The organism is Halomonas sp. NO4, assembly GCF_010994375.1.
GTDB lineage: Bacteria > Pseudomonadota > Gammaproteobacteria > Pseudomonadales > Halomonadaceae > Halomonas.
In genome coordinates this window covers 1-54722 of record NZ_WHMA01000013.1, presented here as the reverse complement: position 1 = coordinate 54722, position 54722 = coordinate 1, and the positions used below count along the sequence as shown (strand labels likewise).

Annotated in this window: 56 protein-coding genes (1 of these 56 running past the window's edge); 27 read left to right on the top strand and 29 right to left on the bottom strand. The window is 69.6% G+C overall.

All coding sequences use genetic code 11. The features are described from left to right. Window positions 1-602, bottom strand: the 5' portion of a protein-coding gene (locus tag FEF15_RS11140; RefSeq protein ID WP_163559237.1) for an alpha/beta hydrolase. It extends 367 nt beyond the left edge of the window; 602 of the gene's 969 nt are visible here — the first part of the coding sequence; it begins with the start codon at window positions 600-602; its stop codon lies off the left edge, out of view. A 287-nt stretch (window positions 603-889) separates the two neighbouring features. On the opposite strand from FEF15_RS11140, the gene FEF15_RS11135 reads away from it, so the two are divergent. Next, window positions 890-3085 carry a malate synthase G gene (locus tag FEF15_RS11135; RefSeq protein WP_163559236.1) on the top strand — a complete coding sequence of 732 codons (2196 nt, stop codon included), beginning with the start codon at window positions 890-892 and terminating at the stop codon, window positions 3083-3085. 285 nt (window positions 3086-3370) lie between these two features. Beyond that, window positions 3371-3784, top strand: a complete 414-nt coding sequence (locus FEF15_RS11130) for a PaaI family thioesterase (protein ID WP_163559235.1) — start codon at window positions 3371-3373, stop codon at window positions 3782-3784. Here the strand turns inward: FEF15_RS11130 and FEF15_RS11125 are convergent. Then, a complete protein-coding gene (locus tag FEF15_RS11125; RefSeq protein ID WP_163559234.1) occupies window positions 3760-4164 on the bottom strand; it encodes a DUF423 domain-containing protein in 405 nt (134 codons plus the stop codon). The two genes, FEF15_RS11130 and FEF15_RS11125, sit on opposite strands and share 25 nt — an antisense overlap. Window positions 4165-4261: 97 nt before the next feature. Here FEF15_RS11125 and thiS point away from each other — a divergent pair, with 97 nt between their 5' ends. From thiS to trmB, 3 genes are read left to right on the top strand one after another with little or no spacing between them, the layout of a single operon-like run. After that, complete coding sequence (thiS, locus tag FEF15_RS11120; protein WP_163559233.1) at window positions 4262-4462, top strand: sulfur carrier protein ThiS; 201 nt, start codon at window positions 4262-4264, stop codon at window positions 4460-4462. A gap of 36 nt (window positions 4463-4498) precedes the next feature. Next, window positions 4499-5296, top strand: coding sequence for a thiazole synthase (locus tag FEF15_RS11115; RefSeq protein ID WP_163559232.1), 798 nt, complete (start codon window positions 4499-4501; stop codon window positions 5294-5296). Window positions 5297-5324: 28 nt separating this feature from the next. Continuing rightward, a complete protein-coding gene (gene trmB / locus FEF15_RS11110) occupies window positions 5325-6071 on the top strand; it encodes a tRNA (guanosine(46)-N7)-methyltransferase TrmB (RefSeq protein ID WP_163559231.1) in 747 nt (248 codons plus the stop codon). A gap of 444 nt (window positions 6072-6515) precedes the next feature. On the opposite strand, the gene FEF15_RS11105 is transcribed toward trmB, so the two are convergent. Beyond that, window positions 6516-7433, bottom strand: coding sequence for an AEC family transporter (locus FEF15_RS11105; RefSeq protein WP_163559230.1), 918 nt, complete (start codon window positions 7431-7433; stop codon window positions 6516-6518). A gap of 138 nt (window positions 7434-7571) precedes the next feature. Between FEF15_RS11105 and FEF15_RS11100 the strand changes: the two genes are divergently transcribed. Both FEF15_RS11100 and FEF15_RS11095 read left to right on the top strand, forming a co-directional pair. Then, on the top strand, window positions 7572-8069 hold the full coding sequence (locus FEF15_RS11100) for a hypothetical protein (RefSeq protein WP_240454142.1): 498 nt from the start codon (window positions 7572-7574) through the stop codon (window positions 8067-8069). Further along, the gene (locus FEF15_RS11095) at window positions 8066-8662 is read left to right on the top strand and encodes an SCO family protein (protein WP_163559228.1); all 597 of its coding nucleotides are present in this window, start codon (window positions 8066-8068) and stop codon (window positions 8660-8662) included. The genes FEF15_RS11100 and FEF15_RS11095 overlap by 4 nt, the downstream gene beginning before the upstream one ends. A gap of 41 nt (window positions 8663-8703) precedes the next feature. Here the strand turns inward: FEF15_RS11095 and FEF15_RS11090 are convergent, their stop codons facing one another. From FEF15_RS11090 to FEF15_RS11060, 7 genes are all read right to left on the bottom strand, one after another. Then, complete coding sequence (locus tag FEF15_RS11090) at window positions 8704-9750, bottom strand: PHB depolymerase family esterase (RefSeq protein WP_163559227.1); 1047 nt, start codon at window positions 9748-9750, stop codon at window positions 8704-8706. Between the two features lie 7 nt (window positions 9751-9757). After that, complete coding sequence (locus FEF15_RS11085; protein WP_163559226.1) at window positions 9758-10441, bottom strand: FKBP-type peptidyl-prolyl cis-trans isomerase; 684 nt, start codon at window positions 10439-10441, stop codon at window positions 9758-9760. Between the two features lie 164 nt (window positions 10442-10605). Then, a complete protein-coding gene (locus tag FEF15_RS11080; RefSeq protein ID WP_163559225.1) occupies window positions 10606-11049 on the bottom strand; it encodes a universal stress protein in 444 nt (147 codons plus the stop codon). Between the two features lie 31 nt (window positions 11050-11080). Continuing rightward, on the bottom strand, window positions 11081-12364 hold the full coding sequence (locus tag FEF15_RS11075) for a TRAP transporter large permease (RefSeq protein WP_163559224.1): 1284 nt from the start codon (window positions 12362-12364) through the stop codon (window positions 11081-11083). 30 nt (window positions 12365-12394) lie between these two features. Further along, window positions 12395-12973, bottom strand: a complete 579-nt coding sequence (locus tag FEF15_RS11070) for a TRAP transporter small permease (RefSeq protein ID WP_163559223.1) — start codon at window positions 12971-12973, stop codon at window positions 12395-12397. A gap of 211 nt (window positions 12974-13184) precedes the next feature. Further along, a complete protein-coding gene (gene dctP, locus FEF15_RS11065; protein WP_163559222.1) occupies window positions 13185-14207 on the bottom strand; it encodes a TRAP transporter substrate-binding protein DctP in 1023 nt (340 codons plus the stop codon). A gap of 103 nt (window positions 14208-14310) precedes the next feature. Then, complete coding sequence (locus FEF15_RS11060) at window positions 14311-14874, bottom strand: TIGR02444 family protein (protein ID WP_163559221.1); 564 nt, start codon at window positions 14872-14874, stop codon at window positions 14311-14313. Between the two features lie 32 nt (window positions 14875-14906). Between FEF15_RS11060 and FEF15_RS11055 the strand changes: the two genes are divergently transcribed. Further along, on the top strand, window positions 14907-16859 hold the full coding sequence (locus tag FEF15_RS11055) for an ATP-binding cassette domain-containing protein (protein WP_163559220.1): 1953 nt from the start codon (window positions 14907-14909) through the stop codon (window positions 16857-16859). A gap of 44 nt (window positions 16860-16903) precedes the next feature. On the opposite strand, the gene dtd is transcribed toward FEF15_RS11055, so the two are convergent. The 3 genes from dtd to thiD form a co-directional block, all read right to left on the bottom strand. After that, window positions 16904-17341: a D-aminoacyl-tRNA deacylase gene (gene dtd / locus FEF15_RS11050; protein WP_163559219.1), complete on the bottom strand. Its 438-nt coding sequence runs from the start codon at window positions 17339-17341 to the stop codon at window positions 16904-16906. A gap of 66 nt (window positions 17342-17407) precedes the next feature. Beyond that, window positions 17408-18253 carry a universal stress protein gene (locus tag FEF15_RS11045; protein ID WP_163559218.1) on the bottom strand — a complete coding sequence of 282 codons (846 nt, stop codon included), beginning with the start codon at window positions 18251-18253 and terminating at the stop codon, window positions 17408-17410. Between the two features lie 83 nt (window positions 18254-18336). Further along, window positions 18337-19149 (bottom strand): bifunctional hydroxymethylpyrimidine kinase/phosphomethylpyrimidine kinase, encoded by an 813-nt coding sequence (gene thiD / locus FEF15_RS11040; RefSeq protein ID WP_163559217.1) that lies wholly within the window; start codon window positions 19147-19149, stop codon window positions 18337-18339. 45 nt (window positions 19150-19194) lie between these two features. On the opposite strand from thiD, the gene FEF15_RS11035 reads away from it, so the two are divergent. The 14 genes from FEF15_RS11035 (at window position 19195) to nuoN (ending at window position 34928) form a co-directional block, all read left to right on the top strand. After that, complete coding sequence (locus tag FEF15_RS11035; protein WP_163559216.1) at window positions 19195-19623, top strand: YqaA family protein; 429 nt, start codon at window positions 19195-19197, stop codon at window positions 19621-19623. Between the two features lie 175 nt (window positions 19624-19798). Next, window positions 19799-20206, top strand: coding sequence for an NADH-quinone oxidoreductase subunit A (ndhC, locus tag FEF15_RS11030; protein WP_163559215.1), 408 nt, complete (start codon window positions 19799-19801; stop codon window positions 20204-20206). A gap of 138 nt (window positions 20207-20344) precedes the next feature. After that, the gene (locus FEF15_RS11025) at window positions 20345-21022 is read left to right on the top strand and encodes an NADH-quinone oxidoreductase subunit B (RefSeq protein ID WP_163559214.1); all 678 of its coding nucleotides are present in this window, start codon (window positions 20345-20347) and stop codon (window positions 21020-21022) included. Window positions 21023-21071: 49 nt separating this feature from the next. Beyond that, window positions 21072-22856, top strand: a complete 1785-nt coding sequence (nuoC, locus tag FEF15_RS11020) for an NADH-quinone oxidoreductase subunit C/D (RefSeq protein WP_163559213.1) — start codon at window positions 21072-21074, stop codon at window positions 22854-22856. 15 nt (window positions 22857-22871) lie between these two features. Continuing rightward, window positions 22872-23381: an NADH-quinone oxidoreductase subunit NuoE gene (gene nuoE, locus FEF15_RS11015; RefSeq protein ID WP_346427859.1), complete on the top strand. Its 510-nt coding sequence runs from the start codon at window positions 22872-22874 to the stop codon at window positions 23379-23381. Next, window positions 23378-24709 carry an NADH-quinone oxidoreductase subunit NuoF gene (nuoF, locus tag FEF15_RS11010; protein ID WP_163559211.1) on the top strand — a complete coding sequence of 444 codons (1332 nt, stop codon included), beginning with the start codon at window positions 23378-23380 and terminating at the stop codon, window positions 24707-24709. The genes nuoE and nuoF overlap by 4 nt, the downstream gene beginning before the upstream one ends. Then, the gene (nuoG, locus tag FEF15_RS11005; RefSeq protein WP_163559210.1) at window positions 24709-27447 is read left to right on the top strand and encodes an NADH-quinone oxidoreductase subunit NuoG; all 2739 of its coding nucleotides are present in this window, start codon (window positions 24709-24711) and stop codon (window positions 27445-27447) included. Before nuoF ends, nuoG begins: the two co-directional genes overlap by 1 nt. Continuing rightward, on the top strand, window positions 27444-28430 hold the full coding sequence (nuoH, locus tag FEF15_RS11000; protein WP_163559209.1) for an NADH-quinone oxidoreductase subunit NuoH: 987 nt from the start codon (window positions 27444-27446) through the stop codon (window positions 28428-28430). The genes nuoG and nuoH overlap by 4 nt, the downstream gene beginning before the upstream one ends. A gap of 15 nt (window positions 28431-28445) precedes the next feature. Beyond that, the gene (nuoI, locus tag FEF15_RS10995; protein WP_163559208.1) at window positions 28446-28985 is read left to right on the top strand and encodes an NADH-quinone oxidoreductase subunit NuoI; all 540 of its coding nucleotides are present in this window, start codon (window positions 28446-28448) and stop codon (window positions 28983-28985) included. Between the two features lie 40 nt (window positions 28986-29025). Continuing rightward, window positions 29026-29550, top strand: a complete 525-nt coding sequence (gene nuoJ / locus FEF15_RS10990; RefSeq protein ID WP_163559207.1) for an NADH-quinone oxidoreductase subunit J — start codon at window positions 29026-29028, stop codon at window positions 29548-29550. Further along, on the top strand, window positions 29547-29855 hold the full coding sequence (gene nuoK, locus FEF15_RS10985; protein ID WP_163559206.1) for an NADH-quinone oxidoreductase subunit NuoK: 309 nt from the start codon (window positions 29547-29549) through the stop codon (window positions 29853-29855). The genes nuoJ and nuoK overlap by 4 nt, the downstream gene beginning before the upstream one ends. Before the next feature lie 157 nt (window positions 29856-30012). Next, window positions 30013-31866 (top strand): NADH-quinone oxidoreductase subunit L, encoded by a 1854-nt coding sequence (gene nuoL, locus FEF15_RS10980; RefSeq protein ID WP_240454141.1) that lies wholly within the window; start codon window positions 30013-30015, stop codon window positions 31864-31866. A 69-nt stretch (window positions 31867-31935) separates the two neighbouring features. Next, on the top strand, window positions 31936-33483 hold the full coding sequence (gene nuoM, locus FEF15_RS10975) for an NADH-quinone oxidoreductase subunit M (RefSeq protein WP_163559205.1): 1548 nt from the start codon (window positions 31936-31938) through the stop codon (window positions 33481-33483). Beyond that, window positions 33480-34928, top strand: coding sequence for an NADH-quinone oxidoreductase subunit NuoN (gene nuoN / locus FEF15_RS10970; protein WP_163559204.1), 1449 nt, complete (start codon window positions 33480-33482; stop codon window positions 34926-34928). The genes nuoM and nuoN overlap by 4 nt, the downstream gene beginning before the upstream one ends. 34 nt (window positions 34929-34962) lie before the next feature. Here nuoN and FEF15_RS10965 read toward each other — a convergent pair whose 3' ends face one another. The 5 genes from FEF15_RS10965 to FEF15_RS10945 form a co-directional block, all read right to left on the bottom strand. Continuing rightward, complete coding sequence (locus FEF15_RS10965) at window positions 34963-36366, bottom strand: TRAP transporter large permease subunit (RefSeq protein ID WP_163559269.1); 1404 nt, start codon at window positions 36364-36366, stop codon at window positions 34963-34965. Between the two features lie 10 nt (window positions 36367-36376). Further along, a complete protein-coding gene (locus FEF15_RS10960; protein ID WP_163559203.1) occupies window positions 36377-36931 on the bottom strand; it encodes a TRAP transporter small permease subunit in 555 nt (184 codons plus the stop codon). 72 nt (window positions 36932-37003) lie between these two features. After that, on the bottom strand, window positions 37004-37765 hold the full coding sequence (locus tag FEF15_RS10955) for an endonuclease/exonuclease/phosphatase family protein (RefSeq protein WP_163559268.1): 762 nt from the start codon (window positions 37763-37765) through the stop codon (window positions 37004-37006). A gap of 73 nt (window positions 37766-37838) precedes the next feature. After that, on the bottom strand, window positions 37839-38471 hold the full coding sequence (locus FEF15_RS10950; protein ID WP_163559202.1) for a thiol:disulfide interchange protein DsbA/DsbL: 633 nt from the start codon (window positions 38469-38471) through the stop codon (window positions 37839-37841). A gap of 151 nt (window positions 38472-38622) precedes the next feature. Continuing rightward, the gene (locus FEF15_RS10945) at window positions 38623-39243 is read right to left on the bottom strand and encodes a c-type cytochrome (protein ID WP_163559201.1); all 621 of its coding nucleotides are present in this window, start codon (window positions 39241-39243) and stop codon (window positions 38623-38625) included. Window positions 39244-39497: 254 nt separating this feature from the next. On the opposite strand from FEF15_RS10945, the gene yihA reads away from it, so the two are divergent. Then, a complete protein-coding gene (gene yihA / locus FEF15_RS10940; protein WP_163559200.1) occupies window positions 39498-40127 on the top strand; it encodes a ribosome biogenesis GTP-binding protein YihA/YsxC in 630 nt (209 codons plus the stop codon). Here the strand turns inward: yihA and FEF15_RS10935 are convergent. The 8 genes from FEF15_RS10935 to argH all read right to left on the bottom strand — a co-directional run bounded on the left by FEF15_RS10935 (window position 40119) and on the right by argH (window position 46551). Beyond that, entirely contained in the window at window positions 40119-40385 is a 267-nt protein-coding gene (locus FEF15_RS10935) for a hypothetical protein (RefSeq protein ID WP_163559199.1), read from the bottom strand. The genes yihA and FEF15_RS10935 overlap by 9 nt on opposite strands. 74 nt (window positions 40386-40459) lie before the next feature. Then, the gene (locus FEF15_RS10930; RefSeq protein WP_163559198.1) at window positions 40460-41206 is read right to left on the bottom strand and encodes an HAD-IA family hydrolase; all 747 of its coding nucleotides are present in this window, start codon (window positions 41204-41206) and stop codon (window positions 40460-40462) included. Window positions 41207-41211: 5 nt separating this feature from the next. Further along, window positions 41212-42117, bottom strand: coding sequence for a tyrosine recombinase XerC (locus FEF15_RS10925; protein ID WP_163559197.1), 906 nt, complete (start codon window positions 42115-42117; stop codon window positions 41212-41214). Further along, a complete protein-coding gene (locus tag FEF15_RS10920) occupies window positions 42110-42829 on the bottom strand; it encodes a DUF484 family protein (protein ID WP_163559196.1) in 720 nt (239 codons plus the stop codon). Before FEF15_RS10920 ends, FEF15_RS10925 begins: the two co-directional genes overlap by 8 nt. A 29-nt stretch (window positions 42830-42858) precedes the next feature. After that, window positions 42859-43692, bottom strand: a complete 834-nt coding sequence (gene dapF / locus FEF15_RS10915; protein ID WP_163559195.1) for a diaminopimelate epimerase — start codon at window positions 43690-43692, stop codon at window positions 42859-42861. Then, entirely contained in the window at window positions 43692-44969 is a 1278-nt protein-coding gene (gene lysA, locus FEF15_RS10910; RefSeq protein ID WP_163559194.1) for a diaminopimelate decarboxylase, read from the bottom strand. The genes dapF and lysA overlap by 1 nt, the downstream gene beginning before the upstream one ends. Before the next feature lie 2 nt (window positions 44970-44971). After that, the gene (locus FEF15_RS10905) at window positions 44972-45136 is read right to left on the bottom strand and encodes a lipoprotein (RefSeq protein ID WP_163559193.1); all 165 of its coding nucleotides are present in this window, start codon (window positions 45134-45136) and stop codon (window positions 44972-44974) included. Then, window positions 45133-46551 (bottom strand): argininosuccinate lyase, encoded by a 1419-nt coding sequence (gene argH / locus FEF15_RS10900; protein WP_163559192.1) that lies wholly within the window; start codon window positions 46549-46551, stop codon window positions 45133-45135. The genes FEF15_RS10905 and argH overlap by 4 nt, the downstream gene beginning before the upstream one ends. Window positions 46552-46805: 254 nt before the next feature. On the opposite strand from argH, the gene hemC reads away from it, so the two are divergent. The 4 genes from hemC to FEF15_RS10880 are packed head-to-tail and all read left to right on the top strand — an operon-like array spanning window position 46806 to window position 51391. Further along, complete coding sequence (hemC, locus tag FEF15_RS10895) at window positions 46806-47744, top strand: hydroxymethylbilane synthase (protein ID WP_163559191.1); 939 nt, start codon at window positions 46806-46808, stop codon at window positions 47742-47744. Beyond that, window positions 47744-48535 carry a uroporphyrinogen-III synthase gene (locus FEF15_RS10890; protein WP_163559190.1) on the top strand — a complete coding sequence of 264 codons (792 nt, stop codon included), beginning with the start codon at window positions 47744-47746 and terminating at the stop codon, window positions 48533-48535. The genes hemC and FEF15_RS10890 overlap by 1 nt, the downstream gene beginning before the upstream one ends. Before the next feature lie 13 nt (window positions 48536-48548). Further along, window positions 48549-50129 (top strand): uroporphyrinogen-III C-methyltransferase, encoded by a 1581-nt coding sequence (locus tag FEF15_RS10885; RefSeq protein WP_163559189.1) that lies wholly within the window; start codon window positions 48549-48551, stop codon window positions 50127-50129. Beyond that, window positions 50126-51391, top strand: coding sequence for a heme biosynthesis HemY N-terminal domain-containing protein (locus FEF15_RS10880; protein ID WP_163559188.1), 1266 nt, complete (start codon window positions 50126-50128; stop codon window positions 51389-51391). The genes FEF15_RS10885 and FEF15_RS10880 overlap by 4 nt, the downstream gene beginning before the upstream one ends. Window positions 51392-51537: 146 nt before the next feature. Here FEF15_RS10880 and ybiO read toward each other — a convergent pair whose 3' ends face one another. The 3 genes from ybiO to FEF15_RS10865 form a co-directional block, all read right to left on the bottom strand. Then, on the bottom strand, window positions 51538-53865 hold the full coding sequence (gene ybiO, locus FEF15_RS10875; protein ID WP_240454140.1) for a mechanosensitive channel protein: 2328 nt from the start codon (window positions 53863-53865) through the stop codon (window positions 51538-51540). Between the two features lie 177 nt (window positions 53866-54042). Then, complete coding sequence (locus FEF15_RS10870; RefSeq protein ID WP_163559186.1) at window positions 54043-54522, bottom strand: methylglyoxal synthase; 480 nt, start codon at window positions 54520-54522, stop codon at window positions 54043-54045. 4 nt (window positions 54523-54526) lie between these two features. Next, the coding region (locus tag FEF15_RS10865) for a pyruvate kinase alpha/beta domain-containing protein (protein ID WP_276208209.1) at window positions 54527-54722 on the bottom strand (196 nt) is incomplete at its 5' end.

Below are 54722 nucleotides of genomic sequence, written 5' to 3'. Positions count from 1 at the left end.
ATCGATCGCACGAAGGGCCCCACCAGCAGGTGCAGCCAGCTTGACTGGGCCCAGCCCCAGGGGCGCACCAGCGGGGCGAGCAGGGCCAGCCCCGACCAGTGGCCGCCGTCGGCGCGGGTCAGGGCATCGGTGGCGAGGATCGCCGCCCCGGTGCTCTGGCCGACGCCGAGCCAGGGCGGCGGGGCGAGGTCGCGCTCGCCGAGCTGGTGCTGCAGGGCGCGCAGGCAGTCGGCATAATCGCCGAAATCGTCGATGCAGGCGCGCCGCCCGCTGGAAAGGCCGTGTCCCGGCAGGTCCCACAGCACCACCCGCCAGCGGTGCTCGAGCAGGCGCTCGAGCAGGTGGCGGTAGAGCCCCAGGTGGTCGAAATAGCCGTGCACCACGAAGGCGGTGCCGACGGCCTGCGGCGGACTCCACACCTGGGTCCACAGGCGAAAGCGGGGCGTTTCCAGGTAGCCGACGTGCAGCCCCACGCGCTCGTTGAGCAGCGCCCCCAGCCCGTAGTGGTCGAAGTAGCGGGCGAGATGGTCGCCGAGGGGGTGCGCCGCGCCGTCGAAGAGGGCGATGGGCCCGTGGGCCCGCAGCGGGGAAAAATCGGTCATCGCGGCCTCCGGCGGGGTGGGCTGGGCGTCGCGGCGGGCGGGGCTACCCGGGCGGGCCGAGCGGGCAGTTTACACGGCACCGGTGTCTCCTTTCGAGCGCGCCAACGCGGCTGGGGTTCGTGATGGAAACTCCCTCCCTTTCTCTCCACCCTATGTCTAGTGTCCGGCGGTAGACTTCGGGTTTACATATGGAACGGTTTTCCACAAAATTGTCGCCATAGCCCGGTCCGACCCCATCATCCGGCGAGCGAGCCCCGCGCTCGCCGCCGTGCACGAGGAGACTTCCCATGTCCCAACGCGTGACCCGCCACCGCCTGCAAGTGGCTGCCGAGCTGGATCGTTTCATCAACGAGCGGGCGCTGCCCGGCACCGGCGTCGACCCCGATGCCTTCTGGGCCGGCGTGGATGCCCTCTTTCACGATCTGACCCCGCAGAACCGCGAATTGCTCGCCGAGCGCGACCGGCTCCAGGAGCAGCTGGACAGCTGGCACCGCGAGAACCCCGGCCCGGTGCGCGACCTGGCCGCCTACCGCGCCTTCCTCGCGAAGATCGGCTACCTGGTCGAGGCGCCGGCCCAGGTTGAGGTCACCACCGCGGGCGTCGACCGCGAAGTCGCCGTACAGGCCGGCCCGCAGCTGGTGGTCCCGGTCAACAATGCCCGGTACGCGCTCAATGCCGGCAACGCGCGCTGGGGCAGCCTCTACGACGCCCTCTACGGCACCGACGTCATCGCCGAGGATGACGGCGCCGAGAAGACCGCCGACTACAACCCCAAGCGCGGCGAGAAGGTGGTCGCCTACGCCCGCGGCGTGCTCGACCGCGCCGCGCCGCTGGCCACCGGCTCGCATCGCGATGCCGTCAAGTATGTCCTGCGCGACGGCCACCTGGTGGTGACCCTCGAGGGCGGCCGCGAGACCGGTCTCAAGGAGCCGGGCAAGCTGGTCGGCTACCGGGGCGACGCCGCCAGTTCCGAGGCGATCCTGCTGGCCAACCACGACCTGCACCTGGAGATCCAGATCGATCCCGGCCATCCCATCGGCAAGACCGACCCGGCCGGCGTCAAGGACGTGGTGGTCGAGGCGGCGCTGACCGCCATCATGGACTGCGAGGACTCCGTGGCGGCGGTGGACGCCGAGGACAAGGTCGGCGTCTACGCCAACTGGCTGGGCCTGATGAAGGGCGATCTCAGCGAGGAGGTGGAGAAGGGCGGCAAGACCTTCACCCGCCGCCTGCACGCCGACCGCACCTACACCACCCCGGACGGCGGCAGCCTGACCCTGCCGGGCCGCTCGCTGATGTTCGTGCGCAACGTCGGCCATCTGATGACCACCCCGGCGGTGCTCGACGCCGAGGGCAACGAGCTGCCGGAAGGCATCCTCGACGGCGTGGTGACCGGCCTGCTCGCTCTGCACGACCTCAAGAAGGGCGACGGCGAGGCGCGCAACTCCCGCGAGGGCTCGGTCTACATCGTCAAGCCCAAGATGCACGGCCCCAAGGAGGTCGCCTTCTCCAACACGCTGTTCGGGCGCATCGAGGACATCCTGGGCATGGCCCGCGACACCCTCAAGATGGGCATCATGGACGAGGAGCGGCGCACCTCGGTCAACCTCAAGGCGTGCATTGCCGAGGCGGCCTCGCGGGTGGTGTTCATCAACACCGGCTTCCTCGACCGCACCGGCGACGAGATGCACACCGCCATGGAAGCGGGCGCCATGATTCGCAAGGGCGACATGAAGAACGCCGCCTGGATCGGCGCCTACGAGAAGAGCAACGTCCAGGTCGGCCTGGCCTGCGGCCTGCGCGGTCACGCCCAGATCGGCAAGGGCATGTGGGCCATGCCCGACCTGATGGCCGCCATGCTCGAGCAGAAGATCGGCCACCCCAAGGCCGGCGCCAACACCGCCTGGGTGCCCTCGCCCACCGCGGCCACCCTGCACGCCCTGCACTACCACCAGGTGGACGTCACCGAGGTGCAGCGCGAGTTGGAGGCCCAGGGCGACCCTGCCCTTCTCGAAGAGCTCCTGGACGACCTGCTCACCGTGCCGGTCGCCGAGACGCCCGAGTGGTCCGACGAGGCGATCCAGCAGGAGCTAGACAACAACTGCCAGGGCATCCTCGGCTACGTGGTGCGCTGGGTCGAGCATGGCGTGGGCTGCTCCAAGGTGCCGGACATCCACAACGTGGGCCTGATGGAGGACCGCGCCACCCTGCGCATCTCCAGCCAGCACATCGCCAACTGGCTGCACCACGGCGTGGTGGATGCCGCCCGGGTGCGCGAGACGCTCGAGCGCATGGCCAAGGTGGTCGACGAGCAGAACGCCGGCGACCCGGACTACACGCCGATGAGCGCGGACTACGAAGGCTCCAGCGCCTTCCAGGCGGCCAGCGACCTGATCTTCAAGGGCCGCGTGCAGCCCGCCGGCTACACCGAGCCGCTGCTGCACCACTGGCGCGCCGTGCACAAGGCCAAGCAGAACGGCTGAGGTATGATGGCAGGAGTACGGCAAGAGTGAATCCTGCTGTGGGAGGCCGCTTTAGCGGCGGCTCGACGCTTCGACGAAGCAGCGCGCAGCGCTGCCAGACAATGGGCGCCTGACGGCGCCTTCGCGCGGCAGAGCCGCCTTCCCACAGGCACTCCTTGCCAGCCAGAAGCCGTTCGCTGCGAAAGCTTTGCCTCGTGACGTGCCCCGGGTACCCGCCCGGGGCGCGTTGCGCTATGGTCAGACGTCAGGCACCGATAACCACAACCCACCGCCAGGAGTGCGCCGATGACCGTGATGACCGCCGCCGCCATCGAGGACTTTCTCGACGAGATATTTCCCCAGCGTACCGGCACCATCGAGGGTGTCGACGAGATGCGCGCCACCATGAGCCTGGCCATCGAGGACGAGCATCTGCGTCCCGGCGCCAGTGTCTCGGGGCCGACGCTGATGGGGCTGGCCGACGTCTGCCTCTACGTGGCGATCCTGGCGCAGATCGGTCCCGAGCCCATGGCGGTGACCAGCGACCTGCACTGCCGCTTCCTGCGCCGCCCGCGTGGCGATCGCGATATCCTCGCCAACGCGCGCATCCTCAAGCTGGGTCGCCGCCTGGCCGTGGGCGAGGTGCAGCTCTTCTCCGCCGGCGAGGAGGCGCCGGTGGCGCTGGTCACCGCCACCTATGTGCTGCCCGACCCGGAGTGAGCGGGCCGCGCCCGCCAGACGCAAATCAGCAGGGCCAGCCAGCCGGCGATCAAGGCGAGCCCGCCCAGCGGTGTGACCAGCCCCAGCCCGCCGCGACCGCCGGCCAGCGCCAGGCCATAGAGTGAGCCGGAGAAGAGCCCGATTCCCGCTGTCCAAAGAAATAGCACCAGGCGCTGCCCCGCCACGGGTGTGGCCGCGCGCCAGGCCAGCACGCCGAGCATTGCCAGGGTGTGCCATGCCTGGTAGCGCACGCCGGTGTCGAAGGCGGCGGCGAGGCGCGGGGCCAGCTGGCCCTCCAGGGCATGGGCGCCGAAGGCACCGGCGATCACGGTCAACGCCCCGGAGAGTGCTGCGAGGCTCCACCACAGTCGGTCGTGCATGTTCGCTCCTCGGTCGGTGTTGTCGCTACCGTACCCCGAGGGGCTGCGAGCGGCTACAATATGGCCCCGCGACATTGGTCAACGCAGAGAGGACGCCATGCAGATCCAGCTCAACGGCGAAGCCCGCGACCTGTCGGGCGAGCTCACGGTGGCGCAGCTGATCGACGAGCTGGGCCTGGCCGGCCGGCGCATCGCCGTGGAACGCAACGAGGAGATCGTGCCCCGAAGCGAGCATGCCGCGACGGCGCTCGCCGAGGGCGACCAGATCGAGATCGTCCACGCCATCGGCGGCGGTTGAGTGCCGCCCTTCCCGACACCCACAGAGGCTTCATCGATGACAGATTTCTTCCAGGACCAGCCGCTGCAGATCGCCGGTCAGTCATTCCGCTCGCGTCTGCTGGTGGGTACCGGCAAGTACCGGGACTTCGACGAGACGGCCGAGGCAGTAGCGGCCTCCGGAGCGGAGATCGTCACCTTCGCCGTGCGTCGCACCAATCTGGGGCAGGAGGCCGGGGAGCCGAACCTGCTCGAGGCGGTCCCGCCGGATCGCTTCACCCTGCTGCCCAACACCGCTGGCTGTTTCACGGCCAAGGATGCCGTGCGCACCTGCAAGCTCGCCCGCGAACTGCTCGACGGCCACAAGCTGGTCAAGCTCGAGGTGCTGGGCGATCCGTCCACCCTCTACCCCAATGTCGTCGAGACGCTCAGCGCGGCCGAGACGCTGATCGCCGACGGCTTCGACGTCATGGTCTACACCAGCGACGATCCCATCGTCGCCCGCGAGCTGGAACAGCTGGGCTGCTGCGCCATCATGCCGCTGGGCTCGCTGATCGGCTCCGGCCACGGCATCCAGAACCCGCACAACATCGGGCTGATCATCGAGCAGGCCGAGGTGCCGGTGCTGGTGGACGCCGGTATCGGTACCGCCTCCGACGCGGCCATGGCCATGGAGCTCGGCTGCGACGGCGTGCTGATGAACTCGGCGATCGCCCATGCCCGCCAGCCGGTGCTGATGGCCAGCGCCATGCGGAAGGCTGTCGAGGCGGGCCGCGAGGCCTTCCTGGCCGGGCGCATGCCGCGCCGCCAGAGCGCCGACCCGTCATCGCCCTTCGCCGGTCGCATCAACGGCTGATCCGTTTTCCCGAGCTTCGAGCCCACGCATGAACCAGTCGTCACACGACAGCCCCGTCTCGACCACCGGGCCGGAAGGCCCCGACGCTCCGCTGCACCGTCGCGGCATCAAGAGCTATGTACTGCGCGCCGGGCGCATGACCCAGGCGCAGACCCGCGGCCTCGAGGAAGTCTGGCCGCGCCTGGGCCTGACGCTGGCCGACGGTCGTCAGGACCTCGACGCCCTGTTCGGCCGCACCGCCCCGCGGGTGGTGGAGATCGGCTTCGGCATGGGCGCCTCGCTCATCGAGCAGGCCGAGCGCCATCCGGAGACCGACTTCCTCGGCATCGAGGTGCATGCGCCGGGCGTGGGCAAGCTGCTCGACGAGGCCGACAAGCGCGGCCTGACCAACCTGCGCGTCTACCGCGAGGATGCCCTGGCGGTGCTCGAACGCTGCCTGCCCGAGGCGAGCCTCGACAGCGTGCAGCTCTACTTTCCCGATCCCTGGCCCAAGAAGAAGCACCACAAGCGACGCATCGTCCAGCCCGCCTTCGTGGCGCTGATCCGCACCCGCCTCAAGCCCGGCGGCACCCTGCACCTGGCCACCGACTGGGAGCAGTACGCAGAGTGGATGGCCGAGGTCATGGAAGCCGCACCGGGCTTTGCCAACACGGCAACGGCCGAGACGGCGCCCTATGTGCCGCGCCCCGAGTTTCGCCCGCTCACCAAGTTCGAGGCGCGCGGCGAGAAGCTCGGCCACGGGGTGTGGGACCTGATCTACCGCCGCGTCGACTGACCCTCGGTCATTATCGCCCTTGCTGCTGACGGCCCGCCGATGCGGGCCGTCGCTTTATTCGGCCAACGGTGATGAATCTGGAAGAAGTGGGCTCACATGGTGCGGTGCGTTCTCAGCAAACAGTTTCTCAATGGCAAGCATTGACGGGTAGGAGGGCGGCTCTGCCGCGCGAAGGCGCCGCTAGGCGCCCTATCCTGGCAGCGCTTCGCGCTGCTTCGCCCGGCAGAGCCGGCCTCCCACGGAATGGCGTCGCTAGGGTGCGAAAAAACCAAAAAAAGCGCCCTCGGGGAGAGGGCGCAGGCAAGACCGTGACTAGCAATGAGGGGGGAGAAACCATGCGAGAAACGTGTCGCTTCCCGCCTGGGTGTGGCGCCTCATCAACGCCACGCTCTAAATGTAGTGTTTCTCATTTGCGACGTCAACACAAATGCGAATACTTTTTGTCTATCCGCCGGCCAGGCGCAGCCAGAGCGGCAGGGTGAGCATGGCCAGCAGCGTCTGGCCGGTGATCAGGGCCGCCATCAGTTCGCTGTCACCGCCCAGCTGCCGCGCCAGGATGTAAGCGGAGGTGGCCGTGGGCAGGGCGGCGAAGAGCAGGGCCACGTCACGGCTGACCGGGTCCAGGCCCGCCACGAGCGCGAGGCCCAGTACCATCGCCGGCAGCAGCACCAGCTTGACGAGGTGGGCGGCCCACACGCCGCGGTCGCGGCGCATCAGCGCTTGGGGACGCAGCGCCACGCCCACGGCCACCAGGCCCAGCGGCAGGGCGGCGCGGCTCAGCAGTTCTACCGTCGCGGCGCTCCAGCCGGGCAGGCCGATCCCGGAGAGATTCAGGGCGATGCCGGCCAGGCAGGCCAGTATCAGCGGGTTGCGCACCAGGGCCGCCAGGCTCTTGCCCAGGCTCGAGCTGCCCAGGGTGCCGGCGGCGACGAAGCAGGCCACGCACAGCACGTTGATCACCGGCACCATCAGCGCCACCGCCACTGCCGCCACGGTGGCGCCGGGCGGGCCGTGCAGCGCGGCGGCGCCGGCCACGCCCACGTAGGTATTGAAGCGGATCGCCCCCTGAAAGAGCGAGGTGAAGGTGGCCGCCTGGGGCGCGAGCCGGTGGCGCAGGACCCAGAGAGCGGCGGAGATGACCAGCAGCGTGCTCAGCAGTACCGCGGCCAGGCGTCCCACGGGAACCCGGGATACCTCGGCCGTGGCCAGGGTGGCCACCAGCATGGCCGGGAAGAGCAGGAAGTAGATCAACCGCTCCAGCTGCGACCAGAAGTCGCCGCTGGGTTGCTTGAGCCGGCCCAGCAGCGCGCCGAGCAGGATCAGCAGAAACAGCGGCCCGAGTGCTCCTGCCACCTCTGTCATCGCGACCTCCTTGTTCGCTGGTCTCGTGGATCTCGCCTGCGACAACCGCCCGCGCTCGGCGGTCGGGCAATGCTGGTAAGATTACCGGCTGACACCGATCATGGAAGTGCCGTTTTCGCCATCATGAGTCTACCCTCGTTGCCCTCCTCCCGTGACGCGGGGTTTCCCGCCCTGCGTCTGATGATGCTGGCCACGCTGATTGCGCTGGCCATGGCCCTGTGGTACCTGGTCTCGCACCAGCTGCGCAGCGACGCCGACGTCACCTGGTTCGCCGCCGAAGCCCCCTGCGACTTGCAAGAGGCGCCCTGTACGGCGACGCTGGGAAGTCAGGGAGAGTTGCAGTTTGCCATGGCGGCGCCTGACGGCATCGTTGCCCTGGCGCCGTTGCCGCTGACGGTGACGCTGGAAGGGGTGGACGCCAGCGCCGTGCGCGTGGACTTCGTCGGCCGCGACATGGATATGGGCCTGCATCGCTTCCCCCTCGAGCGGCAGCCGGACGGTCGCTTCCACGGCCAGGGGCAGGTGTCCCTCTGTACCGAGGACATCATGTCCTGGCAGGCTCGGGTCGTGGTGGAAACCCCTGACGGCCGCCTGGGCGGTCGATTCGATTTCACGGTGGAGCGAAGCACGCCATGACACGCAAGGCACTCTCGGCAGCGTTCGTACTGCTGGTCGCGACCCTGGCACTCGGCGCCTACGCCTGGTACCAGCAGCAGACCGGCCGTTCGGGCGAGGGCCCCGTGGGCGGCCCGGTGGAACTGCCCTCCACTCAGGGGCACTTCTCCCTCGAGCAGCTCGAGGCGGACCAGTTGGCGGTGCTCTTTTTCGGCTACACCCACTGTCCCGACGTCTGTCCCATGAACATGGCAGTGATGCGCCAGGTGCTGCAGGCGCTCGATGACGAGCAGCGCCGCCGGCTCGTGCCGGTGATGGTCTCGGTGGACCCGGAGCGCGATACCCTCGAGCACCTGGAGGAGTACGTGGGCTACTTCGGCGAGGCCTTCATCGGCGCCACCGGCAGCCCGGCGCAGCTCGAGGAGATCGCCGAGCGCTACGGGGTCGTCTGGCGCCGGGTGGAGGCACCGGACTCGGCGATGGGCTACACCGTCGACCACACCGCTTCGCTCTTCCTGGTCGACCGCCAGGGCGAGATTCAAAGGCGTGTGCTCTATTCGCCGACCCCCGGCCCCCTGCAGGCCGCGGTGGAGGAGGCACTGGGCGACGCCTGAGCCGCCCTCGCTCTTCGTGCTCTCTCACGCTGAGGCCGCTCTCACTCCTCGTCGGGCGAGTCGGTGAGGTGTGCGAGCATCGCCATCAGCGCCTGCACTTGGGTGCCGTCCCGGGTATCGTGGAGCGGGTGAAGCTGCCAGCTGCTTTCGGCAAAGCCCCACCAGTCCCAGCAGCCCTGGGGGTTGGCCAGGCTGCTTTCTGCCTGGGGGTAGAGCACCACGCGGTCGTTGGCCGCTGCCCAGGCGTTGAGCCCGGTGTGGCGCACGAAGGCTTCGCCGATCTGCTCGACGCCCATGCCGCAGCCGTGCAGTGCCAGGGTGAGGTCGCACCCGCCGCTCTCACAGCCCTCCGGCACGTAGATGTACCCGGCATCGGCCAATCCTTTGGCCTCGAAGTCGCTCTGGTCGAACACCCGCAGTTCGCCCGCTTCATCGGCCCCTGTCGCGGGCGGCGTGAGCTCGCCGTGTAGCCAGGTCAGCGCCTCCCCGACAACGTCGCTGTCGCAGGCCAGCAGGTGGGTGCCGCCGCCCAGACGGCAGTCGGCCAGCTGGTGAGGGGGGATATCGCGGTCGCGAGTGCGTACCGGCCAGCCGTGGCCGACGTCGGGGGCAACCTGCACTCGCAGCTGCGCGTCGGGGTCGGCCAGCCAGTCGCCGAGCTGCGTGGCCAGGGCCTCGCCGAGGGTGGGGTCGACCACCTTGTCATCGCTGCCGTGCCAGACGAAGGCGCGCAGGTCGGCGAAGGCCGCGTCGCTGCCGACCTGGTCGCGTGACTGATAGTCGCGGCGGTGGTGCGCCAGGGCGTCGAGGTTCGGCGGGCCACGGCGGGTCGTCATGCACTGGCCCAGCGCCTGCCCCAGACTGCCCTGGGCGCAGCTCCAGGGGCCGGCGGCCAGCACGCCGACGCCGGTAAAGCGCTCGGGCCAGGCCACCGCCAGCTGCAGGGCCATGTGGCCGCCGGAGGAGACGCCGATCACGCTGACGGCCTCATCGTCCAGGGCCAGGTGGGGCAGCTCGGCGGGGCGCTCCTCGGCCCAGGCGCCGGCGCTCGCCAGCAGGGCGGTGGCGAGCAGAATCGGGTTTCGCATCGGCGGTTCAGTCCATGACGTCCAGCAGTTCCACCTCGAAGATCAGCGTCTCGTTGGGACCGATCGGCCCCTGGCCCTGGGCGCCATAGCCCAGCTCGGCGGGAATGAAGAGCTTCCAGGTGTCGCCGACCTGCATCATGGTCAGGGCTTCCTGCCATCCTTCGATGACCTGGTTGACGCGGAAGGTGATCGGCTCGCCGCGGTCCAGCGAGCTGTCGAAGACGGTGCCATCGACCAGCGACCCTTCATAGTGCACCTCGACGGTGGAGCTGGCTTCGGGTGAGGCGCCGTCGCCGGATTCCAGAACCTCGTACTGCAGGCCGGAGTCGGTGACCTGCACGCCCTCGCGCTCGGCGTTCTCCTCGAGGAAGGCTTCGCCCTCGGCCAGGTTGCGCTCGGCCAGCTGCTGGGTCTCGGCCTGACGTGCGGCCATGGCCTCTTCCTGGAAGCGGTTCAGCGCCTCGGCCATCGCCTCGTTGCTCATGGCCAGCTCGTTGCCCTCGATGACATCGCGGATGGCCTCGGCGAAGGCATCGACGTCCAGGTCGGTGAAGTCCTGTGCGATGCTCTGGCCGTAGGCGACGCCCAGGCTGTAGCTCAGGCGCTCTTCCTCGCTTTCCGGCGCGGCCAGGGTCAGCGGTGCCGCCATCGTCAGCGCCGCGGCGCAGGCGGTAGTCAGCAGTGTCTTCATGCAGCGTCCTTCTATGAGTCCTGGGGGAAGTATCCTGGCGGGGTACCGTGAACGGTCCCGATGACGAATATCGCGACGGCCTCGGCCAGCCGGTGGCAGGCCGAGGCGCGAAACATCGGACTCTATCAGGGGCGGCCGGGTTCCGCATCCGGTGACGGCGGCGCTCAGACCACCAGGGTCGGGCAGTGGGCCGAGCCGGCCACGCGCTGCGCCACGCTGCCGAGCAGCAGGCTCTTCTCGCCGTTGGTGCCCTGGGCGCCGATCACGATCAGGTCGCACTCGCGCTTGCGGGCGAAGCGCACGATGGTGCGGGAAGGGCGCCCGCCCTTGACGAAGGCGCGCAGCCGATTCGGGTCGGCGCCGAGCGCCACGGCCTCGTTCTTGGCATGCACGGCCACCTCGGTGGCGTACTCCTTGAGGGCGTCGTCGGGGATATCGAGCTTTTCCGAGCGTACCATGGAGAGCGAGGCCTCGAGCAGGCTGTGGTGCTTGAACACGCACAGAATGTAGAGCTCGGCGCCGGTCAGCATTTGCAGCCCGACGCCCTTCTGCAAGGCCTTGAGGGAGCCCTTCGAGCCATCCACTGGTACCAGAATCCGATTGAACATGGTCACCGTCTCCTCGGGTCAGTCGCGTTGCTCAGCGGAAGGCCAGGTCGCGCAGGAAGAGGGCGATCTGCGGGAACATGATCAGCAGTGCCGCCGCCAGGATCAACATGAAGACAAAGGGCGGCGTGCCCTTGATCACGTCCAGGTAGGGTCGCTTGAAGATGGCGATGGCGGTGAAGATATCGCAGCCGAAGGGCGGCGTTGCCGAGCCGATGGCCACCTGCAGGGTGATCAGGATGCCCACCAGCACCGGATCGAGCCCGGCGGCCTCCACGGCCGGGGCGAAGATCGGCGTGAGCACCAGGATCACCACGATGGGGTCGACGAACATGCAGGCGACGAAGAAGGCGATGCAGATGGCGATCAGCACCCCGGTGGGGCCGGCTTCCTGGACGCCCACGGCCGAGAGGATGGCCTGGGGGATCTGGGCGAAGGAGATGATCCACGAGAAGGCGGTCCCCACGGCCACCAGGATGAAGACCACGGCGGTGATCAGGCCGGTGGACTTGGAGATGGCGTAGATGTCGCTCATGCGCAGCGAACGGAACACCACGAACTCGAGGATGATGGCGTAGAGCACGCAGGCGGCGGCTGCCTCGGTGGGACTGAAGATACCGCCGTAGATGCCGCCGACGATGATCACCGGGAAGCCCAGCGGCCAGAGGGCGTCGCGCACCGCAAGGCCGCGAGTGCGCCAGCTCGACTTGGCCTCGGTGGGCACGTCCTTGACGATGGCGTAGGTCACGCAGTAGGTAGCGAACATCAGCAGGATCAGCAGCCCCGGCCCGATGCCGGCGATGAACAGCTCGCCGATGGAGGTGCCCGAGATGACCCCGTAGATGATCATGCCGATGCTCGGCGGGATCAAAAAGGCGATGTCGCTGGAGTTGATGATCAAGGCCAGGGTGAAGGAGTCGGAGTAGCCGGCCTTGAGCATCTTGGGGCGCAGCGGCGAGCCGATGGCCACCACCGTGGCCTGGGTCGAGCCGGAGACGGCACCGAACAGGGTGCAGGAGGCGGCGGTACTCACCGCCAACCCGCCTTTGATATGGCCGATGAAGGCCATCACCATATTGATCAAACGCTCCGCAGACTGCCCGCGCGTCATGATGTCGGCGGCGAGGATGAACATCGGCACCGCGATCAGCGAGGCGGGGCGGATGCCGGCCATCATCTGCTGGATGACGGTGTCCATCTGCCCCAGGCCGTTGAACATCATGTAGAACCCGATGACCGCCGCGGTGATCAGCGGGATCATCATCGGAAAGCCCAGCAGCAGCAGGGCGATCATCGTGGTGACCATTATTGTCGTCATGCGGTGTTCCCCCGGGCTCGCGGCCCTGCGTCAGACTTCCGTTTCCGTGTCCTTGTAGCCGTCGAGCACGCTCGTCGACAGGTAGACGTCACGCGATGTGAAGTTCTTGATGGCGGTCAGCAAGTATTGGATGCCGGTGATGAGAAAGCCCAGGGGCACCCAGACATAGATGATCCAGATTGGCACGCCCAGAGCCGGCAGCACACGCCCCCTGGCGTAGAGGTCGGCGATGAAAATGAACGAGTAGTAGAGCAGGAAGAACATCACCAGGGAGGTGAACAGGGAGATGACGATCATCAGCGCCTTGCGCCCGCCCGTCGGCAGGGCATCGTAGATGGCCGACATGCGGATGTGGCGGCCGTGGCGGGCAGCGTAACCGATGCCGGCGAAGGTGATCATGATGATCAGGATGCGGTTGAGCTCCCCGGAAAAGAAGATGCTCGTGCCGAACACGAAACGGCCGACGACATTGGCGATGGTGTTGGCGGCCATGAGCAGCACGCCCACAGCCAGGATCACCGCCTCGAGCTTGCTGATGAAGGTATCGATGGTGCCGAGAAAGCCCGGTAGCCCGGAGCGGTAGTGCTTTTCGGATTCTTCTTCGGTCATGGCTGCTCTTCCTTTCGCCGCGGGGTCGGCGTGAGCGATTGTCAGCGCCCTCGCCCTCAGCGTATCGGGCCTGGCGCTGGGGGTGGTCCAGGAGCCTCAACGGTTAGTCGACGCTGGGTCGACGTGGCCCGGTCAGCGCTGCCGTGTCAGCGCTCCCAACAAGTCGGGGGCAGCCTCTGCTGCCCCCGGATGCGGTGGCGAGAGCTCGCTCTCAGCCGTTGTCGCTGGTTACCTCTTCCAGGTCTTCCTTGAACTGATCGAGCAGCTCGGCGCCGGTCTCGTCGGTCATCTCGAGGAAGGCCTCCTCGACCTGCGGAGCGCGCTCCTTGAAGTCCTCAATCTGCTCATCGTTCAGGCGGGTCACCGTGCACTCGTCGCAGGCTTCCATGATCTTGTCGAGCGACTCCTCGGCCAGGCCCTGGATGTGCTCGATGGTGTGGTCATAGGCGGCGTCGGCGGCATTGCGCACCAACTGCTGGTCTTCCTCGGAGAGGCCGTCGAAGAAGTCCTTGTTGGCCATCATGGCGGTGGTGAACCAGCCGTGGCTGGTGAAGGTCAGGTGCGGGGAGACCTCGTAGAGGCCGCCGGACTCGATCCAGAAGATCGGGTTCTCCTGGCCGTCGATGATGCCGGTCTGCAGGCCGCCGTACACCTCGCCCCAGGGCAGCGGCGTGGGCGTGGCGCCGAACGAGCTGTAGGTCTCCGACAGCAGCGGGTTGGTCATCACCCGGATCTTCTTGTTGTCGAAGTCGGCCGGCTCGGTGATCGGCTCGTCGGCGGTGACCACCATCTCCCCTTCGGGGTACATCTTGAGCAGTTCCAGGCCGTGCTCGGCGTAGATCTCCGGGAACATCTCGTTGATGGCTTCGCTCTCGTCGAAGAACTCGAGCACGGTCTCCATGTCGGTCGGCATCAGGTAGGGAATGAAGAAGATCTGTGCCGACGGGATCAGCGCACCGGTGAAGCCGGGCGACTGGTTGACGAACTGCAGGATGCCGCTCAGGGTCTGGTCCATGATGTCTTCGGACTCGCCGAGCTCGCCGAAGCGATAGACCTGAACGCTGTGGTCGGAGTTGGCTTCGACATGCTCCTTGAAGGCGTAGGCGAACACGTCCTGCACATCACCTTCGAATTCCTCGTGCGCATAGCGCCAGTTGGCGGCATGTGCGGCACCGGTCAAGCCGAACAGCAGGGCGCCGACACTGGCAGCGGTCAACAGCTTGGTTGCCTTCATTCTTGTGTTCTCCTTTCAGGTGGGAGCCCGAAAAAACATCAATGTCTTCAGGCCGCTTTTTCAGCGTAAACGCTGGACAGGTAATTTCAGGCTAGCGTGGGCCTTAGGGGGGGTCAAGCTGGCTTTCCAGCCTTTTCAGCGCCATAAGTTGCGATTTTTTCTGCACTTGCCAACGCGCTGCCAACGTTGTTGCCAGGCCGGGAGGAGGCTCGGGGAGGGGGGACAGAGTCAGGGTGGATTCGGCCAGGCGCTGCAGGCGGGCGAGGGCCTCGCGCTCAGCGGCCAGCTCGGCGTGCTGGATCGACCGGCGCACCGCGGCGATCCCCGTATCCTCCCGGGCGTGGGCCTTGAGCTGGCGGCGCAGGGTGCGCAGGGGGCGGGTGATCTCGGCCTGCCAGCGGTAGAAGCCGGCGAGTTCGGGCGGCTCGCCGGCTAGGCGGGCGCCGTGATGGTGCAGCCAGGCGCGCCAGAGCAGCTCGCAGACGTCCACGCCGGCCTCCTCCTGCAGGCTCAGGCAGGCGGCCTCGACCCCCTCCCGGGCGTAGAGCGCCAGGGCGAACTCCCACAGCGGTTCGTGGCGCAGGCGGCTGCGCAGGGCCCGGGCCCATGCGGTAGAATCGGGACCCTCGCCGGGGCTGCGGCAGCCTGGCCGGTTGCCTCCCGTCACGGCCACACCCTCTCACGATTCGCGGAGCCTGCATGATTGCACTACGCCAGGTCACCCTGCAACGCGGCACCCAGCGCCTGCTGGAGGGCGCCGACCTGACCCTGCACGCCGGCCACAAGGCGGGCATCGTCGGCGCCAACGGCGCCGGCAAGTCGAGCCTCTTCCAACTGCTGCTCGGCGATCTGGCCCCGGATCGCGGCGAGGTGGAGATGAGCGGCGGCCAGCGCATCGCCCACATGGCCCAGGAAGTGGCCGCCCTCGACCGCGCCATCCTCGACCATGTGCTCGACGGCGACCAGGCGCTGCGTGCCACCGAGGCGGCGCTGGCCGCGGCACGTGCCTCCGGCGATGCCCACCGCGAGGCGGAGCTGCATGGCGAGATCGAGGCGCTGGACGGCTACAGCGCGAAGGCCCGCGCCGCTCAGCTGCTGGTGGGGCTGGGCTTCGTGCAGGCCGACCTCGAGCGCCCCCTGGCGGACTTCTCCGGCGGCTGGCGCATGCGGGTGGGCCTGGCGCGCACCCTCTTCATGCCCTCCGACCTGCTGCTGCTCGACGAGCCCACCAACCACCTCGACCTGGACGCCCTGCTGTGGCTCGAGCAGTGGCTCGTGCGCTACCCGGGCACGCTGCTGCTGATCTCCCACGACCGCGACTTCCTCGATGCGGTGTGCGACCACATCGTGCATTTCGACCGTCAGTCGCTCGTCCTCTACCGCGGCAACTACTCCACCTTCGAGCGGACCCGCGCCGAGAAGCTCGCCCTGCAGCAGGCCGAGGCGGCCAAGCAGCAGGCGCGGCGCGAGGAGATCGAGCAATTCGTGGCGCGCTTTCGCTACAAGGCCACCAAGGCGCGCCAGGCGCAGAGCCGGCTGAAGATGCTCGAGCGCATGGGCGACATCGCCGTAGCCCATGCCGACTCGCCTTTCCACTTCACCATCCCCTCGTCGGACAAGACCTCCCATCCGCTGCTGGTGCTGGACCAGGCGCGACTCGGCTATCGCGACGAGGCGGGGCACGAGACGACCCAGCTCGACGGCGTCAAGCTCTCCCTGCTGCCCGGCCAGCGTATCGGCCTGCTGGGGCCCAACGGCGCCGGCAAGTCGACGCTGATCAAGTCGCTCACCGGCGAGCTGCCCCTGCTGTCGGGACGGCGCGTGCCGGGCGAGCACCTGGCCATCGGCTACTTCGCCCAGCACCAGCTCGAAGGGCTCGACCTCGCCGCCACCCCCTTCCAGCACGTGCAGTACCTCTCGCCCACGGCGGCCGATCTGGATATCCGCAACTTCCTGGGCGGGTTCGGTTTCCGAGGCGATGACGTCTTCGCCAAGGTGGGCCATTTCTCGGGCGGCGAGAAGGCACGCCTGGCGCTGGCGCTGGTGGCCTGGCAGAAGCCCAACCTGCTGCTGCTCGACGAGCCCACCAACCACCTCGATCTGGAGATGCGCGAAGCGCTGACCGAGGCGCTGGCCAGCTTCGAGGGCACGGTAATCCTCGTCTCCCACGATCGCCACCTGCTGCGCGCCACCGTGGACGAGTTCTGGCGGGTGGCCGACCACCACGTCGAGCCCTTCGACGGCGACCTGGAGGACTACCGCGCCTGGCTCAAGGCGCGGCTGGAGGGCGAGCGCCGCGAGGCGCGGGCCGAGAAGAGCGAGCGCAAGGCCGAGGGCGACGCCCCCCGGGAGGATCGCAAGGCGGCGCGGCGCGCCGCCGCCGAGCTGCGCGAGCAGCTGCGCCCCCTCAAGAAGACGCGCGACCGTGCCGAAAAGGCCATGGGGAAGGTGCAGGCCGAGCTGGCCGAGGTGGAAGCCGCACTGGGCGATGCCGAGCTCTACACCGACGCCGCCCGCAAGGAAGAGCTGACCGCCACCCTGGCGCGCCAGGGCGAGCTCAAGTCGCGTCTCGACGATCTCGAGGCGGAGTGGCTGGAAGCCGAGGAGGCGTTGGAAAGCGCTGAGCGCCAGGCCGCAAGTGCCGAGCAATGAAGTGCCGGATCAGCCGCAGGATGCGTGCTGCGCGTCTGGCGCCGTCAGCTCTCCAGCAGGAAGGTCACCGGGCCGTCGTTGACCAGCTCGACCTGCATGTTGGCGGCGAACTCGCCGCTCGCCACCCGAGGCCAGGCGGCCCGGGCCCGCTCGCGCAGGTAGTGGAAGAGCCGCTCGCCCTCGGCGGGCGGGGCGGCGCTGGAGAAGCTCGGCCGCAGCCCCTTGCGGGTGTCGGCGGCCAGGGTGAACTGCGAGACCAGCAGCAGCCCGCCCTCGACCTGCTGCAGGTTCAAGTTCATCTTGTCGTCGGCATCGGCGAAGACCCGGTAGTGCAGCAGCTTGTGCAGCAGCTTGTCGGCGGCCGCCTCGTCGTCTCCCTTTTCGACGCCGATCAGGGCCAGCAGCCCCTGGTCGATACGGCCGGTCTCGCGGTCATCGACCGTCACGCTGGCCCGGCGAACGCGCTGGATCAGGGCGCGCATGGCTCTCCTCCCTCGCGGATTCCTGGCGGCCGAGGGTAGCACGTTCGACGGGGCTCCCGCGCCCGGTCACCAGGCGCGACACAGCATGATGTCGCAGTGCGGCTCGGTGAGCAGGGCCTCGGTGATGTGGCTCTGCCGGCCCAGCTGGCCGCGGCTGCCCAGGGCCAGCAGGTCGGGGGGCTGGCGGCGTAGATGGGTGAGCAGTACCTCCAGGGGGTCGCCCTGCTCGAGCACCAGTTCCACCTCGGGCACGTCGTCGAGCTCGCTCATCAGCTGGTCGGTCTCGCGCTCCAACTGGGCGCGCAGGCGCTCCACCTCGCGGTCGCGCCAGCGCGCGTAGTCGCCCTGGGAGCCCAGCTCGCGCTCGCCGGGAATGTCCCAGGCGTGCAGCAGGGTGAGGTGGGCCTCGGGAAAGCGCTTGAGGGTCTCGCGCAGGGTGTGCCGGCAGGCCAGCGAGAAGTCGACCGGCACCAGGATCTCGTCCCAGTCGCGGCTGGCCGGCTGGCTCACCGAGAGCACCGGGCAGGGTGCGCTGCGCAGCACCCGGGCGAGCGTCGTGCCCGCCACCAGGTCGGGCTGGCCTCGCTTGCGATGGCCGCCGAGCACGATCATGTCCACCTCGCGGTCGTGCGCCTCGCGAATGATCTCGGCGTAGGGCGCGCCGGCTACCGTCTGCAGCAGGGTGCGCGGCTCGGCAAAGGCGTAATCCTCACGGATGTCGGTGAGCATGGTCTGCATGTCGGCGACCACCGCATCCTCCAGGTCGTGGAGCACCCGCCTCGGCAGGTAAGGGTCGAGCACGTGGACGATATCGAGGCGCGCGCCGTGCTCGTTGGCCAGGCGAACGGCACGGGCGAAGGCGGCACGGTTCTCGGCGGAGAGGTCACAGGCGAAGAGCAGGGTCTGGGTCATGATGACTCCCTCCCATGGCAACTGATCCCGGCGGGACAGCCTTCAGCATGGGTGGGGAGTCGCTGGCCTGCAAGCTCGCCGGGTTACCACCAGGCGTGGAAGTGGTGGACCGGCCCCTGGCCTTGCCCCACATCCAGGCGGGTGCTGGCCGCCAGCGCCGCTTCCAGCCACGCCTTGGCGGCGGCCACGGCGTCGGGCGGGGCGTCGCCGTGGGCCAGGCGGGCGGCGATCGCCGAGGAGAGGGTGCAGCCGGTGCCGTGCAGGTTGGCGGTGTCCACCCGACGGCCCTCGAGCCAGGTCGCCTCAGTGGCGGTGATCAGCAGGTCGGGGCACTCGCCGCCGGGCAGGTGGCCGCCCTTGAGCAGGGTCGCTCCGGCCCCCAGGTCGCGCAGCGCCGGCACCAGGGCTTCCATCGCCGCGCGATCGCGTGGCGCCGGACGCTCGAGCAGCACGGCGGCTTCCGGCAGGTTGGGGGTGATCAGGTCGGAGAGTGGCACCAGGTGCTCGCGCACCGCGGCGATGCCGGCGTCGTCGACCAGCACGTCGCCACTCTTGGCTACCATCACCGGGTCCAGCACGATCCAGCGTGGCCGGCGACGTTCCAGCGCCGCACGGATCGTCTCGGCGACCTCGCGGCTGGCGACCATGCCGATCTTCACGGCGTCGATGGCCACGTCGTCGAGCAGCGTCTCGAGCTGGCGCTCGATGAAGGCGGCAGGCACCGGGTGCACGCCGGTGACGCCGCGGGTGTTCTGGGCGGTCAGGGCGGTGATCACGCTGGTAGCATAGGTGCCCAGCGCCGAGAAGGCCTTGAGGTCGGCCTGGATGCCGGCGCCACCACTGGGATCGGAGCCGGCGATGGTCAGGGTATTGGGAATGGATCGAGGTTGTGTCATGGCGTCATGGTATCGCAAGGTGCCGTCGATGGGTGAGTGTCACCCGTGCTGAGTCTGTTCATGGTGGCCTTGCTCAGCGCCACCCTGCTGCCGGGCGGCTCCGAGGTATGGCTCGCCCGATTGTGGTGCCTGGGCGAGCCCATGGGCATGCTGTGGGCGATGGCCACGGCCGGCAATACCTTGGGCAGCTTGGTCAACGTCGCCCTGGGACGCTACGCGCGGCGCTTCCAGGACCGGCGCTGGTTTCCCGCCTCGCCGGCCGGCCTGGCGCGGGCCGAGCGCTGGTACCGGCGCTTCGGCGAGTGGAGCCTGCTGGCGTCCTGGGCGCCGGTGGTGGGCGACCCGCTCACCGTGCTGGCCGGGGTGCTGCGCCTGCCCTGGTGGCGGGCCATCCTGCTGATCGCCCTGGCCAAGGGCGCGCGCTACGCGGTGGTGCTCTCTCTGGCCCAGGCGTGGCTGGCTCCGCTGTGTTGAGGCGCTGGCCCGCTGCGGTGGGGCTTCCAGGGCCACTCTGACAAACGCCGTCGCTTCACCTATGCTCAAGGGCAACCGTCTCCATCGGGATATCAGGGAACGCTTGCCAAAGCGGCCCGGTCCAGCCGAGGGGTTGTCAGCCCCGAGGCGGGTCGCTCTGCCAACGAGGAGGGGCATGAACCAGACCGCCAGCGTCGTGATTGCCGAACATTGGGCCGTGGGGCTCTTCGTCCTTGCCGTGCTGCTCCTCTGCATGTTCGCAGCCGGTATCGCCAGCCTGCTGGGGGGACGCAGTTGGGGGCCGGCCAAGACCCAGCCCTTCGAGTCCGGGGTGGTCGGCGCCGGCAGCGTCCGTCAACGCTTTTCCGTCAAGTTCTACCTGGTCGCGATGCTGTTCGTGATCTTCGATATCGAGGCCGTCTATCTGTTCGGCTGGGCCGCTGCGGTGCGCGAGGTCGGCTGGCCCGGGCTGTGGGGGGCGGCGCTATTCAGCTTCATCCTGCTCGCCGGCCTGGTCTATGACAGCAGTGTCGGCGCCCTGGACTGGGCGCCCCGCCGCCGATCACTCGACCGCCGGTCCTGACGCGCTGGTGCCAGGAAAGCGGGGATGCCGGCCAGCCGGCCACGACCCGGCGGGTCGTCCACCGCCAATCCATTCAGGGCCTGATATCCCGGCGCCCCAGGCGAAGCAGGAGTCTTGTGTCCGTGCTGGAGGAGCCGCATGCAGTATACCCTGACGCGTGCCGACGACAGCGTGGCGAGCGATGCCCGCTACCCCTTGGGCGAGCGCCGCCGCGTCGAGGCACCCGCCCGGCAGCAGCTCGAGCGCAACATCTTCACCGGCAAGCTCGACGACGTCCTCAACAGCGTCGTCAACTGGGGGCGCAAGAACTCCCTGTGGCCCTACAACTTCGGCCTGTCGTGCTGCTACGTGGAGATGACCACGGCGTTCACCGCCCCCCACGATATCGGCCGCTTCGGTTCGGAGGTGATCCGCGCCTCGCCGCGCCAGGCGGACTTCATGGTCATCGCCGGTACCGTGTTCATCAAGATGGCGCCGGTGATCCAGCAGCTCTACGACCAGATGCTCGAGCCCAAGTGGGTGATCTCGATGGGCTCGTGCGCCAACTCGGGGGGCATGTACGACATCTACTCGGTGGTGCAGGGGGTCGACAAGTTCCTGCCGGTGGACGTCTACGTGCCGGGCTGCCCGCCACGGCCGGAGGCCTTCCTAGAGGGGCTTCAGCTGCTGCAGGACTCGATTCAGGCGGAGCGCCGGCCACTGTCGTGGGTGGTCGGCGACCAGGGGGTCTACCGCGCCGAGCTGCCCTCGCGCCGCGAGACGCTGCGCGAGCGGCGCATCCACGCCACGGAACTGCGCTCCCCGGACGGCGTGTGACTCGGCAGAGATCGCGTCGGTCAGCCGGAAGTGACAGCGGAGGCGAACGATGAGTCAGGCCATACCCTCGAAGGTGGCGTCCCGTGAGGATCGGGCGGACGACCCCGTCGTCGTCGCGCTCCGGCAGCGCCTGGGGCGCCGGGCGATTCGCGAGCAGGCCACCCTGACCGGCATGCCGGTGGTGTGGGTCTCGCGCGAGGTGCTGCGCGAGGCGCTTGCCCTGCTGCGCGACATGCCCGAGCCCTTCGAGATGCTGTTCGACCTCTCGGCGGTCGACGAGCGCCTGCGCGCGCGGCGCGAGGGACTGCCCGAGGCGGATTTCACCGTCTTCTACCACCTGCTCTCGGTGTCGCGGAATCGCGATGTCATGCTCAAGGTGGCGCTGGCCGAGACGGATCTGGCGCTGCCCAGCGTGGTCTCGCTCTACCCCAATGCCGACTGGTACGAGCGCGAGGTGTGGGACATGTTCGGCATCGTCTTTCGCGGCCACCCGCACCTGACGCGCCTGCTGATGCCGCCCACCTGGCAGGGGCACCCGCTGCGCAAGGATTACCCGGCCCGGGCCACCGAGTTCGACCCCTATACCCTGACCGTGGAGGGCCAGCAGCAGGAGCAGCGGGCCCTGCAGTTCGACCCCGAGGCGTGGGGCATGCAGCGCGAGAGCGAGGACACCGACTTCATGTTCCTCAACCTCGGCCCCAACCACCCCTCGGCGCACGGCGCCTTTCGCATCGTGCTGCAGCTCGACGGCGAGGTGATCGTCGACTGCGTGCCGGATATCGGTTACCACCATCGCGGCGCCGAGAAGATGGCCGAGCGGCAGTCGTGGCACAGCTACATCCCCTATACCGATCGCGTCGACTACACCGGCGGGGTGGTGAACAACCTGCCCTACGTGCTGGCCGCGGAGAGGCTGGCCGGCATCACGGTGCCGGAGCGGGTCAAGGTCATCCGCGTGATGCTCACCGAGCTGTTTCGCGTCAACAGCCACCTGCTCTACCTCGGCACCTACCTGCAGGACCTGGGGGCGATGACCCCGGTGTTCTACACCTTCACCGACCGCCAGAAGGCTTACGAGGTGATCGAGGCGATCACCGGCTTTCGCATGCACCCGTCGTGGTTTCGCATCGGCGGCGTGGCCCAAGACCTGCCGCGGGGCTGGGACCGGCTGATGCGCGACTTCCTCGCCTGGATGCCGCCGCGCCTGCGCGAGTACGAGCGGGCGATGATGGACAACGCCATCGTGCGCCAGCGCACTCGCCACATCGCCGCCCATACCACGCAGGAAGCGCTCGCCTGGGGTGTGACCGGCCCCAATCTGCGCGCCACCGGCCTGGACTTCGACCTGCGCAAGTGGCGCCCCTATTCCGGCTACGAGCAGTTCGACTTCGAGGTGCCGGTGGGCGCCAACGGCGACATCTACGATCGCGGCTGGCTGCGCATCGAGGAGATGCGCCAAAGCCTGCGCATCATCGGGCAGTGCGTCGACCACATGCCCGCCGGCGACTACAAGGCGGATCATCCGCTGACCACCCCGCCGCCCCGCGAGCGCATGCTCGAGCACATCGAGACCCTGATCACCCACTTCCTGCAGGTCTCCTGGGGGCCGGTGCTCGAGGCCAACGAGTCGCTGGCGATGGTCGAGGCGACCAAGGGTATCAACGGCTACTACCTGACCAGCGACGGCAGCACCATGAGCTACCGCACGCGCATCCGCGCCCCCAGCTTTCCGCACCTGCAGCAGATTCCCGCGGTGATCCGGGGGGCGATGGTCTCGGACCTGATCGCCCACCTGGGCAGTCTCGACTTCGTCATGGCCGATGTGGACCGCTGACCCATGAGAGAGCCCGTGAGAGAGCACCTTCAATCCCTGGCAAGCGACGGCGACGGCTTCGTGCTTGACCCCGACGACCGCCGCGCCATCGAGCAGGAACGCCACCACTACGAGCAGCCCCAGGCGGCGTGCATCGAGGCGCTGAAGATCGTCCAGCGCCGCCACGGTTGGGTGCCGGACGGGGCGATCGTGGCCATCGCCGAGACCCTGGGCATCGGGCCTGCCGCGGTGGAGGGCGTGGCGACCTTCTACAGCCTGATCTTCCGCCAGCCGGTGGGGCGCCACGTGATCCTGGTCTGCGACAGCAGCGCCTGCTTTCTCACCGGTTACGACACCCTGCGCCAGGCGCTGGCCCGCGAGCTGGGCCTCGACCTCGGCGAGACCTCCGCCGACGGGCGTTTCACGCTGCTGCCGGTGTGCTGCCTGGGGGCGTGCGATGGCGCCCCGGCGCTGATGATCGATGACGACACCTACGGTCCCGTGGCCCCCGAGGACCTGGCCGAGCTGCTGGAGGCCTACCCATGACCGCCACGCGCTACCGCAGTCGGCTGCATCAGGCGGCCCCCGAGCGTCGCCTCGAGACGCACCCCCTGACCTGGTGGCTCCACGACGACGGCCGGCGGGTCGACCTCGACGACTATGTCGCCAAGGATGGCTACGGCGTGGTGCGCCAGGTGCTCGGCCGCGAGGCGCCCGACGACGTGACCGAGACCCTCAAGGCGGCCAACATCCGCGGCCGTGGCGGCGGCGGTTTCTCGGCGGGCGTCAAGTGGAGCCTGACGCTCAAGGGCGAGGGGATGCCGCGCGGCTACTTGGTGTGCAACGCCGACGAGATGGAGCCCGGCACCTTCAAGGATCGGCTGCTGCTCGAACAGGTGCCGCACCTGCTGCTCGAGGGCATGATTCTCGGTGGCTACGCCAATGCCTCCTGCTACGGCTATATCTTCCTGCGCGGCGAATACGTCGCCGCCGCCCGGGCACTGGATCAAGCCATCGAGGAGGCGCGGGCCGCCGGCTGGCTGGGCCGCGACATCGCCGGCAGCGGCTACGACTTCGACATTGCCCTGCACACCGGCGCCGGACGCTACATCTGCGGCGAGGAGACCGCGCTGATCAACTCCCTGGAGGGCCAGCGCGCCAACCCGCGGGCCAAGCCGCCGTTTCCCGGCCAGTCCGGTGCCTGGGGCAAGCCCACCGTGGTTAACAACGTCGAGACGCTGTGCAACGTGCCGGCGGCGCTGCGCTTCGGCGCCGACTGGTACCAGGGGCTCTCCGGCGAGCGCAGTGGCGACGGCGGCACCAAGCTCTACGGCGTCTCGGGTCGGGTGCGCCGTCCCGGGCTGTGGGAGCTGCCCATGGGCACCCCGGCGGGGGAGCTGCTCGACCGTGCCGGCGGGCTGCGCGACGGCCGCGCGCTCAAGGCCTGGCTGCCCGGCGGCGGCAGCACCGGCTTTCTGCTCCAGGAGCACCTCGACCTGGCGCTGGACTTCGACACCCTCGGCGAGGCCGGCAGTCGCCTGGGCACCGGCCTGCTCACCCTGGTGGCCGAGGATCAGAGCCTGGTCGCGCTGGTGCGCAACCTGGAGGAATTCTTCGCCCGCGAATCCTGCGGCTGGTGCACGCCGTGTCGCGACGGCCTGCCCTGGGCGGCGGAGCTGCTGCGGTCGCTGGAGCGCGGGGAGGGGCAGCCGGGCGACATCGAACGGCTCGAGGCGCTGGCCGCGGATCAGGGGCCCGGCAAGACCTTCTGCGCCCACGCCCCGGGCGCGGCGATGCCGCTGGCCTCGGCGATCCACTACTTCCGCGATGAGTTCGAGCGCGGCATCGCCGGTGCAAGCGAGGAGGTGGGTTGATGGCGACGATAGAAGTGGACGGTCGACGATACACGGTGGATGAGCGGGACAACCTGCTCCAGGCCTGTCTGACGCTGGGCCTGGACCTGCCCTATTTCTGCTGGCACCCGGCCATGGGCAGCGTGGGTGCGTGTCGCCAGTGCGCGGTCACGCAGTACCGCGACGCCGACGACACCCAGGGGGCGTTGGTCATGGCCTGCATGACGCCGGCCGCCGACGGCACCCGGATCTCGATCGCCGACGACCAGGCCCGCGCGTTCCGCGCCAACGTCATCGAATGGCTGATGATCCACCATCCCCACGACTGCCCGGTGTGCGAGGAGGGCGGCCACTGCCACCTGCAGGACATGACGGTGATGACCGGCCATCACCGGCGCCGCTACCGCTTCGCCAAGCGCACCCACCGCAACCAGTATCTGGGGCCCTTCATTGGCCACGAGATGAACCGCTGCATCACCTGCTACCGCTGCGTGCGCTTCTATCGCGACTACACCGGCGGCGACGACCTCGGCGCCTTCGGGGCGGGCGACAATATCTACTTCGGTCGCCATCGCGAGGGAACGCTGGCGAGCCCCTTTGCCGGCAACCTGACCGAGGTCTGCCCCACCGGGGTGTTCACCGACCGCACCCACGCCGAGCGCTATACCCGCAAGTGGGACCTGCAGTTCGCCCCCAGCATCTGCCACCAGTGTGCGGTGGGCTGCAACACCAGCCCCGGCGAGCGCTATGGCGAGATCCGGCGCATCGAGAACCGCTACCATGGCGAGGTCAATCGCTTCTTCCTGTGCGATCGCGGGCGCTTCGGCCATGGCTACGTCAACCGCGACGACCGCCCGCGCCGCCCCGAATGGCGCGAGAGGGCGGGGAAGGCGCGCGTCCTGGAGGTCGACGAGGCCTTGGAGCGCGGTGGCGAGGCGCTGAGCCGGGCCCGGCGGGTGATCGGCATCGGTTCGCCGCGGGCGAGCCTCGAGAGCAACCACCAGCTGTGCGAGCTGGTCGGCGAGGCCAACTTCTCCACCGGCATTGCCGAGCGCGAGCAGGCCTGCCTGGCGCGAATGCAGCGACTCAACCGCGACGCCGGCCTGCCCACCCCGACCCTGCGCGACATCGAGGCGCACGACGCCGTGCTGGTGCTCGGCGAGGACCTGATCGAAAGCGCCGCGCGGCTGGGGCTGGCAGTACGCCAGGCGGTGCTGGGGCGTCGCGAGGCCCTGGCCGCGGAGCGCGACATTCCCGCCTGGAACGCCGAGGCGGTGATGACCCTGGCCCAGGACGCCCGCCATCCGATGTTCATCGCCTACCCCACGGCCACCGAGCTGGATGCCCTCGCCGAGCAGTGCCTGCACCGCGCCCCCGACGACATCGCCCGCCTGGGCTTCGCGGTGGCCCACGCCATCGACCCGGCGGCGCCCGCCGTGGAAGGGCTCGATGAAGCCACCAAGGCGCTGGCCGAACGCATCGCCGAGGCGCTGCTGGCGGCGCAGCGGCCGCTGGTGATCAGCGGCGGCTCGCTGGAGTCGCCGGCGCTCCTCGAGGCCGCCGGCAACGTCGCCCGGGCCCTGGCGGGCTGGGAGCGCCGCGGCGGCCTGACGCTGGTGCGCCGCGAGGCCAACAGCACCGGCGTGGCACTGCTCGGCGGCCGCCCCCTGGAGTGGGCGCTGGACGCGCTCGGCGGCGGGGAGGCCGATGCCGTGGTGGTGCTGGAGAACGACCTCTACCAGCGCCTGCCGGGCGAGCGCGTCGCGCGGGCTCTGGCCGCCGCCGGCACGGTGATCGCCCTCGACCATCAGCGCACCGCGACCTGGGAGGCGGCTCGCCTGGGCCTGCCGGCCGCCAGCTTCGCCGAGTCGGACGGCACCCTGGTCAGTCTCGAGGGGCGCGCCCAGCGCTTCTATGCGGTGTACGAGCCGCGCTATCTGCGCCCCGAGACGCGCCTTCATCCGAGCTGGCGCTGGTTGCAGGCGTTGCAGGCGAGCCGGGAGCGCCGCGCGGTGCCCGACGTCACCCTGGATGCGCTCACGCGGGCCTGCGCGCGGCGCCACCCGGCATTGGCCGGCATCGTCGAGGCGTCCCCGGGAGCCGAGACGCGGGTCTGCGGGCTCAAGCTGGCCCGCCAGCCGCCCCGCTACAGCGGGCGCACGGCCCTGCGGGCCGATCTCGATGTCAGCGAGCCGCCGCCCCCGCCGGACCCCGACACCCCCTTCACCTTCTCCATGGAGGGGTACGCGGGTTTCGACCGGCCGCATCGGGAGGTGCCCTTCGCCTGGGCCCCGGGCTGGAACTCGCCCCAGGCCTGGAACAAGTTCACCGACGAGGTGGGCGGCCACCTGCGCGGCGGGGACCCCGGCGCCCGACTGCTGGCGCCGGCGGCGGGCCTCGGTGGCCACGTCGACGCGATACCGCCGTCCTTCACGCCCGAGGCCGGCGAGTGGCGCCTCGTGGTGCTGCCGCGCCTGTTCGGTGGCGAGGAAACCTCGTCGCGGGCCGCGGCGATTCAAGCCCGGTCGCCAATCCCGGCACTGCGCCTGGCGCCGGCGGATGCCCGGCGGCTCGATGCCGCGGCGGGCGACAGGCTGGTCGTCGAGACCGCGCTGGCGCGCATCACGCTGGCGCTGCACTTCGACGCTACGCTGCCCGACGGTCTTGCGGGGGTGCCCGCCGGCCTCGCGCCGGGGCTGATGACGGGAGACGCGGCTCGGGTGACCCTGGCGCCCCGGGATGAGGGGGGTGCGCCATGAGCGTGCCTAGCGAGAGCGTCGCGGCCGTGCTCATCGCCATGGCGCAGGCGCTGGCGATCCTCGTCGGTGTGCTGCTGCTGGCGGCGGTGATGACGGTGGTCGAGCGCCGCCTGCTGGCGCTGTGGCAGGATCGCCTTGGGCCCAACCGCGTCGGCCCCGCGGGCTCGCTGCAGCTGGTCGCCGACATGATCAAGGTCCTGTTCAAGGAGGACTGGATCCCGCCCTTTGCCGACCGCGCGCTCTTCGTGCTGGCGCCGGTCATCGCCATGGCCTCGCTGCTGCTATCGTTCCTGATCATCCCCTGGACCCCGACCTGGGGCGTGGCGGACTGGCACATCGGGCTGCTGTTCTTCTTCGCCATGGCCGGCATCAACGTCTACGCCGTGCTGCTGGGGGGCTGGTCGAGCGGCAACAAGTACGCGCTGCTCGGCGCCATGCGCGCCACCGCCCAGACCCTCTCCTACGAGGTGTTCATGGGGCTGTCGCTGATGGGGGTGGTGGCGCTGGCCGGCTCGTTCAATCTGCGCGACATCGTCGCCGCCCAGCAGGGGCTGTGGTTCATCGTCCCGCAGTTCCTGGGGTTCTGCACCTTCCTGATCGCCGGGGTGGCGGTGACCCACCGCCACCCTTTCGACCAGCCCGAGGCCGAGCAGGAACTGGCCGACGGTTACCACATCGAGTACTCGGGCATGAAGTTCGGCATGTTCTACGTCGGCGAGTACCTCGGCATGGTGCTGGTCTCGGCGTTGATCGTGACGCTGTTCTTCGGCGGCTGGCGTGGCCCCTGGCTGCCGCCCTTCGTGTGGTTCGCGCTCAAGACCGCGGCGCTGCTGGTGCTCTTCGTGTTGCTGCGTGCCGCGCTGCCGCGCCCGCGCTTCGACCGCATGATGAGCTTCGGCTGGCGGGTCTGCCTGCCGCTGACGCTGATCAACCTGCTGCTGACCGGCGTCGCCATCCTGTGGCTGTCGCCGGCTGGCCCCTGAACGAGGAGGCACGAGATGCTGACATCGCTGATTGCCGGAACCTGGTCGCAACTGCGCACCCTGGGCATGGTGTTCCGTCACGCCTTTCGTCGGCGCGAGACGGTCAGCTATCCCGAGGAGGCGGTCTACCTGCCGCCGCGCTTCCGCGGGCGCATCGTCCTGACCCGCGACCCGGATGGCGAGGAGCGCTGCGTGGCCTGCAACCTCTGTGCGGTGGCCTGCCCGGTGGACTGCATCGCCCTCGAGAAGGGCGAGGCGGAGGACGGCCGCTGGTACCCCGCCACCTTCCGCATCAACTTCTCGCGCTGCATCTACTGTGGCATGTGCGAGGAGGCGTGCCCGACCTCGGCGATCCAGCTCACCCCCGACTTCGAGATGAGCGAGTACCGTCGCCAGGACATGGTCTACGAGAAGGCGGACCTGCAGATCGACGGCCCCGGCAAGGACCACGACTACCATTTCTACAAGGTGGCGGGGCTCGCCATCGCCGGCAAGGACAAGGGCGAGGCGCAGGACGAGCGGCCGCCGCGCGATGTCAGGACGCTGCTGCCCTAGCTTCGCCGCACCCGCCCAAGCCGACACACGGAGGTCGTGTATGGAACTGGCATTCTACCTGAGTGGCCTGGTCGCGGTGCTGGCCACGCTGCGGGTCATCACCAGCACCAACCCCATCCATGCGCTGCTCTACCTGATCGTCTCGCTGCTCGCCGTGGCCATGGTGTTCTTCGTGCTCGGCGCGCCCTTCGCCGGGGCGCTGGAGATCATCCTCTATGCCGGGGCGATCATGGTGCTGTTCGTGTTCGTGGTGATGATGCTCAATCTCAACGCGGCGGTGACCGCCCAGGAGCGCGCCTGGCTGGTGCCGCGAACCTGGGCGGGGCCGTCGGCGCTTGCAGCACTGCTGCTGGTGGTGCTGCTCGCGATGCTGTGGCACGGCGATCTCGGCCGGGTGATCGAGGGCGAGACGTTGACCGCCAAGGCCGTGGGCCGGGTGCTGTTCGGCCCCTGGCTGGTGGTGGTCGAACTGGTGGCGATGCTGCTGCTGGCGGCCCTGGTCACCGCCTCGCACGTGGGTCGCTCGGTGTCGCGGGACGCGGACAGCGGGAGGGACGGCACATGAATGGCGTTCCCATGGCGCATGGCCTGGTGCTGGCGGCCGTGCTGTTCGCGCTGGGCCTGGCCGGGCTGATGTTCCGGCGCAACATGGTGTTCATGCTGCTCAGCCTGGAGGTCATGCTCAATGCCGCGGGGCTGGCGTTCATCGTCGCCGGCACGGCCTGGGGCCAAGCCGAAGGCCAGGCGATGTTCCTGCTGGTGATCACCTTGGCGGCGGCGGAGGCGAGCGTGGGGCTGGCGCTGCTCAACCAGCTCTATCGCCGCTTCAAGACGCTGGATATCGACACGGCCAGCGGCATGCGCGGCTAGGCTTTGCCTGAAAAGGGCTGCGCTCGGCCATACGGCGTTAAAAATCGCCTCAAAGTACTCATTTACAGCTCGTAAACTCCGTCTTTTCGCCAATTTTTGCCTTGTCTGACCATCGCTCGCGACTTTTCAGACAGAGCCTGCTACGAGAGAGAAATTGATGATCGCGACCCTGCCGCTGACCTTCCTGCTGCCCCTGGCCGGGACGCTGATCCTGGCCTTCTTCGGGGCGCGCCTGGGGGCGCGCGGCAGCGCCGGGGTCGGGGTGAGCAGCGTGGCGCTGGCGGCTCTGGCCACGGCGTTGCTGGCCCACGCCTACCTGGCCGCACCCGAGGCGCAGACGCTGACGCTGTGGCGCTGGATCGCGGTGGGCGACTTCCAGCCGACCATCGGCCTCAGGCTGGACGGTCTGTCGCTGACCCTGCTGGGTGTCATCACCGGCGTGGGTCTGCTGATCCACTGGTTTGCCGCCTGGTACATGCACGGGGAGGAGGGCGTCACGCGCTTCTACGCCTACATGAACCTCTTCGTGGCCAGCATGGTGCTGCTGGTGCTGGGCGACAACCTGCTGCTGCTGTTTCTCGGCTGGGAGGGGGTGGGGCTGTGCAGCTACCTGCTGATCGGTCACTACTACCGTACCGCCGCCAACGTGCGGGCGGCGTTCAAGGCCTTCCTCGTCACCCGCATCGGCGACGCCTTCCTGGCCATCGGGCTCTTCCTGCTGTTTCGCGAGCTGGGCACCCTGGACATCGCTGAGCTGCTCCGGCGGGCGCCCGAGCGCTGGGCCGCCGGCGACCCCGGGGTCGAGCTGGCGGCGCTGCTGCTGCTGGGCGGGGCGCTGGGCAAGTCGGCACAGCTACCGCTGCACACCTGGCTGGCCGACGCCATGGCCGGCCCCACCCCGGTGTCGGCGCTGATCCACGCGGCGACCATGGTCACCGCCGGGGTCTACCTGGTGGCGCGCCTGCACGGCGTCTTCCTGCTCGCCCCGGGGGTGCTGTGGCTGACCGGCGCCATCGGCGCGCTGACCCTGCTGGCGGCGGGCTGCGCCGCCCTGGCCCAGACGGACATCAAGCGCGTGCTGGCTTATTCGACCATGAGCCAGATCGGCTACATGTTCCTGGCGCTGGGGGTGGCCGGCTTCGAGGCGGCGATCTTCCACCTGATGACCCACGCCTTCTTCAAGGCACTGCTGTTCCTCGCCGCCGGGTCGGTGATCGTGAGCTGCCATCACGAGCAGGATCTGCGCCGCCTGGGCGGACTGTGGCGGCGCCTGCCGCTGGCCTACGCCGGCTTCCTGGTGGGCGGGGCGGCGCTGGCGGCGCTGCCGCTGGTCACCGCCGGCTTCTACAGCAAGGACGCCATCCTGTGGCAGGCCTTCGCCGCGGGCCACGGCGAGCTGCTGCTGGCCGGGCTGCTCGGCTCGTTGCTCACCGCGCTCTACACCCTGCGCCTGATCGTGGGCATCTTCCACGGCGCGGCGGGCAGCGACGGCGCCCGCCGCGCCGAATCGGGCAAGGGGCTGGCCCACGGGTTGCCGCTGGTCTCGCTGATGCTGCTGTCGACGGTTCTCGGCGCCTGGATTGAGCCGCCGCTCGCTGGCGTGCTGCCCGCCCCCCAGCACGGCCCGGCGGGCTGGCATCTGGCCCTGGAGGTCCTCGCCGGCAGCGTCGCCTTGCTGGGCATCGCCCTGGGTGCCTGGCTGTTCCTTTACCGTCGCGCCTGGCTGGCGGAGCGTGTCGCCCAGGGCCGGGGTGCCCGGCTGTGGCGACTGTGGCACCACGGCTGGGGCTTCGATGCCGCCTACGAGGGCCTGCTGGTGCGCCCCTATCGCGGCCTGGTGAGCGGGCTGCGTGGCGATGCCATCGATGCGCTGGGCCAGCGGCCGGCGCGCCTGGCGGGGTGGCTGCACGGGGCGCTGTCACGCACCCAGGGCGGCAAGCTGCGGTTCTACGCGGTGTCGATGGTGATCGGGGCGACCCTGATTCTGCTGGTGATGGTGGCGGCGGCGTAGCGCGCCGCTTTCCGGGCCGACAAGGAGCGCGAGGATGACGACGCAGTACCGGCAAGGAGTCCGCAACCCATGGCGTTGATCTGGCTGATCCTGATTCCCTTCCTGGGGGGGCTGGCGTGCTGGCTGGGGGAGCGCTGGGGCGAGGGGGTGCCGCGCTGGATCGCCCTGGGCAGCATGCTGCTGGTGCTGCTGATCACCCTGGGCCTCTGGTGGCAGGGCGACTACCAGTGGCCTGCCGGGGCCGAGGCGGATGCCGTGCCCTGGGCCCTGGAGTGGCGCGCGCCCTGGATACCCCGCTTGGGGATCGCGGTGCACCTGGCGCTGGATGGCCTGTCGCTGGTGCTGGTGGCGCTCTCCGCGCTGCTCGGCGTGCTGGCGGTGCTCTGCTCCTGGCACGAGATTCGCCGGCGGGTGGGCTTCTTTCACCTCAATCTGCTGTGGATCCTGGTCGGGGTGGTCGGGGTCTTCCTGGCCGTCGATCTGTTCCTGTTCTTCGCCTTCTGGGAAATGATGCTGGTGCCGATGTACTTCCTGATCGCGCTGTGGGGCCACAGCAGCGCGACGGGCTTCTCGCGCATCGGGGCGGCGACGAAGTTCTTCCTCTATACCCAGGCCAGCGGTCTGCTGATGCTGGTGGCGATCCTTGGCCTGGTCTTCGCGCACCGGGCCGCCACCGGTGAGCTCACCTTCAGCTACATGGCGCTGCGCGAGACCCCTCTCTCGGGCGAAGTGGCGATGTGGCTGATGCTGGGCTTCTTCCTCGCCTTCGCGGTGAAGCTGCCGGTGGTGCCCTTCCACGGCTGGCTGCCTGATGCCCATGCCCAGGCACCCACCGCCGGCAGCGTGGACCTGGCCGGCATCCTGCTCAAGACCGGGGCCTACGGCCTGCTGCGCTTCGTCCTGCCGCTGTTTCCCGAGGCCTCCCAGGCGATCGCCCCGCTGGCCATGGGGCTGGGGCTGGTGGGCATCGTCTACGGGGCGCTGCTCGCCTGCGGCCAGCAGGACATCAAGCGCTTCATCGCCTACACCAGCATCTCGCACATGGGGTTCGTGCTGATCGGCATCTATGCCGGTACCGAGCTGGCGCTGCAGGGCGTGGTGCTGCTGCTGGTGGCCCACGCCTTCTCCACCTCGGCGCTGTTCATCCTGAGCGGCCAGCTCCACGAGCGCCTGCACACCCGCAACCTGGGCGAGATGGGCGGCCTCTGGGGGCGGCTGGGCAGCTTACCGGGGTTCATGCTCTGTTTCATCGTCGCCTCCCTGGGCATGCCGGGAACCCTCAACTTCGTCGGCGAGTTCCTGATCCTGTTCGGCAGCTTCCCGGTGGCGCCCTGGACGGTGGCCATCGCCAGCGCCGGCCTGGTGCTGGCGGCGATCTATTCGCTTCTGCTGATGCAGCGGGTGCACTATGGCCCGCCCCGCGGCGAGGCGCGCCTGGCCGCTCTCGACGGGCGGGAATATGCCATGCTGCTGGGGCTGCTGGCCCTGGTGCTGGGGCTCGGGCTCTATCCGCAGCCGCTCCTCGACACCGCCGGCCCCGCCATGCAGGAGATCCCGCGCCTCTTCGACGAGGTCGCGATGCCGTCGTCCACCGCCGTGCCGCCGGGGGAGTCATGACCTTGACCGCAACGCACCTCCTGGCCCTGCTGCCGCTGATCCTCGTCTGTGCCGCGGCGATCACGGTGATGCTGGGTATCGCCTGGCGGCGCCGCCACGGCGCTACGGTGGCGCTCACCGTGGCCGGCCTCCTGGTCGGCCTGGTGGCGCTGCTGGTGCTCTGGTCGCGCCCGCCGGTCGCGGTTCCGCTGCTGGTCATCGACGGCCTGGCGCTACTGGCCGGCGCGACGATCCTGGGTGCCTCGCTGGTGTGTGTCGCCCTGGCCTATGGCTACCTGGAACGCTATCCGGGCCCCCGGGAAGAGTTCTACCTGCTGCTGCTGTGCGCCGCTGCCGGGGGCTTGGTGCTGGCGACCAGCCACCACCTCGCCACGCTCTTCATCGGCCTGGAGCTGCTCTCCATGCCGCTCTACGGCATGCTGGCCTACGCCTTTACCGAGCGGCGCTCGCTGGAGGCGGGGATCAAGTACTTCCTGCTGTCGGCGGCGGCCAGCGCCTTCCTGCTGTTCGGCATGGCGCTGATCTACGCCCAGACCGGGCGGTTGGACCTGGCGGCGGTGTCGGCCGTGTTCGGCGAACGCCCAGCGACCTGGGGCCTGGCCGGCATCGGCCTGCTGCTGGTCGGGCTGGGCTTCAAGCTGTCGATCGTGCCCTTCCACCTGTGGACGCCGGATGTCTACGACGGCGCGCCGGGTCCGGCGGCGACCTTCCTGGCCTCGGTGAGCAAGGTCGCGGTGTTCGTGGTGCTGCTGCGCCTGGTGCTGGGCACGCCCGGCTTTCAGCAGGAGGGGCTGCGCGGCCTGCTCGCTGCGCTGGCCCTGGCCGGCATGCTGGTGGGCAACCTGCTGGCCCTGCGGCAAGCCAATCTCAAGCGCCTGCTGGGGTATTCGTCGATCGCCCATTTCGGCTATCTGCTGGTGGTGCTGGTGGTGGGCGAGGGGCTGGCCCTGGAGACCAGCGGCGTCTATCTGGTCACCTACGTGGTGGCGACCCTTGCCGCCTTCGGCGCGATAACGCTTCTCTCCAGCCCCTACGGCGGCGGGGACGTGACGGCGCTGTACCACTACCGCGGCCTCTTCTGGCGGCGCCCCTGGCTCACGGCGGTGCTCACCCTGAGCCTGCTGTCGCTGGCCGGCATCCCCTTCACCGCGGGGTTCATCGGCAAGTTCTATGTCCTGGCGCTGGGCGTCGAGGCCGGTCGCTGGTGGCTGGTCGGCGGCATCCTGGTGGGCAGCGTCATCGGCCTCTACTACTACCTGCGGGCGATGGTCGCGCTCTACCTGGTGGAGCCCGGCCTGCGACGCCACGATGCCCCGTCCGACTGGGCAGGCCGGGCCGGCGGCCTGGTGGTGCTGGGGTTGGCGGTTCTGATCGTGCTGCTCGGTGTTTATCCCGGACCGCTGATCGAGTGGGTGGCCGGGGTCGAGGTCGCCGCCGCGGGGTGAGGGGCCGGCTCGCGGGAGCCGGCCCGGTCGCGGATCACAGCAGGGCGGGCAGCCAGGTGGCCAGGCCCGGGAACAGCGCCAGGGCGAGCAGCATGCCGAGCTGCAGCAGGATGAAGGGGATCACGCCCCGGTAGATCGCCGAGGTGGGGACCGACTCCGGGGTCACCCCGCGCAGGTAGAAGAGCGCGAAGCCGAACGGCGGCGTCAAGAAGGAGGTCTGCAGGTTCACGGCGATCATGATGCCCAGCCAGATGGGGTCGACGCCCATCATCAGCAACACCGGACCGACGATGGGCACCACCACGAAGGTGATCTCGATGAAGTCGAGGATGAAGCCGAGCAGGAAGATCACCAGCATCACCACCAGGGTGGCGCCCACCACGCCGCCGGGCAGCGACCCGAACAGCTCGGTGACCAGCTCCTCGCCGCCGAAGGCGCGGAACACCAGCGAGAAGAGCGCCGCGCCGATCAGGATCAGGAACACCATGCTGGTTACCTGGGCGGTGGCGTACACCGAGTCGCGCAGCATCGCCACGCTGACCCGGCGGTTGGCCAGCGCCAGCAGCAGGGCGCCGGTGGCGCCCACCGCCGAGGCCTCGGTGGGCGTGGCGAAGCCGCCGAGGATCGAGCCCAGCACGGCGACGATCAGCAGCACCGGGGGGATCAGCCCTTTCAGCAGCAGCGGCCAGAGGCTGCCGCGGTGGCCCAGCTCGCCCATCAGCGCGTCGCGCTCGACCGGCGGCGCGCTCTCGGGCCGCAGCCAGGCGGTGATCGCTACGTAGACGATGTAGGCCACCACCAGCAGCAGGCCGGGCAGCAGGGCACCGATGAACAGGTCGCCCACCGACACCGTCTTGGGGCTCCACACGCCCATGGCCAGTTGGGCCTGCTGGTAGGCGGTGGAGAGCACATCGCCGAGCAGCACGAGGGCGATGGAGGGCGGGATGATCTGCCCCAGGGTGCCGGTGGCGCAGATGCTGCCGGTGGCAAGCGACGGTGAATAGCCGCGCTTGAGCATGGTGGGCAGCGACAGCAGGCCCATGGTCACCACGGTGGCGCCGACGATGCCGGTGGAGGCGGCCAGCAGCATGCCCACCAGCACCACGGCGATGCCCAGGCCGCCGCGCAGCGCGCCGAACAGCAGCGCCATGGCGTCGAGCAGCGTCTCGGCGACCCGCGACTTCTCCAGCAGCACGCCCATCAGCACGAACAGCGGCACCGCGAGCAGGGTCTGGTTGGTCATGATGCCGTAGAGGCGGTTGGGCAGGGCTTCCAGATAGCGCCCCTCGAAGGGCACCGGCACTCCCAGCTGCAGCAGGAGGTGCCCGAGGCCGGCGAAGAGCAGGGAGGTGCCGGCCAGCGTCAGGGCCACCGGGTAGCCCAGCATCAGGGTGGCGCAGACGGTGGCGAACAGCAGCAGTGGCAGGAGTTCGAGCAGGGCCTCCACGTCAGATTCCCTCCTGGTGGTCGGGCGTGTCGGGCTGGTGCGGGGGGCGTCCGCGCAGGATCAGCCACTGGCGGATCAGCTGGGCCAGGCCCTGCACCAGCAGCAGGGCCACCATCACCGGGATCAGCGACTTGAGCAGGAAGACGGCGGGTATGCCGCCGTCCGGGGAGCGTTCCAGGATGGCCCAGCTGCTGCGCACGTAGTCGACGCTGCTGACGGCGATGAACAGTGCCACCGGGATCAGCAGCAGCAGGGTGCCGGCGAGGTCGATCCGGGCCCGGCCCCGGGGCGAGAGCTTGCGGTAGAAGATGTCCACGCGCACATGGCCGTCATGGCGCAGCGTCCAGGCGGCCCCCAGCAGAAAGACGGCGGCATGCATGTACATGACCGCTTCCTGCATGACGATGCTGTGAATGCCGAAGGCGTAGCGCATGACCACGATGGCGAACTGAACCAGCATCATGACCAGCACCAGCCAGGCGATGGAGCGCCCCACGACCTCGGTCAGGCCGTCGAGCCACCGCAGCAGGACCCGCTCCCGATTCGTGGAGGGCATGAGGAGTCTCTCATTGATACGGAATGGCGGGGGCATCATCGCCGATTCGTCCCGGCGAGTCATCCCCGCGCCTCAACGTCGCGCGGCGCGCTCGGCGATCTGGGTCCTGAGCGTCTCCCGGCAGGCCGGCGGCAGCTCCACGTCCACGGCGATCGGCAGGTGGTCGGAGAAGAGGTGATCGAGCACGCGCACGTCACGGGCGCGCAGGGTGCGCGAGATGAGGATGTGGTCGAGCGCCCGGCGCGGCTGCCAGGAGGGGTAGCTGAGCAGCGGGCGCACCGGGTGCAGCGGCAGGGAGGCGCAGAACCGCGAGTGGCTGTGCAGCTGTTCCGGCGTGCAGTTGAGATCGCCCATCACCACCACGTGGCGCAGCGGCTGAATCAGCTCGCTCAGGTAGTCCAGCTGGCGAACGCGACCGCGGTGGCTGAGCGCCAGGTGAGCGACGAACAGGTGCAGGGCGTCGGGGCCCGTGCCGAAGCGAGCATGAATGGCGCCGCGCCCGGGCAGGGTGCCGGGCAGGCGATGCTCCTCTAGTCGCGAGGGGGGCAGGCGCGACAGCAGTCCGTTGCTGTGCTGGGCAATGCGCCCCAGGTTGCGGTTGAGCTGCTGGTAGTGATGCGGAAAGCCGGCACGGGTGGCCAGGTACTCCACCTGGTTGACCTGGCTGGAGCGGAAGCTGCCGCCGTCGACCTCCTGCAGGCCGACCATGTCGAAGCGCCCCAGCACCTCGCTGACCATGTCCAGGCGGCGCAGGCGGCGTGGGTGGGGCAGCAGGTGTTGCCAGCTGCGGGTCAGGTAGTGGTGGTAGGCCGAGGTCTGGATACCCACCTGCATGTTGAAGGTGAGCAGCCGGAGCCGCCCCCCTTCCAGGAGCGGCAGGTGGGCCTCGGCCAGGTGTGACGCACGCTCAGTCTGCACGTTCCTCGCGGACCTTCTCGATCAGGGCGGCAGCAATCTGCGGCATGTTGTCGAGGCTGCCGGCGCTGCTCGGCGTCACCAGATAGCGGCCGTCGACCATCAGCGCCGGCACGCCCATCAGGCGCATGTCGCGCATGCGCGAGTGAGCCTGGTTGACCTGCGCCTTGACGCCGAAGGCGTCGAGCGCCTCGCGGGCCTCGGCCTCGCTCACCCCGTAGTCGCTGAACAGCTCCGCCACCTGGTCCATGTCGGTGAGCGAGCGGTTCTCCTCATGAATGGCGTGGAAGATGTCGGCGTGGGCCTCCTCGCGGATGCCCAGCTCCTCGGCAGCGTAGAAGACCCGGGCGTGGGTGTTCCAGTCGCCGCCCATGGTGGCCGGCAGGTGTACCACCTCGACGTCGTCGTCCAGGGTTGCATACCACTCGCGCACATGGCTCTGCAGGTTGTAGCAGTGCGGGCAGCCGTACCAGAAGGCCTCGGTGATCTCGATCTTGTCCTCCGCGACCCGGGTCTCGACCGGCTCGTCGAGCACCTCGTAGTGCTCGCCTTCGACGAGGTTCTGGGCAGAGGCCAGGCCCGACATGGCGAGGCCGGTCAGGGCAAGCATCAGGGACTTCAACATGGGCATCTCTCTCCTTGGGGTGGATCGCGTCCCGGCGCTGCCGGGCATCGCTGCCTTTGAGCCCGTCAGGCGGCTCGGGTTCCGGCGGATCATCCTCAGCATATGACAAGGGCGGCCCGAGGGCCGCCCTGTGGCATCGCACGCGGTGCGCTCAGTGCAGCCCGAGGATGTAGTTGGCTACGGCTTCCATGTCCTCGTCGCTCATCTTGGCGGCGATGTCGCGCATGATGGCGTTGGGATCGTTGGCGCGCTCGCCGGCCGCGAACTCCTGCAGGGTGGTCACCGTGTACTCGGCGAACTGGCCGGAGACGGCCGGGTAGACGGCGGTGCCGATGCCTTCGCCGGTGGGCGTATGGCAGGCGGCGCAGGCTGGGATGCCCTTGGCCGTGTCGCCAGCGCGGTAGAGTTCCTCGCCACGGGCCAGCAGCTCCTCGTCGTCCTGGGCCTGGCCGACGTTGACGTCCTGCTCGGCAAAGTAGGCGGCCACGTCCCAGGCATCCTGGTCGGAGAAGTTGTCGACCTGGCCGGCCATTTCCGGCACCTGGCGGTTGCCGTCGCGGATGTCCATGATCTGCTTGGCCGTGTAGGACATCTTCTGGCCGGCGAGATGCGGGAAGGAAGCGTTCGAGCTGATGCCGCCCTGCCCGTGGCAGGCGGCACAGGGTTGTGCCTTCTCGCGACCCGCGGCGGGGTCGGCATCCGCTGCCAGGTCCGCGTGGGCGGCGCCGACGGCGCCCATGGTGAATGCCAGGCTTGCCAGTAACTTTCTCATCGCTAATCCACTATGCCGTTGTGTTTGATTACCGGTACGCATCCTGGGTGCCGCCCAGGTCCCGCTGGTTCCAGGCCAGGCTCGCCCTGTCGTACGTCAGCGACTCTCCCCGCGGTCGCTGTCGACAAGAGCACGGTGGTAAACTAGCGCGCCCAGGTCGCAGACAAAAGACACTGCATTATAACGAATCCGGTGCGTATCGGGAATGCAGGTCATGCGCCCCGGCCGATGCCCCTCTGCCGCACAGTGATGCCATGCCTCGACTCAACTACCACACCGCCCGCTTCCTCACCAGCGCCCCGTCCCTCGCCCAGTGCCCGAGCGACGACGGCGCCGAGGTGGCCTTCGCGGGCCGCTCCAACGCCGGCAAGTCCAGCGCCATCAATGCCCTGACCCAGCAGAAGGCCCTGGCGCGCACGTCGCGCACCCCTGGGCGCACGCAGCTGATCAACTTCTTTACCGTGGCCGGCGAGGACGGCTGTCGACTCGTGGACCTGCCGGGCTACGGCTATGCCAAAGTGCCGGAGAAGGTCAAGCTGGAGTGGCAGCGACATCTAGCCGAGTACCTGCGTGCCCGGCGCTCGCTCCAAGGGGTGGTGCTGGTGATGGACGTGCGCCACCCGCTCACCGAGTTCGACCAGATGCTGCTGGGCTGGGCCGACGAGCAGGACATGCCGGTGCACATCCTGCTCACCAAGGCCGACAAGCTCAAGCCGGGGGCGGCGCGCAGCGCCCTGCAGCAGGTGCGCCACCGCCTGCAGGAGTGGGAGGACCTGGTGAGCGTGCAGCTCTTCTCGGCGCTCAAGCGCCAGGGGGTCGAGGAGGCGGGAGCGCGCCTCGATGCCTGGCTGCTCTCCGACTCGGAGGGCAGCCTCCTAGAGTAGCCAGATGGGGGCGCGCTCGCGGTGCAGCTCCAGCAGGCGCTGGCGCAGCTGACCGAGGCAGTCGGCATCGCAGTGGATGTTTTGTATAGCCTTTGTCGAGAGTGTCGAGGCCGGGCGCCCGGCCTCGGCCAGGCTGCTCGCTGCGGGGCTGGTGGCGGAAGGCGCCGCGCTCAGTGCCAGCCAGGCCAGCAGGGCGGAGCCGAGCACGCCGTGGCGCGTGAGCCATTGTCGATTGGGGCATCTGCGGTTGGGGCGCATGGGGCTGCCTCCTTGTACAGATGATGTACAAAAGTATGGTCCAGGATGGCGCATTCGGCAAGGTCGGTGCAGGCCTATTCTTCCAGCCGATCCAGCAGCGCCGGCAGCTCGCGTACGTGCTCGAGGCGATGCACGCCGGGGGGCAGCGGGCGCGCCGGGGCCTCGGTGGCGATCCACACCGCCTGCATGCCCAGGCGCCGCGCCGGTGCCACATCGTCGCGCCAGGAGTCGCCCACGTGCAGCGCTCGGGCCGGAGGGGTGTTCAGCTGCGCCAGGGCAGTGAGGAAGGGGCGCGGATGCGGCTTGGGCGCGAGCAGCTCGCCGGCGGCGATGGCCACCGGGAAGTGGGTGGCGAGAGGCAGGCGCCGCACGTCGACGTTGCCGTTGGTGATGCTGGCCAGGCGATAGGCCCGGCTCAGCCGCGTCAGCAGCTCGTCCACCTCGGGATAGGGCGTGACCCGGTGGCGCAGCGCCAGGAAGCGCTGCATGGCGGCCTCGGCCCAGCGCTCGGCGTCGCCGGCGGCGAGCCCGTAGTCGGTGAGCAGTGTCGCCAGGGCCTCACGGCGCAGCCAGGTGAAGTCGCCGCGGCGCAGGGGGTGCGCCGCGGCCAGCGCCTGGCGGCGGGCCACGTAGTTCGTCAGCGGGAAGTGCTCGGCGAAGCGCCGGGTCGGGGGGCGTCCGGCGCCGGCCAGCCAGTTTGCCAGGGCGGCATCCAGCCAGGCGTAGTGGCCGTTCTCGGTGTCGACCATCACCTGGCGGTTGTCCCACAGGGTGTCGTCGAGGTCGAAGGTCAGGGCGCGGATGCGCTGGCTGGGCCTCATGGGGTTCACTCGGGCGGTGGGCGGCGCCGGGCGCGCGGATGGGCGGCATCGTAGCTCTCCGCCAAGTGCTGCCAGTCCAGCCGCGTGTAGACCTGGGTGGTGGCCAGGTTGGCGTGGCCCAGCAGCTCCTGCACGGCGCGTAGGTCATGGCTTGACTCCAGCAGGTGGCTGGCGAAGGAGTGGCGCAGGCGGTGGGGGTGCAGGTGTTCGGGGAGCCCGCGGCGCCGTGCCAGCTCGGCGAGGCGCTTCTGGATGGCGCGATGACCGAGTCGCCCTCCGCGGGCGCCGACGAACAGGGCCGGCTCGCCGCCGGCGGCCAGCTGACCGCGCACCCCCAGCCAGGCGGTCAGGGCCTGGCGGGCGCGGCTTCCCACCGGCACCTGGCGCGGCTTGCCCCCCTTGCCGGTGACGCGCAGGCGCTGCGGCTGCAGGTCGCCGAGGTCGAGCCCGGCCAGCTCGGCGAGGCGCAGGCCGCTGGAGTAGAAGAGCTCGAGCATGGCCTGGTCGCGCCACGCCAGCGGCGTGTCGTCGTGGGGCGTATCGAGAAAGCGCGCCAGCAGGTCGGCGTCCAGCGGCTTGGGCAGGTGCGACGGCTGGCGCGGCGCGGGGGCGAGGCTCACCGGGTTGTGGCTCAGCACGCCACGGGCCACCAGGTAGGCGGCGAAGCGCGACACGGCGGCGCGGCGTCGTGCCAGGCTGCGCGGGGCCAGTCCGCGGGCGCGCTCGCTGCCCAGAAAGCGGCGCACCAGGGCGCCATCCAGCGCGCCGGCGTCGTGCACCCCCTGCTCTCCCAGAAAGCCGACGAACGCCGCCAGGTCGCGGCGATAAGCGCTCAGCGTGGCCGGGCTGGCGGTCTCCGCGAGTTCGGCGAGGCAGCCGGCCACTTGGTCGTGCAGGGCGTCCTCAGCCATGGGGGGCCGGGCCGAGGCGGCTCAGCAGGCGCGCCAGGACGTCGCTGACGTACTCGGTGAACAGGGTGTCCATGCTGGCGCGGAAGTGGTCCGGGTCGGGGCTGGCCAGGACCAGGAAGCCGAGGGGCTCGCCCAGGGCGAGGCGCGACAGGGCGCAGGAGCCGGGCTGGCGCGGGGCCTCGGTGTGCGGCAGCAGCTGGGCCCAGTCGGTGGCGGTGAGGCGCGTGCAGCGGCTGGTGCGCCCGTCGAGCAGCGCCGCCAGGCGCGCCCGGGCGTGATCGTCGAGCACCTGGCGCGGTGCCTGGGGCGGCTGCGGTTCGCGATCGGTGAGCGCGGGCTCGCACCACACCGCCACCGCGGGAATCTGGAAGCGCTCGGCCATCTGGGTGGCCAGCGCCTGGCCCAGGGCATCGGGAGTCTCGGCCTCGAGCAGGCCCAGCACCAGCTCGCGGGTGCGACGATACTGCGCCTCGTTGTGGCGCGCCGACTCCAGCAGCTGCTCGAGTCGCCACTCGGCCTGCTCGGCGCGGTGGCGCAGGTCGTGGACCAGACGTTCGAGCAGCGAGGTGGCGCCGCCCGCTTCGGGGTGCGGCACCTTGAGCTGCTGCAGCAGGCCCTCACGGCCGACGAAGAAATCCGGATGGCGAGCCAGCCACTCGGCCACCCGGTCGGGATCCAGGGTCTTGCGCGGTTCGGGGGCGGCTCGAGACATGGCGGACTCCTTGATGAGGGAAGGGGCGGTCAGGCGAGGACGACACGCCCGTCGAAGACGCGTTGGGCCGGGCCGGTCATGGTCAGGGGGGCGTCGCCGCCCGGCCAGGCGATGCGCAGCTCGCCGCCGCGCAGGTGCACGGTGACCGGGCTCTCGAGCACCCCCTGGCGGATACCGCAGGCCACGGCGGCGCAGGCCCCAGTGCCGCAGGCCAGCGTCTCGCCGCTGCCGCGCTCGTACACCCGCAGGCGAATCTCGTGGGGCGAGACCACCTGCATGAACCCCACGTTGACGCGCTTGGGAAAGCGCGGGTGCGCCTCGATGGCCGGCCCGAGACGCGCCACCGGGGCGGTGTCGACGTCGTCGACGCGCAGCACCGCATGGGGGTTGCCCATCGACACCGTGCCGATCTCGACACGCTCGCCGTCGACCTCCAGGGCATGCAGCAGGCGGTCGTCATCGGCCGTGAAGGGCAGCGCGGCGGGGTCGAAGCGTGGCCGGCCCATGTCCACCGTGACCCGGTCGTCGTCCTCGACGCACAGCGTCAACGGCCCGCCGGCGGTTTCCACGCGGATCTCGCGCTTGTGGGTGAGGCGCTGGTCGCGCACGAAGCGGGCGAAGCAGCGCGCGCCGTTGCCGCAGTTCTCCACCTCGCTGCCGTCGGCGTTGAAGATGCGGTAGCGGAAGTCCATGTCCGGGTCGCGCGGCGGCTCGACGACGAGTAGCTGGTCGAAGCCCACGCCGAAGCGGCGGTCGGCCAGGTGACGGATTTGCTCGTCGCGCAGGCGGGCACGCTGGGTGACCAAGTCGACCACCATGAAGTCGTTGCCGAGGCCGTGCATCTTGGTGAAGTGCAGCAGCATCAGCGGTGCTCCTCGCCCTGGGGCAGCCGCGACTCGCCGGCCCAGAGGTCGGCCAGCGTCTCGCGGCGGCGGACGACGTGGTAGCGGTCGGCGTCCACCATCACCTCGGCGGGGCGCGGGCGGCTGTTGTAGTTGGAGGTCATCACGAAGCCGTAGGCGCCGGCCGAGCGCACGGCGAGCAGGTCGCCCTCGGCGATGGCCAGCTCGCGCTCCTTGCCCAGAAAATCGCCGGTCTCGCACACCGGGCCCACCACGTCGTAGGTGGCGCTCTCGCGCACCGGGCGGGTGTCCACCGGGAGGATCGCCTGCCACGCCTGGTAGAGCGCGGGGCGGATCAGGTCGTTCATGCCGGCATCGACGATGGCGAAGCTCTTGCTCTCGCCGGGCTTGAGGTACTCGACGCGGGTGAGCAGCACCCCGGCATTGGCGGCGATGGAGCGCCCCGGCTCGAAGAGCAGGGTGAGCCGCTCGCCGCCCTCCCACTGGGCGAGGCGCTCGAGCAGCGAGGCGGCGTAGTCGAAGGGCGCCGGCGGGCGCTCGTCGCGGTAGGGCACGCCGAGCCCGCCCCCGAGGTCGAGGTGCGCGACCTCGATGCCGCGCTCGCGCAGCCGCCCGAGCAGCACCAGCAGGCGATCCAGGGCGTCGAGGAAGGGGGCGAGTTCGGTGAGCTGCGAGCCGATATGGCAGTCGAGCCCCACCACCTTCACGCCGGGCAGGGTGGCGGCGAGCTCGTAGACCGCCAGCGCCTCGTCCACCGGGATGCCGAACTTGTTCTCCTTGAGGCCAGTGGAGATGTAGGGGTGGGTGCCGGCATCGACGTCGGGATTGACGCGCAGCGACACCGGGGCCACGGCGCCGAGGCGGCTGGCCACGGCGCTCAGGCGCTCGAGCTCGGGGCGCGACTCGACGTTGAAGCACTTGATGCCCACCTCGAGCGCGCGGGCCATCTCCGCCTCCTGCTTGGCCACGCCGGAGAAGACCACCTTGGCCGGGTCGCCGCCGGCGGCGAGCACGCGCTCCAGCTCGCCCACGGAGACGATGTCGAAGCCGGCGCCGAGGCGCGCCAGCAGATCGAGCACCGCCAGGTTGGAGTTGGCCTTCACCGCATAGCAGATGAGGTGGGGGTGGCTGCCCAGCGCCTCGGTGTAGGCGCGGAAGTGGCGGGTGAGCGTGGCCCGCGAGTAGACGTAGCAGGGCGTGCCCATCTCGTCGGCGATCTGGGTCAGGGGGACTTGCTCGCCGTAGAGCACGCCGTCGCGGTAGTCGAAGTGGTCCATGGTCAGTCGTTGTCCTCGTCGGCCGGCGCGTTCGGCTGTGCCGTGTTGCCACCGGAGCGCTCGGCGGCGGCCTCGTCGTCCGGCAGGTAGAGCGGGCCCTTCTGCCCGCAGCCGGCCACGAGCAGCGCTGCCAGCAGGGCGGTGCCCAGCGCCAGGCGCCCCGTCATGTCGGTTGCTCCAGGCGGGCCAGGGCGTCGCGGGCCCGCTGGGCGGCGGCGCGGACCTGGTCCGGGGCCGTGCCGCCGATGTGGTTGCGGGCCGCCACCGACCCTTCCAGGGTCAGCACCTCGAAGACGTCGGCCTCGATGGTGGCGGAAAACTGCCGCAGCTCGTCGAGCGTCATCTCGGAGAGGTCTTTGCCCTGCGCGAGGCCGTAGGCCACCGACTGGCCGACGATCTCGTGCGCGTCGCGGAAGGCGACGCCGCGGCGCACCAGGTAGTCGGCGAGGTCGGTGGCGGTGGAGAAGCCCTTGCGCGCGGCCTCGGCCATGTTGTCGGCCTTGGCTTCGATGGCCGGCACCATGTCGGCGAAGGCCTTGAGGCAGTCGCGCACCGTGTCGACGCTGTCGAACAGTGGCTCCTTGTCCTCCTGGTTGTCCTTGTTGTAGGCCAGCGGCTGCGATTTCATCAGCGTCAGCAGACCCATCAGGTGACCGTAGACGCGCCCGGTCTTGCCACGCACCAGCTCAGGCACGTCAGGGTTCTTCTTCTGCGGCATGATCGAGGAGCCGGTGCAGAAGCGGTCGGGCAGGTCGATGAAGTCGAACTGGGCGCTGGTCCACAGCACCAGTTCCTCGCTCATGCGCGACAGGTGCATCAGCAGCAGGCTGGCGAAGCCGGTGAACTCGATGGCGAAGTCGCGATCGCTCACCGCGTCCAGCGAGTTCTCGGCGGGGCGCGCGAAGCCCAGCAGCTCGGCGGTGACGTGGCGGTCGATGGGGTAGGTGGTGCCGGCCAGTGCCGCCGCACCCAGCGGCAGCACGTTCACCCGCCCCCGGCAGTCGCGCAGGCGCTCGTGGTCGCGGGCGAGCATCTCCTGCCAGGCCAGCAGGTGGTGGCCGAAGGTCACCGGCTGGGCGGTCTGCAGGTGGGTGAAGCCGGGCATGATGGTGTCGGCCTCGCGCACGGCGAGCTCGATCAACCCCTCGCGCAGCCGCCGCAGTTCGCCGTCGATGCCGTCGATGGCGTCGCGCAGGTAGAGGCGGATGTCTGTGGCCACCTGGTCGTTGCGCGAACGGCCGGTGTGCAGCTTCTTGCCGGTGATGCCGATCTTCTCGGTGAGGCGCGCCTCGATGTTCATGTGCACGTCCTCGAGCGGCACCGACCATGCGAACTCGCCGCGCTCGATCTCGCCGCGGATCTCGGCGAGGCCGTCGACGATGGCGTCGCGTTCGACGTCGGTCAGCACGCCGACCCGCGCCAGCATGGTGGCGTGGGCGATGGAGCCCTGGATGTCCTGCAGCGCGAGGCGCTGGTCGAAACCGACCGAGGCGGTGAAGCGGGCGACGAAGGCGTCGGTGGGTTCGCTGAAGCGGCCGCCCCAGGACTGGTTGGTACCGGGATTGGAGGAGTCTGTGCTCATCGGCGTGAACAACCTGCAAGATGCTTGGATGGTGCGGGAGCGAGGCCAGTGCGCGGCCCGCGGTCATGGTGTCGCAGTGTACCAGAGTCGGCGCGGCTGGCGAGGGGCGGGCGCCGGCAGCAGGCGGCGAGTTTTTCCTGCTCCCCCGGGTGCTTTATGATGGACGGCAACGAACCGAGATGCCCGCGGCCGCGACCGGGTGCGGCACCAACCGCTCAGACGGGCCCGTCGGGCCCCAGCATGGGGAGAACCACGTGCGATCCATCGAAACGCTGCGTATTGCCACGCGCAAGAGTCAACTGGCCATGTGGCAGGCCGAACACGTCCGTGACCGGCTGATGGCCGAGCATCCCGGCCTCACGGTGGAGCTGGTCGCGCTCTCCACCCGTGGCGACAAGATCCTCGACACGCCGCTGGCCAAGGTGGGCGGCAAGGGGCTCTTCGTCAAGGAGCTGGAGGAGGCGATTCTCGATGGGCGCGCCGATATCGCCGTGCACTCCATGAAGGACGTGCCCATGCATTTCCCCGAGGGGCTGGGCCTCTCGGTGATCCTGGCCGGCGCCGAGCCCACCGATGCCTTCGTCTCCAATGCCTATCGCTCCCTGGACGAGCTGCCCGAGGGCGCGCGCGTCGGGACGTCCAGCCTGCGCCGCGGCCTGCAGATGCGCGAGGCGCGTCCCGATCTGGAGATCCTCACCCTGCGCGGCAATGTCCAGACCCGCCTGGGCAAGCTCGACGCCGGCGAGTTCGACGCCATCCTGCTCGCCACCTCCGGCCTCAAGCGGCTGGGGCTCGAGGACCGCATCGCCATGGAGCTGCCCCCGGAGGTGTGCCTGCCGGCCTGTGGCCAGGGCGCCCTGGGCATCGAGTGCCGCATCCACGACCCCGAGCTGATCAATCTGCTGGCGCCCCTCGACGACCCCATCACCGCCACCCGGGTGCGTGCCGAGCGCGCCATGAACACCCGCCTGGAAGGCGGTTGCCAGGTGCCCATCGGCGGCTACGCCACCTTCGAGAACGACGGCCAGACGCTGTGGCTGCGGGCCCTGGTGGGCAACCCCGACGGCACCGAGGTGCTGCGCGCCGAGGGACGCGGCTCGATCCACGAGCCGGAGGCGCTGGGCATCCGGGTCGCCGAGGACCTGCTCGAGCAGGGCGCCGGGGAGATCCTCGCCGAGGTCTACGGCGGCTGATGGCCGCTCCCCGGCCGGTTCTCATCTGCCGTCCGGGCGAGCGGGCCCGGGCGCTGGCCACGGCCATCGAGGCGGCGGGGTTCCCGGTGGCCCACCTCGAGGCCATGGCGCTGGAGCCGCTGCCGGAAACCCCGGCGATGCGCGCGGCCTGGCTCGATTTCGACCACTTCCACCGGGTGGTGGTGGTCAGCCCCTTCGCCGCCGAGTGCCTGCATGACGCCCTGGATCGCTACTGGCCGCAGCTGCCCCTGGGCACGGCCTGGTACGCCGTCGGGGCGGCCACGGCCGAGGTGCTGCACGAGCGGCTGGGGGTGCGGGTTCATGTGCCGCCCGCCGAGGCCGGCGAGGACACCAGCGAGGCGCTGCTGCGGCTCGGCTCCCTGCGCGCCCTCGCCGACCAGTGCGTGCTGCTGGTGGCCGGCGAGGGCGGACGGGCGCTGCTTGGCGATACCCTTGCCGCGCGCGGCGCCCGGGTGATGCGGCTCGCGCTCTATCGGCGACGCCTGCAGCCGCCGCCCCCCGCCGTGGCGGCGCGCCTGGCGAGCGGCGATTTCCGCGCGCTGGTGATCAGCAGCGGAGAATTGCTGCAACATCTGGCAAGATGGTGCACCGAGTCGACCTTGAACCAACCGCTAATCGTGTCCAGTCGTCGTTTGGCTACACTGGCCGTCAACCTGGGGTTTCGTACCCCCGTGGTGGCGTCGGGTGCCACTCCGGCCGCACTGGCCGACGCGGTGGCCGGGGCCTGCGACCCCGAGGATGCCGATGTCGATCACGAAGATCTCGAATAAGGGCTAGCGACTGATGAGCAAACAGACCAACGAGCAGGACGAACGCAAGTCGTCATCCGGCGAGGCCGAGACCGCCGACCAGGGCAGCGGTGCCAAGGGCACTGCCTCGCCTGACCAATCGTCGCAGCAGGGGGAGGCCACCGGCAAGGCCGAGAAGGCCCCCCCCAACCGTTCGGGATCGAGTCGTGGCACCCCCGCCGCCAGCCAGGCGGCCAGCAAGGCGAGCGACGCGGAGAGCAAGCCCGGGGCAGCTGCGAGCGGTGCCAAGGCGGCCGCCGAGAAGTCGAAGGCATCCGCCACCGACAAGTCTCAGCCCAGCAAGACGGGCGCCCAGGCCAGCAAGACGAGCACCCAGAGCAGCAAGGCGCAGTCCGGCAAGGGGAGCAGCCAGGGCGGCAAGTCGCAAGCCAGCAAGGCAGGTGCCCAAGGGGGCAAGCCGGAGACGAGCGGCAAGGCCGAAACGCCCGCCTCGGGCGCCGCCGCTGCCTCCGGCGGTGGCGCGTCCGGCAGGGGCGGCGCCACCGCTGCCGGTGGCGGCAACGGCGGCCAGCATAAGGGCAGCAAGAGCGGTGCCCTGGCGCTGGTGCTGGTGGTGGTGCTGGCGCTGGCCGTGGGCTTCTTCGCCCAGCGCATGTGGCAGCGCGTCGACGCCCAGCAGCAGCGCCTGGTCGAGCTCGAGTCGCGCGCCGAGAGCGCCGCCACCCAGGACGCCCTGGCCGAGCTGGAGGCCCGCCTGGAAGAGGGCGAGAGCGAGCGCAACGCCGAGCTGAACGCGGCTCTGGAGGAGCTGCGCGAGCGCTTCGCCAGCTACCGCAGCGAGATCGATGGCACCCTGGATCAGGTGCTCGACGAGCTCTCCAGCGAGCAGGAGCCCGATGCCCGCGAGTGGCTGCACGCCGAAGCCGCCTACCTGCTGCGCCTGGCCAACCAGCGCCTGCAGCTCGAGCGCGACGTCGAGGGCGCCATCGCCCTGCTGCGCACCGCCGACGAGCGCCTGAGCGAGGCCGACAATCCCGCGCTGCTCTCCGTGCGCCGCGCCATCGCCTCGGAGATCGCCATTCTCGAAGGGGTGCCGCAGGTCGATCGCACCGGCCTCTATCTGGAGCTAAACGCCCAGCAGGAGCGCCTCGCCCAGCTGCCGCTCTCCCGCGAGCTGGAGGAGATCCCCGCCCGCGCGGGTCTCGAGGAGGCGCCCAGCGGTGGCTGGCAGCAGCAGCTGTCGCGCTTCGGCGAAGAGCTCAAGGACCTAGTGGTGATTCGCCACCACGACCAGGCGCTGGAGAGCCTGATCAGCCCCGAGCAGGAATCCTACCTGCGCCAGAGCGCTCGCCTGGTGCTGGAGCAGGCCCAGTTGGCCCTGCTCGAGGAGGAGCAGGCGCTCTATGAGGCGAGCCTCGACAAGGCGTTGTCGATGATCGACGGCTACTACGACACCGGCCGTGAGGAAGTGCAGGCCGTCATCGAGCGCCTCGAGTCCCTCCAGGAGCGGACCATCCGCCCCGAGCTGCCCGACATCAGCGGCTCCCAGGAGGCGCTCGCCACCTTCATCGAGCGGCGCTTCGGCTCGCGCAACGATCAGGGAGATGACGCATGAGAAAGCTGATCCTGCTCGTCGTCGTCGGCCTGGCGCTGGGGGCGCTGTTCGGCCAGCTGATGGTGTCGCTCCCCGGCTATTGGTTGATACGGGTGGGCGAGACCTCCGTGCAGACCTCGTTCTGGTTCGGGCTGGTGCTTCTGCTCGCCGCCTTCCTGGTACTGCACTTCGCCCTGCGCGTGTTGACGCGCCTGTCGCGCCCGGTCTCCCGCTTCAAGGTGTGGAACAGCCGCACCCGTCACCGCAACGCCATGAAGCGCACCGTGCGCGGCCTGGTGGCGCTGGCTGAGGGGCGCTGGAAGCGCGCCGAGAAGGCGCTGGTCAAGGCCGCTGACGACTCCAGCACGCCGCTGGTCAACTACCTCTCCGCGGCACTCGCGGCCCACTATCAGGGCCGCTTCGAGCAGGCCGATACCCTGCTCAAGCGCGCCCACCTCAGCACCCAGGGAGCCGATACCGCGGTGGGTCTGATGCAGGTGCAGCTGATGCTCGACCGCCAGCAGTACGAGGAGGCGCTGGCCATCCTCACGCGGCTCGACCGCCAGCTGCCCAACCACCCCCAGGTGCTCAAACAGCTCAAGCAGGCCTACCTGAGCGTCAGCGACTGGGAGGGCCTGCGCCGCCTGATGCCGCGCCTGGCCGCCCGTCAGCTGGTGTCCGCCGAGGAGCGCCACGAGCTGGAATACCGTGCCTATCGCGAGCTGCTGATCCAGGAAGCTCGCGATCCCAGCCACGTGGAGCGGGTGCGCAACCTCTGGGCCGACATGCCCGATTCGCTGCGTGGCAACGTCGAGCTCATCGCGCTCTACACCGAGGCCCTGGTGCGCGGCAAGGAGGAGGGGATCGCCGAGCGGCTGCTGCGCCACTCCCTCAAGGAGCACTGGGACAGCCGCCTGGTGCTGCGCTACGGCCTGCTCAACGTCGACCCGGCGCGCCAACTGGTCCACGCCGAAAAGTGGCTTCAGGAGCGGCCCAACGACCCCGACCTGCTGCTCACCCTGGGACGGCTGTCGCTGCGCAATGCCTACTGGGGCAAGGCCCAGGAGTACTTCGAGGCCAGCCAGCGCCAGCGCCCCAGCGGCGTGGTGTGTGCCGAGCTGGCGCGCCTCTACGCCAACCTGGGCGAGCACAACAAGAGCCAGCTCTACTACCGCCAGAGCGTCGAGCTGCTCGACAAGTCGCTGCCGTCGTTGCCCCAGCCGGCCGAGGTGGCCGCCAACGGCAAGCCGGCGGAGAAGGAGAAGGGGCGCAAGGCCGGGTAGGCGTCACAAGGCGGTGTCGTGAGGCGCCGCTGTCCTCCTCTCCACGCAAGCGGGGGGCTGCCTTGGGCAGCCCCCCGCTTGCGTTGTCCCCTTGGAAAGCGAGGCCGGGCGAGGTCCCTGGCCGCGGTTCACGGCCAGGGACGGGCTCAGTCCTCGTCTTCGTCGAAGTCGCCCTTGCGGGCGGGGTTGGGCCGAGCGCGCGGGTCCTCCTCGCCGGCCCGGCTGCTGGCCTCGGAGCTGGGCTGGCCGCCGGGGCGGCCATCCACATCGAAGGCCTGCTGCATGACGCGCAGGTTGGCGGGCGGTGCCTCGCCCTCCTTGCCCACGCCGAAGTAGAGGGTGGTGTGGGGGAAGGGAATCTCGATGCCCTTGGCGTCGAAGTGCAGCTTGACCAGGCGATTGTAGGCGCGGCCTACCGCCCACTGGGTGCCCGGGGTGGTCTTGATGCGCACGCGAATGTTCACCGAACTGTCGGCCAGCGCGATGACACCGGCCACTTCCAGGGGCGCGACCAGGTTCATCCGGTGCTCCTCGTCGTTGCTCAGCTCGTCGAACGCCTCGCGCAGGGCGATGATCGCCTCGTCGATGCTCTCGCGATAGGCGATGCCGTACTCGCCCACGTGGTAGGCGAACTCGCGCATGTAGTTGGAGACGGTGTCCACGCTGGAGAAGGGCACGATGTGGTAGGTGCCGTTGAGGTCGCGAATGCCCACCGAGCGGATGCTGAGGCGCTCGGCCACGCCGGTGATCCCGCCCACGGTGACCACGTCGCCGGTGTTCATGGCATTCTCGACCTGGATGAAGATGCCGGTGATGACGTCCTGGACCAGCTTCTGGGCCCCGAAACCGATGGCCAGGCCCAGTACACCGGCACCGGCGATCAGCGGGCCGATGTTGATGCCGATCTCGGCCAGCACGATCATCGCGGTGATGGTCAGCACGGCGATGGCCAGGGCGTTGCGGAACAGCGTCAACAGCGTCTTGGCGCGCGCCGAGGGTTCGCCGGTGCCAGTCTCGGGGTTGAGCTTGTGCTCGATCAGGCTGGCCAGCCCCAGCCAGGCGGCGATGGCGATCACCAGGATGAAGGCCACGCTGACCAGCTTGCCGATCAGGCCGCGCCCCGTCTCGGAGGCGTACCAGCCGGCCAGGTCGAAGGCGCTCCAGGCGTTGAGCACCAGCAGGATCACGGCGATCAGGATCACCGTGCGCAGCACCCGCAGGGCATTGGGCACGTAGGCGTTGAGGCGCGGCTCGAGCATCGGCAGCTTGCGGCGCAACTCGTCGGAGAGGCGGATGCGCCGGCCGATGGTCTGGGTCAACAGGGTAGAGATCAGCATGCCGGCAACCACGGCGGCCAGGGTCTTGAGGGTGGCGAAGAGCACGAACGGCAGGGCGTCGGCCGGCCGGGTCAGCGTCAGCACCAGTACCACCAGGAAGTAGGCCAGGGCGAAGAGGTGCCAAGTGCGGGCGAACAGCTGCAACGACAGGCGCGTGGCGGCCAGCTCGGTGCGGGCGCCCAGCGCCATCAGGTTGTCGCGCAGGCGAACACGGTTCTTGAGCACCACCGTCACGGCATAGAGGAAGGCGCCGAGCATGATCAGGGTGCCGATGCCCTGGCCGAGCGCCGGCGACAGGTAGAAGTTGGTCAGCGGCACCACCACCATCAGGCCATAGCCCACCAGGCCCACCAGGCGGGCGATCCAGCGGTTCCAGTAGGCGGCCTCGGCGGCGGCGATGGGCAGCAGGCGCAGCCCTTCGTAGCGCGACGAGAAGAGCATGCGTACCCCCGCCTTGATCAGCTCGATGACCAGGAAGGCGTTGAGGAACAGCGAGGCGCGGGTGGAGAGCTCGCCGGTCTCGCCGACGGCGAAGGTGGCGATGAGGTTGCCGCCCAGATAGGCCAGTGCCACCACCAGCACGTCGACCGCGGCGGCCAGGGCCACGCACAGCACCAAGCGCAGTACCGGCGTCAGGCCGTTTCCGGCCAGCGACCACTGACTCAAGCGCGTGAACAGCGGGCGCACCAGGCGGCGAAAGGCCACGAAGAGCACGAAGGTGGCGAGAATCACCAGCCCCAGGTTGATGGCGGCCGAGGTGAAGGCGGCTATGTCGAAGCGCCCGGCATCGCCGCTGGCAAGGCCGGTGAGGACACCGATCAGGTTGTCGAACTGGCTGCCGATATCGCCGGCGATGCGGCTGGTGAGTTCGGCCAGCTGCCGGGGCAGCGAGGGGGCGGCGGTGTCCTCCTCGGCGGCGGGGGCGGCCGCGTCCGTCTCTTCCGCCAGGCCGCGCAGCTGTTCGATCAGCTGCTGGCGTGTCTGGTCGTTCTCCAGCAGGTCGGCCAGGGTGTCGTAGGCCGGCGGCTCGCTGCCGCTCGCTTCCTGGGGGGCCTGTGCCTGGACCGGTGCGACTGTCGCCAGCAGGGCGAGCAGCAACCAGCCAAGGAGCAGGGGTAGGGCTCGCAATGACTTCACGCGGTGACCTCCATCTCGTGGCGTGTGAGAACGCATCCATCGGGCCGCACCCGGGGGCTGCTCGTCGGATAGGGCGGCATGATACGGTTTTTCCACCCGGATCACGACCCGGTGGCACTGACGTACAAGTGTTGTACATCAGTGCCCGGTTGCCAATGGGCGGATGCGTCGTGCGGCTCACTCGCTCGAGCGGTCGCTCACCCAGGCGCCGGCGTCGGGAATGGTCATGGTGTAGCTCTGGCTCAGCCAGGGCGAGCTGATCATGAAGTCGGCGCTGGCGGCGTTGCAGGCCACCGGCACGTTCCACAGCGCCGCCAGGCGAAGTAGCGCCTTGACGTCGGGGTCGTGGGGCTGGGGGGCGAAGGGGTCCCAGAAGAAGATCAACAGGTCGAGCTTCTGCTCGGTGATCAGGGCGCCGATCTGCTGGTCGCCGCCCAGCGGGCCGCTCATCAGTCCCTGAACGGGCAGGCCCAGGGTGCGTGAGACCCGGCTCGCCGTGGTGCCGGTACCGACGAGTTCGTGGTCGGCCAGGGTCTCCTGCCAGCGCCCCGCCCACTCCAGCAGCTCCTCCTTCTTGCCGTCGTGGGCGATCAGGGCGATGCGCTTGCGCGCCGGGAGGGTGCGCGTCACGGTGCGCCGCGGTCGGGGATCGCTCATGGTGTCATACCTTCAGGATTTTCAGGGTATTGGTGCCGCCGTGGGCGTTCATGTGATCGCCGCGGGTGAGAATCACGTGATCTCCCGGCGCAGCGGTGCCGTGCGCCACCACCCGCGCCAGCGCCGCGTCGTTGAGCGCCTCGGCGGCCATCGCGCTGGTGTCGAAGGGCAGCGACACCACCCCCCGATAGAGCGCCATG

Excerpts from the sequence above, each read along its gene's own strand:
- FEF15_RS10920 (WP_163559196.1), bottom strand. The coding sequence starts at position 42,829 with ATGTCTCGAGCCGCCCCCGAACCGCGCAAGACCCTGGATCCCGACCGG.
- FEF15_RS10960 (WP_163559203.1), bottom strand. The coding sequence starts at position 36,931 with ATGCCCTCCACGAATCGGGAGCGGGTCCTGCTGCGGTGGCTCGACGGC.
- nuoH (WP_163559209.1), top strand. The coding sequence starts at position 27,444 with ATGAGCGTGCCTAGCGAGAGCGTCGCGGCCGTGCTCATCGCCATGGCG.
- FEF15_RS11125 (WP_163559234.1), bottom strand. The coding sequence starts at position 4,164 with ATGCACGACCGACTGTGGTGGAGCCTCGCAGCACTCTCCGGGGCGTTG.
- FEF15_RS11135 (WP_163559236.1), top strand. The coding sequence starts at position 890 with ATGTCCCAACGCGTGACCCGCCACCGCCTGCAAGTGGCTGCCGAGCTG.
- nuoF (WP_163559211.1), top strand. The coding sequence starts at position 23,378 with ATGACCGCCACGCGCTACCGCAGTCGGCTGCATCAGGCGGCCCCCGAG.
- FEF15_RS10930 (WP_163559198.1), bottom strand. The coding sequence starts at position 41,206 with ATGAGGCCCAGCCAGCGCATCCGCGCCCTGACCTTCGACCTCGACGAC.
- FEF15_RS11105 (WP_163559230.1), bottom strand. The coding sequence starts at position 7,433 with ATGACAGAGGTGGCAGGAGCACTCGGGCCGCTGTTTCTGCTGATCCTG.
- FEF15_RS10945 (WP_163559201.1), bottom strand. The coding sequence starts at position 39,243 with ATGAGAAAGTTACTGGCAAGCCTGGCATTCACCATGGGCGCCGTCGGC.
- trmB (WP_163559231.1), top strand. The coding sequence starts at position 5,325 with ATGAACCAGTCGTCACACGACAGCCCCGTCTCGACCACCGGGCCGGAA.
- dapF (WP_163559195.1), bottom strand. The coding sequence starts at position 43,692 with ATGCTGCTGCACTTCACCAAGATGCACGGCCTCGGCAACGACTTCATG.
- nuoL (WP_240454141.1), top strand. The coding sequence starts at position 30,013 with ATGATCGCGACCCTGCCGCTGACCTTCCTGCTGCCCCTGGCCGGGACG.
- FEF15_RS11130 (WP_163559235.1), top strand. The coding sequence starts at position 3,371 with ATGACCGTGATGACCGCCGCCGCCATCGAGGACTTTCTCGACGAGATA.
- thiD (WP_163559217.1), bottom strand. The coding sequence starts at position 19,149 with ATGACACAACCTCGATCCATTCCCAATACCCTGACCATCGCCGGCTCC.
- FEF15_RS11090 (WP_163559227.1), bottom strand. The coding sequence starts at position 9,750 with ATGCGAAACCCGATTCTGCTCGCCACCGCCCTGCTGGCGAGCGCCGGC.
- dctP (WP_163559222.1), bottom strand. The coding sequence starts at position 14,207 with ATGAAGGCAACCAAGCTGTTGACCGCTGCCAGTGTCGGCGCCCTGCTG.
- FEF15_RS10950 (WP_163559202.1), bottom strand. The coding sequence starts at position 38,471 with ATGTTGAAGTCCCTGATGCTTGCCCTGACCGGCCTCGCCATGTCGGGC.
- FEF15_RS11025 (WP_163559214.1), top strand. The coding sequence starts at position 20,345 with ATGCAGTATACCCTGACGCGTGCCGACGACAGCGTGGCGAGCGATGCC.
- FEF15_RS10885 (WP_163559189.1), top strand. The coding sequence starts at position 48,549 with ATGAGCAAACAGACCAACGAGCAGGACGAACGCAAGTCGTCATCCGGC.
- thiS (WP_163559233.1), top strand. The coding sequence starts at position 4,262 with ATGCAGATCCAGCTCAACGGCGAAGCCCGCGACCTGTCGGGCGAGCTC.
- FEF15_RS11070 (WP_163559223.1), bottom strand. The coding sequence starts at position 12,973 with ATGACCGAAGAAGAATCCGAAAAGCACTACCGCTCCGGGCTACCGGGC.
- lysA (WP_163559194.1), bottom strand. The coding sequence starts at position 44,969 with ATGGACCACTTCGACTACCGCGACGGCGTGCTCTACGGCGAGCAAGTC.
- argH (WP_163559192.1), bottom strand. The coding sequence starts at position 46,551 with ATGAGCACAGACTCCTCCAATCCCGGTACCAACCAGTCCTGGGGCGGC.
- FEF15_RS11045 (WP_163559218.1), bottom strand. The coding sequence starts at position 18,253 with ATGACCCAGACCCTGCTCTTCGCCTGTGACCTCTCCGCCGAGAACCGT.
- nuoK (WP_163559206.1), top strand. The coding sequence starts at position 29,547 with ATGAATGGCGTTCCCATGGCGCATGGCCTGGTGCTGGCGGCCGTGCTG.
- nuoM (WP_163559205.1), top strand. The coding sequence starts at position 31,936 with ATGGCGTTGATCTGGCTGATCCTGATTCCCTTCCTGGGGGGGCTGGCG.
- FEF15_RS10880 (WP_163559188.1), top strand. The coding sequence starts at position 50,126 with ATGAGAAAGCTGATCCTGCTCGTCGTCGTCGGCCTGGCGCTGGGGGCG.
- FEF15_RS11095 (WP_163559228.1), top strand. The coding sequence starts at position 8,066 with ATGACACGCAAGGCACTCTCGGCAGCGTTCGTACTGCTGGTCGCGACC.
- FEF15_RS11085 (WP_163559226.1), bottom strand. The coding sequence starts at position 10,441 with ATGAAGACACTGCTGACTACCGCCTGCGCCGCGGCGCTGACGATGGCG.
- FEF15_RS11055 (WP_163559220.1), top strand. The coding sequence starts at position 14,907 with ATGATTGCACTACGCCAGGTCACCCTGCAACGCGGCACCCAGCGCCTG.
- FEF15_RS11115 (WP_163559232.1), top strand. The coding sequence starts at position 4,499 with ATGACAGATTTCTTCCAGGACCAGCCGCTGCAGATCGCCGGTCAGTCA.
- FEF15_RS10890 (WP_163559190.1), top strand. The coding sequence starts at position 47,744 with ATGGCCGCTCCCCGGCCGGTTCTCATCTGCCGTCCGGGCGAGCGGGCC.
- FEF15_RS10870 (WP_163559186.1), bottom strand. The coding sequence starts at position 54,522 with ATGAGCGATCCCCGACCGCGGCGCACCGTGACGCGCACCCTCCCGGCG.
- FEF15_RS11080 (WP_163559225.1), bottom strand. The coding sequence starts at position 11,049 with ATGTTCAATCGGATTCTGGTACCAGTGGATGGCTCGAAGGGCTCCCTC.
- nuoC (WP_163559213.1), top strand. The coding sequence starts at position 21,072 with ATGAGTCAGGCCATACCCTCGAAGGTGGCGTCCCGTGAGGATCGGGCG.
- FEF15_RS10925 (WP_163559197.1), bottom strand. The coding sequence starts at position 42,117 with ATGGCTGAGGACGCCCTGCACGACCAAGTGGCCGGCTGCCTCGCCGAA.
- FEF15_RS10905 (WP_163559193.1), bottom strand. The coding sequence starts at position 45,136 with ATGACGGGGCGCCTGGCGCTGGGCACCGCCCTGCTGGCAGCGCTGCTC.
- FEF15_RS10935 (WP_163559199.1), bottom strand. The coding sequence starts at position 40,385 with ATGCGCCCCAACCGCAGATGCCCCAATCGACAATGGCTCACGCGCCAC.
- nuoG (WP_163559210.1), top strand. The coding sequence starts at position 24,709 with ATGGCGACGATAGAAGTGGACGGTCGACGATACACGGTGGATGAGCGG.
- yihA (WP_163559200.1), top strand. The coding sequence starts at position 39,498 with ATGCCTCGACTCAACTACCACACCGCCCGCTTCCTCACCAGCGCCCCG.
- nuoN (WP_163559204.1), top strand. The coding sequence starts at position 33,480 with ATGACCTTGACCGCAACGCACCTCCTGGCCCTGCTGCCGCTGATCCTC.
- ndhC (WP_163559215.1), top strand. The coding sequence starts at position 19,799 with ATGAACCAGACCGCCAGCGTCGTGATTGCCGAACATTGGGCCGTGGGG.
- FEF15_RS10955 (WP_163559268.1), bottom strand. The coding sequence starts at position 37,765 with ATGCAGGTGGGTATCCAGACCTCGGCCTACCACCACTACCTGACCCGC.
- nuoJ (WP_163559207.1), top strand. The coding sequence starts at position 29,026 with ATGGAACTGGCATTCTACCTGAGTGGCCTGGTCGCGGTGCTGGCCACG.
- FEF15_RS11075 (WP_163559224.1), bottom strand. The coding sequence starts at position 12,364 with ATGACGACAATAATGGTCACCACGATGATCGCCCTGCTGCTGCTGGGC.
- dtd (WP_163559219.1), bottom strand. The coding sequence starts at position 17,341 with ATGCGCGCCCTGATCCAGCGCGTTCGCCGGGCCAGCGTGACGGTCGAT.
- nuoI (WP_163559208.1), top strand. The coding sequence starts at position 28,446 with ATGCTGACATCGCTGATTGCCGGAACCTGGTCGCAACTGCGCACCCTG.